Raw genomic sequence first — 57,290 nt, 5'->3', positions numbered from 1 at the left:
ATCATCTTGCGGTACAGGTAGCCCCAGGACGGCTCGCCGTGCGCGAGGACCACGACCGGGCCGTCGGACGGCCCCTCGTCGACGTAATGCATGCGCAGTCCCTCGCCGACCGTGACGTAGTGCGGCTCGTACGGCCAGTCAACGAGGTTCTCGAAACGCTCGTCCGGGGTCCGCTCGATGTGCATGCCGGCTGTTGAGTTCGACATGTCGCTCCCTTCCTGCAGTGTGGATCGGCCGGCTCGCTCCAGTGCCGAGCCGCGTGCTGTTGCCCCATGAACGTACGACCGGATACATGACATGTGCCGTCATGTTTATCTGGGACTTTTTCGGCACACTCCGCGGGAGAGGCAGCGGCGGCTGGCCGGGCCGACTTGTGCGGAGCCGAGCGTATGCGGCGGCTTTTTGAGTCTTGGAGCCGACACGCAGGGTGCCCGGACCGGCACCCGCAGGAGCGGCGTTGGCGCTGGCACCGGCCGCAGCCCGGTGCGGGACGGGTGGAGCCGGAATGGAGGAGCCCACTCTGGATACATGACGGACTTCGTCATGTATCCAGGTCATTCTTGGGGTATGAAATCCGACCGATTGCTGTCGCTGCTGCTGTTGCTGCAGACCCACGGGCAGATGCCCGCGACCGACCTGGCCGCGCGCCTGGAAGTGTCGGTCCGGACCATCTTCCGCGACGTCGAGGCGCTGTCCGCGGCCGGTGTGCCCGTGTACGCAGAGCGAGGCTGCAACGGGGGCATCGCTTTGCTTCCCGGCTACCGCACCGATGTCACCGGCCTGACGGCCGACGAAGCCCGCGCGCTGTTCGTATTGGTCACCGACCGGGCCCACGCCGACCTGGGACTGGGCCAGGCGATCGGCTCGGCGCTGCGCAAGGTCATGGCTGCTGTGCCCGCGCCGTTTCGCGGTGACGCCGATCTCGCGAGCCGCCGCATCCTGATCGACCCGGTGCGCTGGCGCGGCAGCCCTCAGGAGCTCACCGTCGACCTCGGCGTGCTCCAGGCCGCGGTCTTCAACGACCGGCGGCTTCGACTGCGCTACCGTCACGGCCGCGATGCCCAGATCCGCTCCTACACCCTCGATCCGTACGGGCTCGTGAGCAAGGCGGGTATCTGGTACCTGATCGCCGATCACCACGGAAAGCCCATGATGTTCCGGGTGGACCGGATGCTCTCGGCGACGGTCACCGAGGATCCCGTCCAGCGGCGCAGCGGGGTGGAACTGGCCGAGCTGTGGGAGGGCCTGCGATACAGGGTCGACAACGTGCCCACACCGGTGAGCGTGACGGTGAAGGTCCAGCGCCCCATGCTGGCGAAGTTCCTGGCTCTGCACGGCGCGGAGCTCGCCGCCCCGCCACCGCAGGAGCCGGCCGATACCGAGAGCACCGATCCGGTGCAGCTGGAGGTGAGGTTCCATTCGCTGCGCCTGGCTGAGCAGCTTCTCCTCTTCGGTCCCGCCGTCGAGGTCCTTCAGCCGGCCGAACTGCGTGAGGCGCTGGTCCGCAGGGCACAGGAGACCATCGCCCTGTACGACGGCGCCCCAGCAGACTGACAGTAGTCGTCGCCCGGACGCGTCGGCGCGTGAGCAGGCCCGCGATGTCACTGACCCGGACTTCATCCTTGCGCAGGCCGACGGCCAAGGAGCGGGCAGAGACGGTGCCTTGCACGATCCGCGCGTTCCCACAACTCATCGGCTGCAACTGTTCAACCTGGGTTCGCGCGAGCCGAAGTTCATCCCGACGAACCCAAGGGTCTATGGAGCGGGTGGCTGGTCTCGATCCCTGGGTTCTTCTGATCCGACGGTCATAGGGCAGGGTCGATGAGGAGCGCGGCGGCGCCGGCGGCGACAGCGAACAGGGATATTCCCGCACCCAGTGCGGCGGACCTTGCACTGATGTCCTTCCTCAGTCCCGCGGCCAGGAAGGCGACGGCGTCGACCGAATCGACGAGCACGTTGAGTGCGACGAAAGTGCTGGGCTCGGTGAAGCTTTCGAGGTGCAGCAGCCCTGCGGCCAAGATCGCGTTGCGGATGGCGAACATCCGCGCGTAGGTGATCGCCGGTGTGCCAGTGGCGTCCATTCGAATGAGGCGAGTGGCCCACCTGGGTGCGAACAGGTGGGTGGCAGCGGCAAAGATGCGACCGCCGATCAGGATTTGCAGGGGAAGTGAGGTAATGATCTCCGAGGTTGCCATGGCGCATCCCTGAATTCGTAGGTGTCTGGCGTTGATGCACTGGATCCCCAAGCGCGGTGGGGTGCAGCTGGTGGCGGTGCGGTTTCGTCGGAAATGGGGTCTGTGTTTTTTGTGCACTGCGGGGTTTCGAATGGCAGCCAGTCGAAGAGGTAGCAGGTTGGCGACGATCTTTCCGTTGGTGACGGTCACGCACTCGGCAGCGGGCGAGCTTTCCACTGGCACCGTGCGGGTGTCGTAGACGAGGGTCGCCTTCTCGTCGACCCCGAAAGCGGCGATCAGTTCGTCCGATGCAAGGATCTGCACGAGCAGCGACATGAAGGCGCGGTAGCCCTCGGCACCCTCGATCAGCCCGCCAGGTGCGTAGCAGACGATGTTGTCGGCGATGTAGGTCATCGCACGATCGAGGTCGTGCGGGGTCCGGGCCTCTCAGTAGGCCAGCGCGGTCCGCAGCGCGGGGCTTGAGTTGTCACCGGAAGTACCTTCTTCTGCAGGCGTGAGGCCGGCCCCCGCTCTTCTGCAGGCGTGAGGCCGGCCCCACCATGCCGCTGCCGGCGTCCGTGTCAGCGGGCAGCCGCGGGGAACCCATCTACGAAGACCTCGTCGTGCAGACGGTCATCGCACGCACCGGCCCCAATGACCCTCTTCTCAAGGTCAGTCCGGTGCTGGCAGGGCTGGTTCTAGGCGGTGGTGCCTTCGGCCTCGGCGGAGAGCTTGGCCCACTCCTCCCACGTCTTGAGCCGCTCGGTATAGACCGGCGGGGCGACGTGCAGCGGGGCTGTGCCGAAGAAGACGCGCAGGGGCGGGGTGTCGGCGTCCACGATCTTCAGCAGTGCCTCACCGGAGGTGGCCGGGTCACTGTTCCCCAGCTGGCTCGCCCCGGCGTGCGCGGCGGCGCGCACCTCGTCATAGGCGGGCAGCGGTTCGGCGGCTACGGCCGAGGAACCGGCCCAGTCGGTGGCGAACCCGCCGGGCTCGACGAGGGTGACCTTGATCCCGAAGCCGGCGGCCTCCTGGGCGAGGGCATCACTGAGTCCCTCCAGAGCCCACTTCGAGGCGTTGTAGCCGCCGACGTAGGGGAACGCCACGACACCGGCGATGGTGGAGATCTGCACGATGTGGCCGCTGCCCTGCTCCCGCAGGAGCGGCAGGGCGGCCTGGGTCACCCACAGGGCGCCGAAGAAGTTGGTCTCCATCTGGTCGCGGATCTGCTGTTCTGTCAGTTCCTCGACCATGCCGAACAGGCCGTAGCCGGCGTTGTTGACGACGACGTCCAAGCGCCCGAAGTGGGCGTGCGCCCGCTGGACGGCATCGGTGGCGGCGGCCTTGTCGGTGACGTCCAGGGTCAGGGGGAGGATCGCCTCGCCGTGGGCGGCCACCAGGTCGGCGAGGGAGTCCGTGTTGCGGGCGGTGGCCGCGACCTTGTCGCCGCGCTCCAGGGCCGCCTTGGCGAACTGGCGGCCGAAACCGCGCGACGAGCCGGTGATGAACCAGATCTTGCTCATGAAAACACTCCGATCGAGATGACGTCTTGGGCCAAGGGCATTTGTTGGGCTCCGGAGCGAGATGTCCCGGGGCACAGATTCCGTCTTTGGGTGGTTACGCGGGCGCGTCGGCCGGAAACTCGTAGTTGAGGGTCCACAGGTGAGTGGGCATTACGTGAAGGCAGACTTCAACCGGTCGTTGCTGGGAAGTCCATCCCACGTGCGTGATGGAGTAGACCAGGTGGTTTTCCCTCAGCTCAAGGGATTCGACTTCCTGAGCAGTTGGGGGGCGAACGTTGATCTCCTCGGTGATCCTCACCTGAGCGAGGCCCATCTCGGCAAAACGCGCGATGATCCCACCCGGGCCACTGCTTTCTGCTTCGAGAGCCGTCCCGTCGGCGATCTCGACAGGGATGTAGGAGTCGGCAAGCTGCACCGGAGCCTCATTCGCGAGCATTATTCGAGCCCGCTTTACCGTGCTGATCTCTTCCGGGGACACACCCAGAATGGCTGCAACCTGCTCAGGTGGAGCGGCCTTGGTGACGGTTCTGGCCGACGCGGGATCCATTTTCAAGCTGTGAATCTCCGAATCGAATGCAATGCGTCCGGCCGCACGCCTGCGGGCTTCGTACGAATAACGCCCGACAGTATTCCGCTTGACTTCAGGGACGGCGTTCACGATTGTTCCTTTCGATCGAGGCCCGTACCAGGTCGCCTGCCGGGCGTTACTGGATTCGGGATGGCCTCCCCGGCCCGCAAGGGGCTACGAGCACCCCACACCACGGCCTGTGCTGCCCGGGAGCGACCCGTTGCGGATGAGTTGCCGTGGCTGAGCACGCTGGGTTGCAGGCTGCTATGTACTGGACAGCACCTCCCCGAGTTCCTCCTTGTGACGTTCGACCCAAGCCGCCTCTTCACCGGGGGCGGGCATGATCAGGCCGGCTTCCATGACGGAGGTCGAATCGAGCTCGTTGAGCCCGATCACCACGCTGCGGGGATGCTGGCCGGTGATCGCGGTCCAGGCTTCGGACAGCCGGGTCAAAAGTTCCGCGCGCGCCGCACGATCCCTGCCGGCCCGGATCGCTCCATTGATCACCGACAGTGTGTTGGGCCGTCCGGCGGTGAAGAACTCCGACGGCTCGTATTCACTGAACACGACGTGGACGAACCCCCGGGGCGCTCCGGTGACCGAGGTGTGCACGGTGGTGATTGCTTCCGCCAGCTCGGTGCGGCGGTCGGTATCGAGCGAGCCGGCCGGGACGAGACACTGATAGATCGGCATGAATTCCCTTTCCGTTCTGTCATTGGGTCTGTCAGGGTTCGATAAGCACTTTCCGGTTGGTCCGCCGGATTACGTGGTCAGGGCGGCCGGCACCGGAATGTCCAGGAACCTCAGCAGGTCCGCGAGTTTGGCGTCGAGTTCCAGGCCAACTTTGGTGATGTCGGGATTGCCGAAGGTGGCGAATCGGGTGCTGGGCTGTTCGACGGAGAACCAGGCGGCTCCCTGGCGGTCCTCGTGGATGGTGGCGCGCTGTGGGGCGACCAGCACGGCCGGGTCGCGGGTGTACACCCGATGGGCGATCGTGTGGTTGCCCATCAGGTATGTGGTGCAGGAGCCGGTGTCTGCGGCCACGCTCAGTCGTGCCATGCCCCCGACGCCGGAGCTCCAGTACCGGACGAACCCGTGCGGTGCGTTCTCGGCGGTGGCGGCGAGAACGGTGTCCCAGGTGACCGGCTCAGGCTCCATCTCGCTGAACCGAGCGGTATCGAACGACGGCACGGCACGCTCATAGCTGGTGCGGAGGTCGTCGAAAGACAGCCCCGTACCGATCGAGAACTGGACGACCTCGTGCATCACCGTGGTGATGGTTCCGGGGATGGTCGTGCTCATCGTGCGCTGTCCTGTTGCAGGCGACGGGAAGTGAAGGACTGGACGCGAGCCGCGCGGCCGAAAGACTCGTCGCCGGCGGTGCTGTCAGGCGGCCTTGAGGGTGCCGCCGTCGATGACGTGGTCGGCGCCATGGATGTTGGCGGCGCGCTCCGACAGCAGGAAGGCGACCAGGTCCGCCACCTCCGCAGGTTCGGTCAGGCGCCCCGAGGCGATGCCGACCTGCCCGGGCAGACCCGCCAGAAGATCGTCGTGGCCGACGCCGAAGGCGGCGGCGACCTTGCCGCCGTAACCGTCCGGGTCGGTCCACAGCCGGCTGGCCACGGTGCCCGGGGAGACGGTGTTCACGCGGACACCGCGCGGCGCCATCTCCTCGCTGAGCCGCTTGCCGAACTGGGTCAGCGCCGCCTTGGCCTCCGCGTAGCCGACCGGCGTGCCGGTGTGCACGCGGGCGTTGATCGAGGAGATGTTCACGATCGCGCCCCTGCGTTCCAGGATGCTCGGCAACGCCGCCCTGGTGGTCCACACCGCGCTGAACAGGTTGAGATCGAATATCCGCTGCCACTGCTCGTCGCCGGTGTCGAGGACTCCGCCGACGCCCATCCCGTCCGGGTCGCCCGCGCCGACGTTGTTGACGAGGAAGTCGATCCCGCCGACCGCGGCCAGCGCCTGATCGGCAACCGACGTCGCCCCGTCGCGGGTGCTGAGGTCCACAGAGAAGGCCGCGGCGGCGACCTCCTCCAGCTCGGAGGTGATGGTCCGGGCGGCACCCACCACCCGCACGCCCTCCGCGGCCAGGGTCCGGGCGATCGCGAGGCCGATGCCGCGACTCGCGCCGGTGACCAGAGCGGTCTTTCCGCTGATGCCAAGGTCCATGATCTCCTCTTTCTTGAAGAACCGCATATTCTTGAACTGAGGGTCAAAAATTAGGGCACAAAAAGGCCATCGTCCGAGGTGGCGTGCCTCAGAGGCCCGCGAGTGCCGTGTCGATGATCCGATGGAGCGCCGGCCGCTCGAACGTCCTGGCCATGACCCGCAACCCGGCGAGGGTGTTCTGCAGGAACAGCGCCTGTGCTCTGGCGTCGACGTCCCGGTCGACGTCACCGTCCCGCTGCCCTTGCGCGATGCGGGCGGCGAGGAGCTCGATCAGGCCCTCCTCCATGCGGAGCACCGCGCGGGTGGCCTCCGCGTCACGTCCGCCGAGCTCCCCGATCGTGTTCTGGGCCAGACATCCACGTCGGACCGCCCCGTCCAGGTCCGCGTCCACGAGGAGCACGAAGTAGGCGCGGATGCGCTCCTTGGCGGTGCCCGGGCGCGAGAGGAACTCCTCGGCCTGTTCGGCACGCGTGCGGCCGTAGAGCTCCAGTACCTTGCCGAACAGCTGACGCTTGGAGCCGAAGGAGTGGTAGAGGCTGCCCTTGGCCACTCCGGTCGCCTCCGCGAGGTCGGCGGGGGAAGTGTCGGTGTAGCCCTTGGTCCAGAACGTCTCCATCGCCTGCGCGATGACCACGTCCGGCTCGAAGCCCTTCGGTCTGCCCATATCGCTACCGTAGCAATATTTGACCTGTAGGTCAAATACTTGGATTGCAAGTCGGCGCCGGAGATCCGCGAGGAGGTCGGCCCGCTCTGGGTCGAACAGTTCCATCCCGTCCCATGAAAGCGCCGCCCTTCGACTCATCGCGTGGCTCACGCCCCGGGGGTCAGTTCTGTCACCGCGTAGGCGTCGCGATAGTCACCCGGAGACATCGAGAACTCGCGCCGGAACTGTCGACTGAAGTGGCTGGCGTCGCAGAACCCCCACCGAAGGGCGATCCGTGCGATGGGCAACGACGTGTTGACCAGAGCGGATCGAGTGGCGGCGAGACGATGCCTGCGCGCCACCGACCGCACCGTTTCACCGCTCTCGGCGAAGGCCCGTTGCACCGTACGGACGGCGACGTTGTGGGTCGCGGCCAACTCGCTGACGCTGATCGCCCCCTGGGGCAGGCGCTCGATGATCGATGCCTCGATGCGTGTGCGCAGGAACGAGAGCCCACTGGTCTTGTTGAGGGGCGGCGGCTGGGCCGACCGCAGCAGGCCGGTCACCAGCACCAGCAGGGCGTTGCGCGCCGTTTCGATCTCGAGCGGTGACATGCCGCCCAGGTACTGGTCGATGCCGGCGGTGTAGTCGTGGAGCAGGGTGGACAGGGCGTTGTCGCGGGCCTCGAAGACGACGGACTGCGGAGACCCATGTCCGGTGTCGAAAGGGGCGAGTGCCGTCATCGGAATGCGGATGGCCCGCTTCACGAGCGTCCCCGGCACTACGACCCTGCCCGGCCGGCCGGTGTTGATGAGGGCGAGGCTGCCCGGACGCAGGACGAGCGCATCGTGGGACGTCTCGATGATCTGGCGCCCCTCGGACACGGTGACCAGGATGACTGAGTCGGCCTCGGCGTCGGCCATCTCACGGGTGCGGACGCCCTCGAAGTCGGGGGTGCGCCAGTCGGCGATGACGAGGTCGCCGAGCGCCCGGGTGCGCACGGCCGCCCTGAGGCCGTGCCGACCCGTAGGTCGAAGGGCGACGGCGGCGAAGGCGTTCTCGGCCATCTGCCATGCCCGCACGGCCTCGTCGGCGCTCGAAGCGACGTCGAGGTCGAGGTCGGGGTCGAAGGAGGGATCGGCGACGACTGTCATTGACTGCTCCTGACCGGTGGAGGGGATGAGCGGCCGCGCTGCGACGGAAAACGCGGGTCACAGGCGCGCGGGACCCCGGCAGGGGCGCCCCCGCGTACTGGTGGGACCCGACGTCTCCCGATCAGGCATGCCTTCGAAGAACCGACTCGGCACGAGCCGCGCGGTCGCACCATTCGCCGCCGACTGCGGTGCTGTCAGGCGGCCTTGAGGGTGCCGCCGTCGATGACGTGGTCGGCGCCATGGATGTTGGCGGCGCGGCCGGACAGCAAGAAGGCGACCAGGTCCGCCACCTCCTCGGATTGGGTCAGGCGCCCCGAGGCGATGCCGACCTGCCCGGACAGAGAGGCGAGCAGGTCGCTGTGGCCGACCCCGTACGCGGCGGCGACCGCGAGAGGAACTCATCAGCCTGCTCGGCACGCGTGCGGCCGAAGAGGTCCAATACCTTGCCGAACAGCTGACGCTTGGAACCGAAGGAGTGGTACAGGCTGCCCTCGGCCACTCCGGTCGCCTCCGCGAGGTCGGCAGGGGAAGTGTCGGTGTAGCCCTTGGTCCAGAACGTCTCCATCGCCTGCGCGATGACCACGTCCGGCTCGAAGCCCTTCGGTCTGCCCACATCGCTACCGTAGCGAGTATTTGACCTGTGGGTCAAATACTAGGTCGCAGACCGGCACCGGAGATCAGCGTGGACGTTTGACTCCGAGCGGCCAAGCGCTGCTCGACTCGCGCAAGAGACCTTCCGCACCGCGCGGCCGTCGGTGCCGCAACCAGTCCATCCAAAACGAGGCCACTCGGTCGCAATTTCGAGTGGACGACATTGCCTCGCTCATGGGGTCAGGCCGCTGAGCCACGGGCGGCATGGGGGCACGACCGTGGCTGCACCGACATGAGCCGCCCGGCCCCACGCGCTGCGTGCGACCGGGCGGCTCATGTCGCGGAGATCAGGCGTTCAGATGGCTGAGGAAGTGGTCCCGCGCCGCCGCCGCGCTCTCCTCGAACCCGGCCCCCTGGTACGCGTCGAAGTGTCCGCCCCGCATGAGCACGAGCTTCTTGGGCTCCTTGGCCAGCTCGTACGCCTCCAGCGCCAGGGCGACCGGCGCGACCACGTCGTTGTCCGCGACGATCATCAGCAGCGGCGTGGGCGAGACGCGGCTGATGTAGCTGATCGGCTCGTACTCGCCGGCCATCTCCATCGAGCGCACCGTCACCTCGTTCTTCCAGTTGGGAGCGCGCTTGGCGGCCTCGGTGAACCACTCCCACGCCCCCGCGTCAGGCATCATCGCCGGACCCGTCGGGTCGGCACTGACCGCCGGCACCACGCCCGGCTCGCCGCCCGCGAAACGGTTCATCCGGTCACCCTCGAGCATCCCGCGCAGGTGAGCCGCGAGGTCGGGTCGCACGGCGCGGATGGCCTGCCCGGCGCCCGAGACACCGGGCACCTGCGAGACGACGGCCTTGACGCGACGGTCGACGGCAGCCACCACGATGGACACGCCCCCGGTGTAGCTGGTTCCCCAGAGGCCGATCCTGCTCTCGTCGACATCGGGACGGGTCGTGGCGTACGAGATGGCGTGGCGCATGTCGCGCTGCTGCATCACCGGGTCCGCCTCCTGGCGGGGCGTCCCGTCACTGTCGCCGAAGTTGCGGTGGTCGTAGACGAGGGCGTTGAGACCGGCCGCCGCGAAGTAGGCGCCGAGGTCGTCGAGATACATCTCCTTGACCGCGGTCAGGCCGTGGGACACGACAATCGTGGCCGTAGGCCCTGACGCCCCGACTGCCGGGTAGAACCACCCGCGGAGAGTGACGCCACCCTCGCCCTGGAATTCGATGTCCTCACGCGTCATGGTGTCGACCGCCTCGTGTCGTGATCAATGGAGATCTCCATCGTGGATCGCGCCGACGCGACCTCATAGAACGGAGGCGCCGGGTGGGGGGTACACGGACGCCAACTGCTGTGGCGACGTACTGGTTCGGCAGGAATGAATCGACCCAGGTGAGGTGGAGAGGAGGCTCCGGCCCGCCGCTACGGGAGGCCGAGTGCCGTCTTGGCGGCGATGACGGTGTCCATTTCGTCGAGGCCGCTGAGGGGGACGTCGTACTGGGTGCGGTCGTCGATCTGCGCGAGGTGGTCGACGCTGTCCTCGACGCTCGGTGCCTGTGCGCCGGGAGCGGTCCATCCCCGGGTCAGTCCGACGAATATGCGAGCGTAGCGGCCGCCCAGCGCTGAGTACATGTTCTGCGAGGTGTCGCAGGCCCGGCTGGCGAGGTAGACCGCCAGGGGGGTGACGTAGTCGGCAGTCGCGCCCCCGCCGAGGGCCTTGGCTCGCGCGCCGGCTTCGACGAGCCATGCGGCATCGGGCCGCTCGGTGAGGTCGGTGCCGCCCAGCCGTCCGCCGGTCGCGTTGGGGAAGAGGCAGTTGACGTCACGTCGACAAGCTCCTCTCGCGCAGGCACCGGCGGACGCGGGACGGGGCAGAACACCGTCGCGGGGAGGATGAAACCGCCGACCATCACGAGTGGTCCGACGACCATGGAAAGGCTGCACAAGACCCGAGAAGCGCAAGAGCTGCCCCTATGCCTGGCTCCCCTGCCGGCTGCCCCCTGCGCCTGTCCCGGCAACCCGGGGACGGGCAGGACACGCTCGCCACGAGGTACCGCGGAGCACTTCACGGCGCCACAGCCGACGCACATCTCTGTGCTGCTGAGCCCTGCTATTTCCCCCAACCCTCCACGGAGAGACGACCCTCAGAATCGCCACCATCCACGCCACCTTCTATGCACAGCCCTGCCTCTGTCGTCCACCACCTGTCACGGGGCCAGGGGCAGGCCTTTGCGCCGAGACACACCCCGCGTATCCGGAGATCGCTGAGATATCAGGACCAGTAGGGCAGGTCCCACAGCACGGCGTACCCCAGGCCACCGCCTACGCCGAGCCGCTCGGCTGGTCGCCGCCTGAGCGTCCTGCCAGCAGGCCCTGCCCCGGACCGCCCATACCCGGGTCAGGTGTCAGTGCCCCAATCCACGAGGAACTCCGGATCAGCTTCCCTCCTGTCAGGGCAAGCCCAGGGGCCCCTTTCCCGACACCCCTACCTCCTGACAGAGCAATTGCCCCGGCCATGACGCTCATGGCACAGGCCCCCACAACAGGGCTACCTCCCCATGCACAACGGAAAGAAGAGGGCTTACTGGCTCAAGGAACAGAGAACCACGAAGCAATAAATCACCCCCCTTCCAGAAATTACCTCCGCACCGCAGGTCAGGGAATACGAGCCGGACTGCACAACCCTTCCTTTCCAGCAAGACAGCGAAACGTTCCTCCACCCCAGACAGGCCCTGGATAACAAAACGGGAATTTTCGATACCGTTCGACCAGGTAACCCGACAGGTAATTGACCTTGTCGCTACATCGAGTGAAGCACCCCTTGCGGGAGGGGTAACTTATGCATTCTTATAGGTAGGGTTCTGCAATGATCGAAACCCTTCCATGGGAAGAAGTAGCCGGTAATCCCGACAAGTACATCGAGCTCTTGGAGGAGAAGGAGGTCGAACTGCAGCGCGATACGTTCAAGGTCCGCCAGGAGCTTCGCCTCGTTCGTCACGTAAAGAAGCAGATGCAGATCGCAGACGAGTGGCGGACATCGGGAATCCCTGAGCAGCGACAGTCCGACGCAGACTCCGACGACGCCGAGCCGACAACGGCAACCGATGGCTTCCAGATTGCACCCCGCAAGACCCGTATCTTGCGGCTGATGGCCCAAGATCCGTTGCGGCAGTGGAAAGCCCTCGAAGTGGCCAACGCACTCAACGAAGCCGACAAGATCAAGAGCGTTCGCGTGGCAGCGGATGAACTGGCGAAAGCCGGATCTTTGATCAAGCTACCGAATGCCTTCTACCAGTACGCACCACCCCAGCAGCCTTAAACAAAAGAAGGCCGCCACCAAGGAGTCCAGTCCAAGGTGACGGCCAACGGCGACGAACCCACCTAGAACCTTCCACAGCGCCGGATCAGTTCGTCACGTTGCATTTTACGAGCGGTCGAGGGCCGCCGGTAGCGCACGACGAAATATGGTCCCGCCCTTCGCCCGAAGGGATGACCGCCCAGATGTTCGGTTTCGAACAGCCATTCCGTGCCCCACGTCCGTATACCGGCGGCTCACCGCGGCGGCCCGCTTCACACTTCCCGGCCGGGCCAGAGATCACAGTCCAGCGCCTTTTCGAGATTGGCAATGGTCAGCAGATCAGGCCACGCCTCGCCAGCGAGCGCCTTGGCGATCGTGAAGCGGGCGACGCCACTCTCGCGCGACAACTGAGCGACGGTCCAGCCCCGCCGGTCGAGCCCAGCCTTGAGCCGGACGGCCATGGCCTGGGCGACCCTCGCCCCGTGGTGCTCCTCCATGACGGCCTCAGGCCACGCGCCGCTGGCGCAGTACGCGCGCGGCGGCAGTCGGCGGGCATCTCCTTGGGGCATGAGGTGAAGTCTGACCCATCCGGTCCTCCCCGGTCGCGCGCGGCTGCTGCCACAGCTACATGTTATTCGAATAACACCCCACCGGCTGGGGTGTTGGTTTGGCGACATGTGATGAGTCAGCGGATTGATTCCTACGGCCCGTCCGGCTCCCCCGCGGGGTGGAGCCGCGTCGGCGACGAAGTGCGCCGTGTCGTCCGTCTCGCCGACCCCCTGACGTCCTACAAAGCACGTGAACTGCTCTCCGCGCTCTCCCAGTTGGCCCTCTTCTGCAACGGCGAAGGTCTTCCCGGGAAGGCCCAGGTGTGGCTCTCCCGGGAGGTCATCGAGAGGTTCATCGCGGCCGGCTGCCCCAACGTGCGGGAGAGCACCCGCGGCAACTACCGGACCCGGCTCCTGCGGCTCAGCGAGATCGTGCTGGGCGGCGAATGCCGGACCGGGAAACCCGCCAAACTGTCGGCCTCGGTTCCCAACAGCCCATACACCCGAACCGAACTCGCGGATCTGTGGGGGTGGATGGGTGGGCTGCCCACCGACGAACTTCGCTGGGGCTGCAAGACGCTCATGGCACTCGGGCTCGGGGTCGGCCTCGACTCACCGGAGGTCATCCGGGTTCGCGTCCATGACGTCCGCCGGTCATCAGGGGGTGGTGGCCCAGTCGTCGTGGTCACTCGCGGATCCCGCAAACGGGAGATCCTGTGCCGCCGCCCCTGGGAAGGGGTCCTGGCCGCCGCCGCTGACCGTCTCGACAACACGGGCGCCGCGCAGTATCTGTTCCGCCCCAACTCCTACAGCCGCGGCACCAACACCGTCACGAACTTCCTGGCCCGCGCCCAGCCCAGCCCGAAGGTCCCTCGCCTGGTCATGGGCCGCCTCAGATCCACGTGGCTGGTGGAGCTCTTCGAAGCGCGGCTTCCCATCACCGTCATCGTGGCGGCGGCCGGCGTCGACACCCTCCACGGCCTCTCCCGTATCCTGCCGTTTCTGAGCGCCGTCCCCGCCGAAGAAGCCGCCCGCCTGTTGCGGGGCAGCCAATGACCCAGCCCCGCAGCCTGCCCAGTGATCGCCACGAGCGCCTTCTGGCGATGCGCGCCAAGCGCAGATTCATCGACGACGCCGACGTCGACGCAGCGATCGAGGAAGTCGACGACAGCCAACTGGTCCCTCTGCTGGAGGAGTTCGTCCACCTCCCGCGAGGCCGACACCGTACCCTGCACCTCCGAAGCCTCCTGGTCGGTCTCCATCTCTGCACCCAGGACACCGGCGGCAAGATCGTCCTGGAACGGGTCACGGACATCCTGTACTTCCGCACCAGTCCGCAGCTGCGCGCCCTCCTCGACATAGCCGACTACGACGACCACGACCAGGGATTCGAGGCGGCCTACGCCGTGGTCAGGCGGATCTTCCACGCCATGAAGGACGCGATGAACCCCTCCCCGCTGCCGCCCAACGGGCATCTCTCACGCGGTGAGGCGAACGCAATGACAGCGGCAGCCGACGTCGACGAACTGGCCGAGCGGGAGCGGCGGCTGGCGCTGTTCACCGAGTTCGTGCTGGACGCATCCGTACGCCCCCTCCACGATCTGCTGGCAGAGCTGGCAGAGGTCTCCTTGGGCATCGACGCCACCCCCATCCGCACGTTCTCCCGCGGCCGTCGCACCAACGGACCCGAGCTCGCCACCGACCCGGACGCCGGCTGGTACGTACGCGAGGGCGACCACCGCGACCCGGACGTGCCGGTGTCCGACGCCATGCAGCCGCCTCCGCCGCCCGCCCAGAAAGGCAAAGCCAAGACGCCTCCGGGCAAGAAGAAGACCTCGCTCAAGAAGAAGTACCTCTACGGCTACGACGCCCACCTCATCGTGACCCGTGACACCGAACACGACGCGGTACTCCTCGACGACGGCACCCCGAACCCAGAAGTCCTGCCCGTCGTCGTCCTCGGCATCGCCCTCGACAAGCCCGGCCAACGCCCCGCGTACAACGGCCTGAAGATCCTGGACCGACTCCAGGAACGGGGCTACAAACCCGGCTACCTTGCCGGCGACCGCGCCTACAACAACTCCGAGCCCACGGAATGGCAGATCCCCGTCCGAGCCATGGGCTACAAGCCCGTATACGACTACCGGGCGGACCAGCTCGGCAAACAGGACGGAACGCAGGGCGCCATCCTCGTCGAAGGCCGCTGGTACTGCCCGTCCATGCCGAAGCCCCTCATCAACGCCACCGCCGACCTGCACGCCGAGCGCATCGACCGGGAGACGTGGGTCCGGCTCATCGCCGCCCGCCGCGGCTACCGCCTCATGCCGAAGCAGAACGCCGACGCCGACGGCTACCAGCGGATGATGTGCCCCGCCGAAGCAGGCAAGGCCCAGTGCTCTCTCAAGCCCCACACGATGGGACGCGGCATCCATCTACCCTTGGTCGACCCGGAACCCAGCCCGGTGGGCCCTGTCAAGGTCTGCCGGCAGCGCGCCATCACCGTCGGCCCGGAAGCCGGCGCCAAGCAGTGGCAGGCCCTGGAGTACGGCGGCCCGGAATGGCAGAAGATCTACTTCCGGCTGCGCAACAGCGTCGAGGGCTACAACGGCTACGCCAAGAACCCCCTTGCCGAGGCCATCGAAGCCGCCGGCTCCCGCCGCATCCGCGGCATCGCGGCCCAGACGATCCTCCTGGCCTTCCAGCTCGCCCACGCCAACCGCCGCAAGATCATGAAATGGCTGGAGACGCTCGCGCTCGGAGGCGAACGCCCCCGGCGCCGCACCCACCACAGGCGGAAGACCAAAGAACCCGGAACCTGGACACCCACCGGCCATCTGTCGTCGGCCGCCTGAACCGGCCGAGGCCACCCCAGCACCACCCGGAGAACAACCAGCAGCTCAAATAGCAGGGCCCCGGCCGTGAGATACCTCACCGCCGGGGCCCTGTCACGTCCCTGTCCGGCCCGACAACGAGGAACGGGCCTCCACCATGACTTTCGTCACTGGTGAAGACCCGTTCCGTCGGTTCTTCATGGTGCGCGAGGGGGGAGTTGAACCCCCACGCCCTTTCGGGCACTGGAACCTGAATCCAGCGCGTCTGCCTATTCCGCCACCCGCGCATTGGGTGTGTCTTCCGTCTCCCACCGAGTGGGTGAGCGCCTTCCGACATGCAGAAGATTAGCACGCTGTCCGGGGTGGAATCACATCCCTTTCCCACCTCCCGCACCGCCCGCGCGCGCCCCTCCCGCCCAGGCCACCTCCCCCGCACCGGGGTCCCCGGCGGCGGCGGGTATCAGTCAGAACCGGTTCACGTATCAACCTCGTACCGGTCCTGCGCATCTCCCCAGTAGCCGGACAGGCAGCACAGCCAGGTGCGGGACACTGGTCGTGGGCCGCCTCTACGATCCTTGGCAGCAGGAGTTCGAAGAGGCGCTTCGGAGGGAACTCCGGGAGGGGACTCCGGGAGGGGCTCGGAGCTCGTCGACACCCGTCGACCGGGCCGACAGGGGGAACCAGCCGATTTCCCGACGCGTGGATACGATCAGTAAGCAGTACCAGGACGGCTACGAAGGAGGAGGTGCCCCATGGGAGTCCTGAAGAAGTTCGAGCAGCGTCTCGAGGGTCTGGTCAACGGCACCTTCGCCAAGGTGTTCAAGTCCGAGGTCCAGCCCGTCGAGATCGCCGGCGCCCTGCAGCGCGAGTGCGACAACAACGCGACGATCTGGAACCGCGACCGGACCGTCGTCCCCAACGACTTCATCGTGGAGCTGAGCACGCCGGACTTCGAGCGGCTCAGCCCCTACTCCGGCCAGCTCGGCGACGAGCTCGCCGGCATGGTGCGCGACTACGCCAAGCAGCAGCGCTACACCTTCATGGGCCCCATCAAGGTCCATCTGGAGAAGGCGGACGACCTCGACACCGGCCTCTACCGGGTCCGCAGCCGTACGCTCGCCTCCTCCACCAACCAGCAGGCTCCCGAGCGCGCCCCCGCGGGCCCGCCGGCCGGACGCGGCGCAGGTGGCGCCGGCGGCTACGGCTATCCGCCCGCCGCCCAGCCCGTGGCCCCCGCCGGAGCACCCCCCATGCCTGCCGCCCCGCCGCCCGGCGGACGTCCCGGCCCCGCACCCCTGGGCCAGCGGCCCGGTGCGGCGCCGGCCCCGCAGGCCGGCGGCCGCATGCGGCACTGGATCGAGATCAACGGCACCCGCCATCAGATCTCCCGCCCGACGCTGGTGCTGGGCCGCAGCACCGAAGCCGACGTGCGGATCGACGACCCCGGCGTCTCACGCCGGCACTGTGAGATCCGGACCGGAACGCCCTCGACGATCCAGGATCTCGGGTCCACCAACGGCATCGTGGTGGACGGGCAGCACACCACCCGCGCTACGCTCCGCGACGGCTCGCGGATCGTCGTGGGCAGTTCCACCATCATTTACCGGCAAGCCGAAGGGTGAAGCGGGGGCAATGTCAGAGCTGACCCTCACGGTCATGCGGCTGGGTTTCCTGGCCGTACTGTGGCTGTTCGTGATCGTGGCCGTGCAGGTCATCCGCAGCGACCTGTTCGGAACGCGCGTCACTCAGCGCGGCTCGCGCCGGGAAGCCAACAGGCCGCAGCAGGCCGCGCGCCAGGCGGCCGCACCGCCGCAGCAGCGCCAGCAGGCCGCCGCACCGAGCACCGGCGGCGGCCGGCAGCGCCGCGGCGCCCCCAGCAAGCTGGTCGTGTCCGAGGGCACCCTCACCGGCACAACGGTCGCCCTGCAGGGCCAGACCATCACGCTGGGCCGGGCGCACGATTCCACGATCGTGCTGGACGACGACTACGCGTCCAGCAGGCATGCCAGGATCTATCCGGACCGGGACGGCCAGTGGATCGTCGAGGATCTCGGGTCCACCAACGGCACGTATCTCGACCGGACCCGACTGACGACTCCCACACCGGTTCCGCTGGGCGCGCCGATCCGCATCGGCAAGACCGTCATCGAGCTGCGGAAGTAGTGCTACATCATGAATGAGGGCGAGCGGAGCGAGCACGCAGCGGCGGTCCACACGACGGACCCCGGCGCGCTCCCGACCGGAGGGTGGGCACCGTGCGGATGTACCCGGAGCCGACGGGCGAGGTGCGCATGAGTCTGTCACTGCGCTTCGCCGCCGGATCGCACAAAGGCATGATCCGCGAGGGCAACGAGGACTCCGGTTACGCCGGGCCGCGGCTGCTCGCGATCGCCGACGGCATGGGCGGCCAGGCCGCCGGTGAGGTGGCCTCCTCCGAGGTGATCTCCACCATCGTCTCGCTCGACGACGACGTGCCAGGCTCCGACATCCTCACCTCGCTCGGCACGGCCGTGCAGCGCGCCAACGACCAGCTGCGCTCGATGGTCGACGAGGACCCCCAGCTCGAAGGCATGGGCACCACGCTCACCGCCCTGCTGTGGACCGGCCAGCGCCTCGGCCTCGTGCACGTCGGCGACTCCCGCGCCTACCTGCTGCGTGACGGCGTACTGACGCAGATCACCCAGGACCACACCTGGGTGCAGCGCCTCGTCGACGAGGGCCGCATCACCGAGGAAGAAGCCACCACCCACCCGCAGCGCTCCCTGCTGATGCGCGCGCTGGGCAGCGGTGAACACGTCGAGCCGGACCTCTCCATCCGCGAGGTCCGCGCCGGCGACCGGTACCTGATCTGCTCCGACGGCCTCTCCGGCGTCGTCTCCCATCAGACGATGGAGGACACCCTCGCCAGCTACCAGGGCCCGCAGGAGACCGTCCAGAACCTCATCGAGCTCGCGCTGCGCGGCGGCGGCCCCGACAACATCACCGTCATCGTCGCCGACGTCCTCGACATCGACTCCGGCGACACCCTCGCCGGACAGCTCTCCGACACCCCCGTCGTCGTCGGCGCGGTCGCCGAGAACCAGCATCAGCACCAGATGCACGACAACGGCGCCATGCAGACCCCCGCGGGCCGCGCCTCCAGCCTCGGCCGTCCGGTTCCCGGACAGGGCGGCGGTGGCGGCGAGTTCGGCCCGCCCGGCAGCGGCGACACCACCGGCTACGTCCCCGCGGGCAACTTCGGCGCCTACTCCGACGAGGACTTCGTCAAGCCCGGCGGACGCAAGTGGCTGAAGAGATCCCTCTACATCGCGCTCGCGCTCGCCGTCATCGGCGGCGGGCTCTACGGCGGCTACCGCTGGACGCAGACGCAGTACTACGTCGGCGCCAAGGGCGAGCACGTCGCGCTCTACCGCGGCATCAGCCAGGACCTGGCCTGGGTCTCGCTCTCGAAGATCGAGAAGGACCACCCCGAGATCGAACTCAAGTACCTGCCGCCGTACCAGCAGAAGCAGGTCAAGGCGACCATCGCCGAAGGCGGCCTCGACGACGCCCAGTCGAAGATCGACGAGCTCGCCGTGCAGGCCTCCGCATGCGAGAAGCAGGCGCAGCGCCGCGCCGCCGAGACCGACAGCAACGCGAAGACCGGTGAGGGCGAGGCAGGTGGGACCACGGGAACCACAACCACCTCGCTGACGTCCAAGGCCACGTCGTCGCCGACACCGAACCCGAGCCCGTCGTCATCGGCGCCTTCGTCCTCCAAGTCCACGACCGCACCCACTCCCACACCCGGCCCCAGCCTCTCCGACGAAGAGCAGAAGCTGGTCTCGCAGTGCGGTAAGCAGTAAGCAGCCGTGAGGGGCCCAGTCACACGATGAGCAGTACAACCAACCCGTCGACGCAGCACACGTCCACGATCGGGGCGATCGGCACACCGAGCCGACGCAACACCGAGCTCGCGCTCCTGGTGTTCGCCGTCGTCATCCCGGTGTTCGCCTACGCCAACGTGGGCCTGGCCATCGACGACAAGGTGCCCACGGGCCTGCTGAGCTACGGCCTCGGCCTCGGCCTGCTGGCCGGCGTCGGCCACCTCGTCGTACGGAAGTTCGCCCCGTACGCGGACCCGCTGCTGCTGCCGCTGGCCACGCTCCTCAACGGGCTCGGCCTGGTGGTCATCTGGCGGCTCGACCAGTCGAAGCTGCTCCAGAAGATCGGCCAGGCCGGCAACGCGGCGCCCCGCCAGCTGCTCTACACCGCGCTGGCCATCGCCCTGTTCGCCGTCGTGCTGATCTTCCTCAAGGACCACCGCGTCCTGCAGCGCTACACCTACATCTCCATGGTCGGCGCCCTGGTCCTGCTGCTGCTCCCGCTGGTCCCCGGCCTCGGCGCGAACATCACCTACGGCGCCAAGATCTGGATCTCGGTCGCCGGATTCTCCATCCAGCCCGGCGAGTTCGCGAAGATCGTCCTCGCGATCTTCTTCGCCGGCTACCTGATGGTGAAGCGGGACGCGCTGGCCCTCGCCAGCCGCCGCTTCATGGGCCTGTACCTGCCGCGCGGCCGCGACCTCGGCCCGATCGTCGTCGTCTGGATGATCTCGATCCTCATCCTGGTCTTCGAGACCGACCTCGGCACGTCGCTGCTGTTCTTCGGAATGTTCATCATCATGCTGTACGTCGCCACGGAGCGGACCAGCTGGATCGTCTTCGGTCTGCTGATGTCCGCGGCCGGCGCCGTCGGCGTGGCCAGCTTCGAACCGCACGTCAAGACGCGTGTGCAGGCCTGGCTCGACCCCATGCACGAGTATCTGCTCAGCCAGGCCGGCGTCCACGACGGCGTCGTCCACTCCGAGCAGGCCATGCAGGCCCTGTGGGCCTTCGGCTCCGGCGGCACCCTCGGCACCGGCCTCGGCCAGGGCCACTCCGAACTCATCCGCTTCGCCGCCAACTCCGACTTCATCCTCGCCACCTTCGGCGAGGAACTGGGCCTCGCCGGCGTCATGGCGATCCTGCTCATCTACGGCCTGATCGTCGAACGCGGCATCCGTACCGCCCTCGCCGCCCGCGACCCCTTCGGCAAGCTCCTCGCCGTCGGCCTCTCCGGCGCCTTCGGCCTCCAGGTCTTCGTCGTCGCCGGCGGAGTCATGGGCCTCATCCCGCTGACCGGTATGACCATGCCGTTCCTCGCGTCCGGCGGCTCCTCCGTCATCGCCAACTGGGCCCTGATCGCCATCCTGATCCGCATCAGCGACACCGCACGCCGCCCGGCGCCCGCACCCGCACCCAGCCCCGACGCCGAGATGACCCAGGTGGTCCGCCCGTCATGAACAAGCCCCTGCGCCGGATCGCACTCTTCTGCGGTCTCCTCGTCCTCGCGCTGCTCATCCGGGACAACTGGCTCCAGTACGTCCAGGCCGACACGCTGAAGGAAGACCCCAAGAACCGCCGCGTAGCCATCGCCCGCTACGCCACACCGCGCGGCGACATCATCGTCGACGGCGACCCGATCACCGGCTACGCCAAGTCGGACGACAACAGCCTCAACGACTACAAGTACAAGCGCACGTACAAGAACGGCCCCATGTGGGCGCCCGTCACCGGGTTCGCCTCGCAGGCCTACGACGCCACCCAGCTCGAGAAGCTCGAGGACGGCATCCTCACCGGCAACGACGACCGGCTCTTCTTCCGCAACACCCTCGACATGATCACCGGCAAGCCCAAGCAGGGCGGCAACGTCGTCACCACGCTGAGCCTCGCCGCCCAGAAGGCCGCCTTCAAGGGCCTCGGCGACAAGAAGGGCGCCGTCGCCGCGATCGACCCGCAGACCGGCGCGATCCTCGCCCTCGCCTCCACCCCCTCGTACGACCCCTCCACCATCGCGGGGATGACCGACGAGAAGGAGTGGAAGGCGCTCCAGAAGGAGAACAACCCCGACGAGCCGATGCTCAACCGGGCACTGCGCCAGGCCTACCCGCCGGGCTCCACCTTCAAGGTGGTCACCGCGGCCGCGGCCCTGGAAAACGGCCTCTACACGGACGCCGACAGCAAGACGGACTCGCCGCTGCCCTACAACCTGCCGACCACCCGGACCCCGCTGAAGAACGAGGGGCCCATCCCCTGCAAGGACGCCACCATGCGTGTCGCCCTCAAGTTCTCCTGCAACACCGTCTTCGGCAAGATCGGCGCCGACCTCGGCAGGGACAAGATGCTGGAGGAGGCCGAGAAGTTCGGCTTCAACGACGCCAAGATCGACACCCCGGTGCGTGCCGCCGCCTCCAACTTCTCCAAGACCATGGACAAGCCGCAGACCGCGCTCAGCTCCATCGGTCAGTTCGAGACCGCAGCGACCCCGCTCCAGATGGCCATGGTGGCCTCCGCCGTCGCCAACGACGGCACGCTGATGAAGCCGTACATGGTCAGCAAGGTGAGCACCCACAACCTGGACGTCATCGAGCAGACCGAGCCGCAGGAGATGAGCAAGCCGCTCTCCGAGAAGAACGCCCAGATCCTGCAGTCCATGATGGAGACGGTCGTCAACGACCCGCAGGGCACCGGCAACAACGCCCGGATCAGCGGCGTCACCGTCGGCGGCAAGACCGGCACCGCCCAGCACGGCGTCGGCAACAGCGAGAAGCCGTACGCCTGGTTCATCTCCTACGCGAAGCTCAGCGACAACAGCTCCCCGGTGGCCGTGGCCGTGGTCGTCGAGGACGGCAGCGCCAACCGCGGCGACATCAGCGGCGGCGGTCTCGCAGCGCCGATCGCGAGGAGCGTGATGAAGGCAGTCATCGACAGCAAGAAGTGACCCCGCTCACGTCCCCTTCACATCGGTGCACGTTGCGATACCGGTCCTGTCACGGGTGACGGTCTTGGCCAGGTCACACAAAGCGATCCGGGTACGGTATGCCCGGACAGCACACCGCCGGACCAAACAAAGGTGCGGGCGGGACCGACGGAGAGGGCTGGTAGGTAGCTATGGAAGAGCCGCGTCGCCTCGGCGGCCGGTACGAGCTGGGCCAGGTGCTCGGCCGTGGTGGCATGGCGGAGGTCTACCTCGCGCATGACACCCGGCTCGGCCGCACCGTGGCGGTGAAGACGCTGCGCGCAGACCTCGCGCGCGACCCGTCCTTCCAGGCCCGGTTCCGCCGGGAGGCCCAGTCGGCCGCCTCGCTCAACCATCCCGCGATCGTCGCCGTGTACGACACGGGTGAGGACTACATCGACGGCACCTCCATTCCGTACATCGTGATGGAGTACGTCGACGGGTCCACGCTGCGCGAGCTGCTGCACTCCGGGCGCAAGCTGCTGCCCGAGCGCACCCTGGAGATGACCATCGGGATCCTCCAGGCACTGGAGTACTCCCACCGCGCCGGCATCGTCCACCGCGACATCAAGCCCGCGAACGTCATGCTGACGCGCAACGGGCAGGTCAAGGTCATGGACTTCGGCATCGCCCGCGCCATGGGCGACTCCGGCATGACGATGACGCAGACCGCGGCGGTCATCGGCACGGCCCAGTACCTCTCGCCGGAACAGGCGAAGGGTGAGCAGGTCGACGCCCGCTCCGACCTGTACTCGACCGGCTGCCTGCTCTACGAGCTGCTGACGGTCCGGCCCCCGTTCGTCGGCGACTCCCCGGTGGCGGTGGCCTACCAGCACGTCCGCGAGGAGCCGCAGCCGCCGAGCGTCTTCGACGCCGAGATCACGCCCGAGATGGACGCGATCGTGCTGAAGGCCCTCACCAAGGACCCGGACTACCGCTACCAGTCCGCCGACGAGATGCGCATCGACATCGAGGCCTGTCTCGACGGCCAGCCCGTCGCGGCCACCGCCGCCATGGGCTCCGTCGGCTACGGCGGCTACCCCGACGACCAGCCGACGACGGCCCTGCGCCAGGACGCCGGCGCCACCACCATGCTCCCGCCGATGAACCCGGACGACGGCGGCTACGGCTACGACGACCGCCCCGACCGCCGGCGCCAGAAGAAGAACAACACCTCCACGATCCTGCTGGTCATCGCGGGCGCCCTGGTCCTCGTCGGCGCCATCCTGATCGGCAAGTGGATGGTCGACGGCAGCGGATCGAGTTCCAACACTGTCGACACCCCGAACTTCGTCAACCAGTCGAAGGCGGATGCGAGGAAGCAGGCGGACAACGTCGCGCTGAAGCTGCAGTTCGACCCGAAGCCCTGCGAGAACCAGAAAAAGGGCGTCGTCTGCGACCAGACCCCCAAGCCCAACACCCAGGTCAAGAAGGGCGACACGATCACTCTGGTGGTGTCCACGGGGGCGCCCAAGGTCGTGGTGCCGAGCGTCAAGGGCAAGACCCTCGACGAGGCCAAGGAGATCCTCGAGGACCCCAAGTACTCCTTCGTGGTCGATACGAAGACCGAGGTCTCCGACGAGGACCCGGGCAAGGTGCTGGAGCAGGACCCGGAGCTCGGCGCAGAGGTGCAGAAGGGGACGACGGTCACCCTCACCATCGCCAAGGAAGAGAAGAAGTCCACGGTCCCGGACGTGTCCGGCAAGACCTGTGACGAGGCCAAGGCGCAGATGACGGCCAACAAGCTCGTCGGCGAGTGCACCGACGTCGAGACCCAGGATCCCAACCTGGTCGGCAAGGTCATCCAGACCTCCCCGCAGGCCAACTCGACGGCGGACCCGCAGTCCACGGTGTCCATCCAGATCGGCAAGGCCGCCGAGGCGGAGAAGGTCACCGTGCCGACGGTGACGCAGCTGTCGCTCAAGGACGCCAAGAAGGCCCTCAACGACGCCGGGCTGAACGTCGGCAACATCGGCGGCTCCCAGGACGACAACGCCATCGTGTTCACCCAGGACCCGGCACCCAACAGCCAGGTCGACAAGGGCACGGCGGTCAACCTGGTCGCCGTCGGCCAGGGCGGCAACAACCAGGGCGGCAACAACAACGGCGGAACCAACATCTTCGGTGGAGTCACGGGCACGGCGGCCCGCACCGAGGACTGACACCCGCTCAGCCGTACGCAAGAGCCCCGGCATCCTGTTCACACAGGACGCCGGGGCTCTCGCGCGTCGCCCTCACCCCCCGACCTGAACATCCGCTCGTCCTTCGATCGTGTCTTCACATCTGACGACTCGTTGATCGAATGGGGGTGGGGTGCCGGAACTCTGCCCTGGCCATACGGCCACGTCACGAACGGAGGGTCAGAACGTGATTCACGAATCGGCGCTGCTGGAGTCGAAGGCTCTGCGCGACAGCGCGCTGGAACGCACGGAAGTGCTCGACAGGGTCAAGGCACTGTCGCTGCTTCCGGACGGGATGCATGTGACTACGGCGATGGTGGCGGCGTACTTCGAAGTTGCCGTGAAGACGCTCGAGTCGGTCGTCGAAGACCATAGGGCAGAACTGGAAGCCAGCGGGTACCACGTCTTGATGGGCACGCGACTGGCCCTCTTTAAGAGGGCCAGTGGGATTCCGTCGCGCTCGAAGGCCTTGGCCATCTTCTCCCGTCGAGCCGTCCTCAACGTCGCCATGCTGCTCCGGGACAGCGACGTGGCACGTCAGGTGCGTACGTACCTTCTCGACATGGAGTACCTGACGCGCAAAGGGCCTGTGGATAACCCTCCTGCCCAGACGGACAGCGCCTCCCTCGACGACCGCATCGACCAGCGCATCACCCAGATCCTCGGCAAGACCGTCGTCCCCATGTTCAACGCCCTGATCGAAACCTCGGGCGAACACCGTCAGGAACTCATCGCCCTCCGTGAAGATGTCCAACGGGTCGAGCAGCGGCTGTGCGATCACGACACCCGCATCACCGAGCTCGAACACACCCGGGGTCCGCGCCCGTACACCGGAATCATGGCCTCCATCGACGCCATGAACTGGCGGGAGTTCGAGCACCACATCGCGGTTCTGCTGCGCCGCGACGGCTGTACGGACGTCATCGTGCACGGCGGTCCGGGTGACCGGGGAGTGGATGTCACGGCGTGCACCGCCGACGGACGCACGGTCGTCGCGCAGTGCAAGAGCTTCGCGCCGTACCGCCCCGTGTGGAGCGGCGAGCTGCAGAAATTCCTCGGCGCTTCGCACGTTCAGCACGCCGCCGACGTGGCGCTATTCGTCGCCACGACAACGTTCACGCCCGACGCGCGTGCCATCGCGGAGAGCCACGGCGTCACCCTCGTGGACCGCGCCCACCTGGAGAAGTGGAGCGCGGGAGTTCCCCTCCCTGTCCTCCGGTAGGCGTCACCGGAGCCAGTCGGAAAGGCCCGAAGCCGCAAGGGATAGTTGCGGCTTCGGGCCCGACCCATCTTTAGCGCGACGGCATGTCTCGCTAAAGCAGTTCCTTCGGCAGCGTCCGTTCGCTGTCGACCTTCACCACGCGCTCCAGCTCGCCCCAGACCACGTAGCGGTACCGGGAGGTGTACACCGGTGTGCAGGTCGTCAGGGTGATGTAGTGGCCGGGCTTCTTCTTGCCGGACTGCTTGGGGACCGTCTGGAGGACCTTGACGTTGTACTTCGAGGTCTCGGGGAGGATCGAGAAGACCTTGTAGACGTACCAGTCGTCCTTCGTCTCGAAGACGATCGGGTCGCCCTTCTCCACCTTGTCGATGTTGTGGAACTTGGCGCCGTGGCCGTCGCGGTGGGCGGCGAGGGTGAAATTGCCGTCCTTGCCGGTCATCGGCAGGGACGCCTTGACGGGATCCGTGTAGTAGCCGGCGACCCCGTTGTTGAGGACCTTGGTCGACGTGCCCTTCTCGACGAGGACCTCGCCGTTCTTCATCGCCGGGACATGCAGGAACCCGATGCCGTTCTTCGTGTCCAGGGCACCCGGGCCCTTGTCCTGCGCCCACCCGTCGCGGACCTTGTCGCCCTGCTTGTCCGCCTCACGGTCGGCGATGACGTTCGTCCACCACAGCGAGTAGACGACGAAGAGACCGAGCACCAGGCCCGCGGTGATGAGGAGTTCACCGAAGACACTGACCGCCATCGCGATCCGGCCGTGCCCGCGGCGGCGCCGCACGGGCGCCCCGGCCTCGGGATCGGCGCCGGCACGCTCGTCCTGGTCGGTCGTCGCTGCCACTGTTCATCTGTCCTTACTCGACGAGCGCATCCGGCTTGCCCTTGCTGCGGGGCCGTTCCTCGACCATCTTGCCCCACACGATCATCCGGTACTTGCTGGTGAATTCGGGGGTACAGGTCGTCAGTGTGATGTAGCGGCCCGGCGTCGTGAAACTCGAACCCTTGGGGATCGCGTCGAGCACACCCGTGTTCGACGGACTCGTCACGGGCAGGATCGACGCCATCTTGTAGACGTAGTACGCGTCCTGCGTCTCCACCACGATCGCGTCGCCGGGCTTCAGCCGGTTGATGTACCGAAACGGCTCGCCATGCGTGTTGCGGTGCCCCGCGAGCCCGAAGTTGCCCGTCGCGGCATCCGGCATCGCCGTCTTCGTCGCACCCTCGCCGTAGTGCCCGACCATCCCCCGGTCCAGCACCTTCGTCTTGTTCGTGCCCTCCGCGATCGGCGCGACCACGTCCAGCTTCGGAATGTGCAGGATCGCGAACCCCTGCCCGGGCGCGAACGCCCCCGGCTTCCGCTTCCCGCTCGCCCAGTCCTCCTGGAGATGGTGCGCCTCACTGCCGGCCTGCTGGTGCGCCCGCACGTTCGACCACCACAACTGGTACGTCACGAACAGCAGCATCAGAACGCCGGTGGTGATGAACACCTCGCCGACCACCCGGCTCACCAGAACGGCCACACCGGGCTTCCGGGCCCGCGCCGCCCTCCGCGCCTCCATCCGCGTACGGGGGGCTCCTGCGGGCGCCTCAGAGGCCTTCTCGGCCGTTTCCGGGGCTCCGCCGTGCCGACCGTGCCGCCGGGCCGCCTTGCGCCGCGCCGCGCGGCCTCCCGGGGCGGGCGCGGCCTGCCTCGCGGCCGCCCTCGCCGCGCGCTCCGCCAGACCCGGCGTATCCGGTATTCGCAGCGCCACGGTCTCGTCGTCGGGCAACCGCGGGACGTACGGCTGCTCCTGCGGCGGCTCGTACGCCGTCTCGGGCGCAGTCGCGGGCGCCGTTGCAGGCGCCGCCCCGGGCCAGTCGCTCGCGTATCCCTCCGGGTACCACTCCGCGCCCTGCGCGCCCTCGAACGCTTCAGCGCCCCCGTACGCGGCCTCGCCGCCGTAGGGGGAGCTGTCGCGCTCGGGGCGCAGGGCGGTCACGCCGTGGCCCTGCCCACCACCGGGGCGAGCCCCGAGGAACGCCCGACGGCACCCTGGTCGCCGCACTCCACCAGCCAGTTGGCGAGCATCCGGTGCCCGTGCTCGGTCAGCACCGACTCGGGGTGGAACTGCACGCCCTCGACCGGGAGTTCACGGTGCCTGAGGCCCATGATGATCCCGTCGTGCGTCCTGGCGGTGACCTCCAGCTCGGCCGGGACGGTCGCCGGCTCGGCGGCGAGGGAGTGGTAGCGAGTCGCCGTGAAGGGGGAGGGCAGGCCCGCGAAGACGCCCCTGCCCTCGTGCTCCACGAGCGAGGTCTTGCCGTGCAGCAGCTCCGGCGCCCGGTCCACCACACCGCCGTACGCCACCTGCATCGACTGCATGCCCAGGCAGACGCCGAAGACCGGGACGCCCGTCGCGGCGCAGTGCCGGACCATGTCGATGCAGACGCCGGCCTGCTCGGGGGCGCCGGGGCCCGGCGACAGCAGCACGCCGTCGAAGCCGTCCTGGGCGTGCGCCGTCGACACCTCGTCGTTGCGCAGCACCTCGCACTCGGCGCCCAGCTGGTACAGGTACTGGACCAGGTTGAAGACGAAGCTGTCGTAGTTGTCGACGACGAGAATCCGCGCGCTCACTGGTTGTCCACCGTCACATCATTGAAGGGAAGCAGCGGTTCGGCCCACGGAAAGACGTACTGGAACAGCACGTAGACCACCGCGAGGACCAGGACGAGCGAGATCAGCGCCCGTATCCACACATTCCCCGGCAGATGCCGCCAGATCCAGCCGTACATGCCGTCCCTTCCGTCGCACCACGGCACCTGAGTCACGCCATACACCACCGGACTCACGCCGTACCGCACCAGACTAACGGCGCAGGGCCGCCGGTTTCCCGGCGTCCACAGGCTGTGTGGAGTCCAGGTGCGCCCAGACGATCAGCCGGTGGCTGTGGCCCCACTCCGGATCGCACGTGGTCAGCGTCAGATAGCGGCCCGCGCGCGTGTACCCCGACTTACGTGGCACAGGGTTGATCACCTCAACGTCCGTGGGCACGGTTTTGTAGGGGCCTTTGTCGATCCGATACGTGAACCAGGTCGTCCCCTCGGTCAGCACGACCGCGTCGCCGGGGCGCAGCTTCGGAAAGTCCTTGAACGGGTCGCCGTAGGTGCGCCGGTGACCGGCGACCGCGAAGTTGCCCTCCTGGCCCAGCTGCGCGGTGCCCGCGTAGTGACCTAGCCCCTTCTTCAGGGTGCCGACCGCGGTGTTCTCCAGCACGGGCTTGTTCCACGTGAAACCAAGCCGCGGGATGTACATGATCGCGAAGGGTCTGCCCGCGGCGTACGGCGCCGGCTCCTCGGGGGCGGCCGAAGCGCCGGGCGATGCGGTCGCCGTGGGATGCGCCGTCCGCTTGGCCCACTGGTCGTGGAGCACATCGATCTGATGGTTCATCTCGCCGTCCGCCCGGACGCCGGTCCAGAACAGCACATAGACGACGAAGAGGACGATCAGGGTGCCCACGGTGATGCAGAGTTCGCTGACGGTCCTGACGACGACGCGCACCGGCAGCTCCCGAAACGGCTCAGTTCACTCCACAGGCTTCGCGTAGTGCAGATCAACTGTGCCCGAATAGCCGGGAAGAGTCACCGTGCCGTCCTCCTCGACTTTCCAGCCGAGCCCGTAGACGTTGACGTACACCATGTAGTTCTGGATCGCCGGAGAGGCCGCCAGGGACTTCTGGAGCTTCTCGGGGTCACCCACCGCGGTGATCTTGTACGGGGGCGAGTAGACGCGGCCCTGGAGGATCAGGGTGTTGCCCACACAGCGCACGGCGCTCGTGGAGATCAGCCGCTGGTCCATGACCTTGATGCCCTTGGCGCCGCCCTGCCACAGGGCGTTCACCACCGCCTGCAGGTCCTGCTGGTGGATGACCAGGTAGTCAGGCTGAGGCTCGGGATAGCCGGGCAGCTTGGCCGTGGCGTTCGGCGGGGCGTCGTTCAGGGTGACCGTGACGGCCTTGCCCTTGAGCTTCTGGGTGCCCGCGTTCTTCTCCAGCGCCGCGAGCTTGGCGTCCTCGGCCTTCGAACTTCCGTCCTCGCGGCCCGCGAGCGCCTCGACGTCGTCGCGCAGCGCTCCGTTCGACGAGTCGAGCTGACCGTTCTTGTGGCTGCGCTCCTGAATGAGGTCGGAGAGCTTCAGCAAGGACGTGTCCGTACGGATATTCGTGCCTTTGGCCGTGTTGAAGCTCGTGATGAAGAGGAGTCCGGCGAGGGCGAACACGGCGACAGTGAGCAGACGTACGGGCCGGAAACGGCGCACACCGGCAGGACTGGAACCCGTCCCTGGGGAGTCGGCAGAATTGCTCAACGTACCCTTATCTCCTTCGGCGCCGCGGAAGCACTACGCTAACGGACGCCCGGGGGAGCCTCAGTGTCCCCTTGTACGCTGCCCCGGAGCCAGCCCCCAGTTCCCTGCGCGGCCACGCAGCGCATCGACAGGAGAGACCCTCGTGCCGAAGTCACGTATCCGCAAGAAGGCCGACTACACGCCGCCCGCGGCGAAGCAGGCGACCAATATCAAGCTGACCAACCGCGGCTGGGTGGCCCCGGTCATGCTGGCCATGTTCCTCATCGGTCTCGCGTGGATCGTCGTCTTCTACGTGACGGACGGCTCGCTGCCGATCGATGCGCTCGACAACTGGAACATCGTGGTCGGCTTCGGCTTCATCGCCGCGGGATTCGGTGTTTCCACCCAGTGGAAGTAGCTCTGCCCACGGCTATCCACTGAGTTATCCACAGTGGTTATCCACAGGTGGAAAAGAAAGCTGATCTGTGGATAACCCATCGGGATGTTGACGCCGGTGTGACTGGCCTACCGGCATCCGGAAGCGTGTTCGCCCCCTGTTCTACCTGGGAAAACTCAGGTCAGCGACAGGGGGCACAGCTGTTCCCGCACAGCGTGCACAAGATCGCGCACGGTCTGTGGACAACATCCGTTCCTCAGGTGAGCTGAGCGGTCCTGACCAGCGTCGCGACGACGACCACGGCCAGGACCAGGGCGCAGGTGCCGTACTGGATCAGCGTCCGCTTCTCGCGCGGGGCGTGGACCATGGCGTAGCCGACGACGACACCGCCGACGAGGCCGCCGATGTGGGCCTGCCAGGCGATGTTGCTCCAGCCGAAGGTGAAGATCAGGTTGATCACCAGCAGGGCGATGATCGGGCGCATGTCGTAGTTGAGCCGGCGCATCAGGACGGCGGTCGCGCCGAAGAGGCCGAAGACGGCGCCGGAGGCGCCGAGCGACGGCTGGTTCTGCGCGGCGAGGAGATAGGTGAGCCCACTGCCCGCGAGACCCGAGACGAAGTAGAGGGCGAAGTAGCGGGCGCGGCCGAGGGCCGCTTCCAGGGGGCCTCCGAGCCACCACAGGCTGAGCATGTTGAACAGGATGTGGATGTAGCTGCCGTGCAGGAACATCGACGTCAGCATCCGGTACCACTGGCCTTCGGCGACGCCTTCGAGTGAGCCGAGGCTCGGGACGTACGCGCGGCCGATGAGCTCGAGGCGGTCGGTGAAGCGGTCGCCCAGGCGGAGCTGGGCCAGGAACATGACGACGTTGACCCCGATGAGGATCTTGGTGAGGAGCCTGGTGTCTCTGGTCTGGGTGCCGCCCGCGAGGGTGCGGGGCTGGTTGGCCGTCGGTGCGTGGCCCGTGCCGGAGCCGTCACGGACGCAGTCGGGGCACTGGAAGCCGACGGAGGCGCTGATCATGCACTCGGGGCAGATCGGGCGTTCGCAGCGGGTGCAGCGGATGCCGGTCTCGCGGTCCGGGTGCCGGTAGCAGGTGGGCAGGGATCGGGCGTCCTTCGATCCCTGATCCTGTGGGCCTTGCGGGCCCTGCGGGCTGCCTGGCGCCTGGTCCATGGGTCCCCTCATTCTCCGTACGAAGGCTGTGCGGCGCACGGATGGGCAACGCACCGCCCCGTCCATCCTTACGGATGAACGGGGCGTTTGGTTCCCTGCGGGAACCTCGGGCCGGAGGTGCCGGGTCGTGCGGCTCGGGACGGGTGGGTGCGGGTCCGCGCGGTAGGGGTTGTTCAGCCCTGGCGCTTCTCGATGACGACCGACTGGATGACGATGTCGGTGACGGGCCGCTCGGTGTGCGGGTTGATCTCGACGTCCGCGATGTCGTTCACGACCTTCTGGCTGACCTTGTCGGTGACCTCGCCGAAGATGGTGTGTTTGCGCGTCAGCCAGGCCGTCGGGGAGACCGTGATGAAGAACTGCGAGCCGTTGGTGCCCGGTCCGGCGTTGGCCATGGCCAGCAGGTAGGGCTTGTCGAAGCGCAGGTCCGGGTGGAACTCGTCCTCGAACTGGTAGCCGGGGCCGCCGGTGCCGTTGCCCAGGGGGTCACCGCCCTGGATCATGAAGCCGCTGATCACCCGGTGGAAGACCGTGCCGTCATAGAGCTTGTCGGTGGACCTCACGCCCGTTTCCGGGTTGACCCATTCGCGCTCGCCCGCGGCGAGTTCGACGAAGTTGCGGACCGTCTTGGGCGCGTGGTTCGGCAGCAGCCGGATCTCGATGTCGCCTTGGCTGGTCTTGAGAGTGGCGTACAGCTGCTCGGCCACGGTGTGCCTTCCGTTGTCTCCATGTGACTCCCCGATCCTTGCACGGGCCAGGGCGCGCGTCGCCCGGCCGACTCGTCCGAGGGGTTTTCCTTCAGGGCCCTCACAGAAAACCCGTCGAGTCCTTCCCGGACCGGCGCGCGGGGCGGGGATCCGTGGCATTGTCGACGACAAGCTCCCGTTGCCCCGTATTCATCCGCTATTTCACGTGATCGACTGTTGCGAAGCTCTTGATCCGAACTGGTCCGGAGTCGGTCCCCATGACCCGGATGCCCGTCCTCGCATGCCCCGGGGGCTGTTGGCGGGCATGATCTCGAAAAGGGTGGAAAGGTGAACTGTGCCTTTGGGGCACACTCCCGGCCCCTTATGTACGCCACCGAGGAGGAGGAAACCCGTGACCCGCATTGACAGCGTGCGCGCCGCGACCGGCTCGGCGAAGGACAGCGTGCTGCACGCCGCGGAAGTGGTGGCGCCCTACGCCGACACGGCCAAGGACAAGGCCTCGCAGTACGCGCATGAGGCGCGTGTTCGGCTTGCGCCGAAGGTGTCGCAGGCCGCCGACCAGGCCCGTGTGCAGTACGACGCCCATCTCGCGCCGCGTCTTGAACAAGCCCGTACGCATGTTCCGCCGAAGGTCGACCAGGCTGCCCACGAGGCCGCCGTCCGTACACGCAAGGCGGCTCGGCAGGCCGCCGACTACTCCAAGCCGAGGATCGAGCAGGCGGTCGCCGCCGCCCAGCCCATGCGGGACGAGGCCGCCGCGCGCGGTGCGGCAGCATTGGCCGCGCTGCGTGGGCAGGTCTCGCCCCGGGAGATCCAGAAGCTGGCCCGTAAGCACCAGCGGCGGGCGAGGGCCGGCCGTATCGCCAAGGGGCTGGCCGTTCTCGGGATTGTGGCGGGCGCTGCGTTCGCCGCGTGGAAGTGGTGGGACAAGCAGGCCAACCCCGACTGGCTGGTCGAGCCGCCCGCGGCGACGGAGGTGCCGGAGACGGGACGTCTGACGTCGGTCGACGGCACCGGCCAGTCCGCCCTGGACCCGGAGGTCCAGGCGAAGGAGGCCGAGGAAGAGGCGTCGGAGCACGAAGACCGCCGCTGAGCCGGTTCACCGAAGCCGGTTCACCGAGGCCGGTTCACCGAGGCCGGTTCACCGAGGCCGGTTCACCGAGGCCGGTTCAAGAACGCCGTGGGGCAGAAGACCTGAGGGTCTTCTGCCCCACGGCGTCTTTCGAGGCGATGTTTCACGTGGAACCAGCGATGTTTCACGTGGAACCGGCGGACGGGTCGCGAGTGCGGCGCCGTTTGGGGAGCTTCGGGAGTGGGGCTCGCCGGTGTTCGGGCAGGGGCCCGGACCGGCGGCCGCCGCGGCAGACGGTGTCCTGCGGCGGCGGCGCGGCGAGGGCGCGGACGCGTTCGGTGAAGTCGGGGTCGGGTAAGGGGAGGTCCAGGTCGTCATCGACGTAGGCGACGGCGGCGGGTACGTAGTGGAGGACGGCGTTGACGGGGTCGGGCACGGGTGAACCGTCCGGCTTCAGGGCGCGCAGTATGCGCAGGGTGGTGGTGATCTCGGTGTCGGGTTCGTCGGTGTCCCGGTCGGCGACGGCGTCGGTCTGGGTGTGCCACCAGTCGGCGGCGCCGTGTTCGCCGAGTGCGCGGTGGTGGAGGTAGAGGCAGTAGCTGGCGGCGGGGTCTCCGGCTCCGGCGGCGTACTGCCACCAGAAGCGGGCGGACTCCTCGCGTTCGGAGAGCTGGAGCATGCAGCCGAGGACGCGCGCTCCGGGGGGCTCGGGGAGGGCTCCGCGGGCCAGGAAGAGTTCGAGGTCGGCCAGGGCGTCGGTGTGGGTGATGACCGTCTCGCAGAGGGTCTGGAGGTCATCGGCTGCGCAGGCTTCCTCGCCCGGGGAGACGTCCCTTTCGGAGGCGTCGTCTTCTAGGGGGCCGGGGCGGGAGGCGGCGGCCCGGGTGGCGAGGCGTGCGGCTGCCGCGTCGATGTCGGCCTGGGTGTACGGCTCGTGGCGCAGGCGTGCCCGGGCGAGCAGGTCGTCAATGTGCGACGTCATCGGCGTGCCCTTCGTCGTTGGTGGGGGTGGCCTCGTCGCTGGGGCCGTTCTCGTCCGTGCACGCCTCCAGGTCCTCGCACGCCTTCAGGTTCCTTCTGACGCCGTAGGCGTGCCGGAGGCGCCGTTTGGCGTGGCGGACCGTGGAGCGGACACCGGCGGCGGTGATGCCGAGGGCGGCGGCGACCTCGTCGACGCTGTAGCCGTGGCTGAACTGGAGCAGGATGACGTCCATCTGACGGGGCGGGAGCTGTCCGATCGCCTGGTAGAGGTGGAGGCTCTCCTCGAACTGTCCGATGGGGTCGACTGCCCGGCCGAGCGCGACGGTCTCGAAGGCGGCCTCGCCTATGAGTGCCGGGCGGCGGTCGCGTGCCCGGGAGAAGTCGATGGTGCTGTTCCTGAGCACTCGCCAGGCGTACGCCGCCGGGTTCTCCTTGGTCAGAACGGTCTGCCAGACCTTGAGTAACTGCTCGAAGGCGGCGTCGACGGCCTCCTCGGCGTCGGCCCTGCTGCCCAGCCGGGAGGTGGCCCAGCAGACATAGCGGGGCCGGTACATCTGGTGGAAGGCCTCGAAGTCCAGTGGCAGTTTCTTCATACGCGTGGCGCGAGGTGCGTGCGGGGAGAAGTCCTGGGTCACGCATGCCCCTCGGGGTCCTCGTCGCGGAGCTCCTCGCGGCGCATCTCGCTGATGCCATCGCGCCGGATCTCGCTGATGCCCGCCCGCACCCCGGCCGCGGCGACCCGACGCAGCAGGGTGACCGCGTCGCGGCCGAACACCCGCAGGGCGAGCGCCGCGATGATCACATCGCCGGCAACGTCCATCGTCACGAGCTGTCTTGCCTCTCCTTGTGCAAGGCGAGGCCTGTCAGCGCCCCCGGGCGGCCTCGGGACGGCGCCTGTTTACGCCCTCCGCCCACGATGACGTTTGCAACGGCCTGTGTGTGCAACACCCGTACAGATTTTCTTAACGGAGCGCAGTGTTCTGGTTACGCAGCTGCGTTCACTCCAGCTCACACATGGCGCATGCGCCGGGGTGCGCCACCCCTTTCGCCACCTCGTCGACCTGCGTGGCGACCGTACGACCCCTGCCTTTCGCATCTCTTTGCGCAAAGGTCTGCAACGCCCGCAAAGGATACTTCTGTGACGCAGGTCACCGAAGCGACGCAGGGCTGGTCCTGGGGCTCCGGCTGATCACGGGGGTGGCGGCCGGCCGTCGGTCCGGGCCGCGGGGCATGAAAAAGACCGGCCAGCCGCCGCGAAGGGCGTCTGGCCGGTCCGGGTGTGGAGCCTAGGGGAGTCGAACCCCTGACATCTGCCATGCAAAGACAGCGCTCTACCAACTGAGCTAAGGCCCCGGGAGAGGAGCGTCCGGGCGGAGGAACCGCGTACCGCCGGGCGCCGCAGACCAGAGTACCGGGTCGTCGCCGGGATCTCGCAAAAAGTTGGGGGGTCCCCGTGGACGACCACTCTCCGTAAGATGCTCGGCGTGGTTCGCTACAGCGAACCGCGGTATTTGGGGAAGCGATGGGGAGACGCAATGGACGCCGCACAGCAGGAAGCGACCGCAAGAGCCCGGGAGCTGCAGCGGAACTGGTACGGGGAGCCGTTGGGGGCGCTCTTCCGTAGGCTCATCGACGACCTGGGGCTCAACCAGGCGCGTCTTGCGGGGGTTCTGGGACTGTCCGCGCCGATGCTGTCGCAGCTGATGAGCGGTCAGCGCGCCAAGATCGGCAATCCCGCGGTGGTCCAGCGTGTGCAGCTGCTGCAGGATCTCGCGGGTCAGGTCGCGGACGGCAGCGTCAGCGCCGCCGAGGCGACCGAGCGCATGGACGAGATCAAGAAGTCGCAGGGGGGTTCGGTGCTCAGCAACACCACGCAGTCGACGAGCAGTTCGGGGGCGCCCACGGTCAAGCGGGTGGTCCGCGAGATCCAGTCGCTGCTGCGCTCGGTGGCGGCCGCGGGGGACATCATCGAGGCGGCGGACACTCTCGCCCCGACCCACCCGGAACTGGCAGAGTTCCTCCGGGTGTACGGCGCGGGCCGCACCTCGGACGCGGTCACGCACTACCAGTCGCACCAGAACTGAACGCTTCTCCCGGCCGCCGAAGGGGGTTCGGCGGCCGGGACGAGCGACGAGCGAGGAACCGGTCGCGGTATCGACAGGGGGACTGAAGGGGGAGCGACGCACGGTCATGGGTGAGGTCTTCGCCGGACGGTACGAACTGGTCGACCCGATCGGACGCGGGGGAGTCGGTGCGGTCTGGCGTGCCTGGGACCACCGGCGCCGCCGCTACGTGGCGGCCAAGGTGCTCCAGCAGAGCGACGCGCACTCGCTGCTGCGCTTCGTGCGCGAGCAGGCGCTGCGGATCGATCACCCCCATGTGCTCGCGCCCGCCAGTTGGGCGGCCGACGACGACAAGGTCCTGTTCACCATGGACCTGGTCGCCGGGGGCTCGCTGGTTCACCTCGTCGGGGACTACGGGCCGCTGCCGCCCGCCTTCGTCTGCACGCTGCTCGACCAGCTTCTGGCCGGCGTCGCCGCGGTGCACGCGGAGGGGGTCGTCCACCGTGACATCAAGCCCGCGAACGTCCTGCTCGAAGCGACCGGTGCGGCCAGGCCGCGGCTGCGCCTGTCCGACTTCGGCATCGCCATGCGTCTGGGGGAGCCGCGGCTGACCGAGACCGACTACGTGGTGGGCACCCCCGGTTACATCGCGCCCGAGCAACTGCTGGGCGCCGACCCGGGCTTCCCCGCCGATCTGTTCGGCGTCGGCCTGGTCGCCCTGTACCTCCTGGAGGGCGCCAAGCCCGACGCGAAGGCGCTGATCGAGTACTTCGCGGCGAACGGCACCCCGTCGGCCCCGCGCGGCATACCCGACCCGTTGTGGCAGGTGGTGGCCGCGCTCCTGGAGCCCGACCCGCAGGCCCGGTTCCGTACCGCCACCGGTGCCCGCAAGGCCCTCGCCGCAGCCGTCGAGCTGTTGCCCGAGCCCGGCCCGGACGACGAGCTGGTGGAGGTGTTCGACCAACTCGGCCCGCTTCCGAAGGGGTTCGGCCCGCAGGGACCGCTCGGCGCCGCCTCGGGAGTGCGCGCCGCCCCGACGTCCGCCCCACGGCAGGACACCGCCCCGAACCCCCGCCCCGGCACCGGTGGCGCAGCACCGGAGCGGGCGGCCGATGCCGTACGACGTGACACCGCCGCCCCTGACGTGCGTCAGAACACTGCTGCCCATGCCGTACGACTGGACACCACCACCGAGCACGTACGGCCTGACATCGTGCCCGATGCCGTACCCCCGCAGCCGTCCACGATGTCGGACACCGGCAGCTTCCATCTCCCGCCGCCGCGCGCGGATGCCTCTCTCGAACAGCCGCAGCCGCAGCCACTCCCGCCGCCTCCGCCACCGCTGATGCCGCCTCGTCAGGAGGCCGTGCCCCAACCGGCCTGGCTCGGAGCGCAGTCGCTCGCTTCGCCTGAGCATCCGCCGCGGTATGTGCCCGAACAGCCGTCCACTCCCCCGGCCTCGCCGGTGGTGCAGCAGCAGGTGTACGCCCCCACGGTCTCCTACACGACCCGTTCCCCGCAGGTTCAGGCCCCGGCGGCGCGGCATGCCCCGGTGCGGCGGCCCGGGCCGCCCGCGAAGGTGGCCGTGCCGGTGCTGCTGCTGGCGCTGGCCTGCTTCGCGGTGGGGTTCTGGGCGTTGTCCCGGATCTGAACCTCTGATCCGGGACCCCTGATCCGACCTTCCGAACTACCGTCTGCGCGCCGCCCGGTGGCCCCGGCGAGCGGGCATCGCCGTAGCCGTGTGGGCTGTGGGGGACGCGGTCCCGAGCCCGCCGGGCCGGGGCTCCGGTGTCACGCGCCGCCGTGCGATCGCCGTCCACACCCCGAGGACGAGGACCAGGAAGGTGCCGGTGCCGATGCCTCCCGCGGCGAGGAGCTTCATGGTGGAGCCGCCGCCCCCGCCGTCCGAGGTGCCCCCGGTCAGCCCGTCGCCGCCCGGGCCGCGGGCCGCCGGGCCGGGGCCCACCACCGTCGCGTCGAACAGGTCACCCGGCTCGGTGCGCCCCGCGTACGCCGGACCGTCCTTCGCCTCGCCTGCCACCCGCACGCGCAGCGTCAGCCCGAACGGGCCGTCGCCGAACCGTTCGGCGACCTGCTCGGCGAGGTGCACGACGAGGTAGTACGAGCCGGCGAAGCGCATGCCGCTCACATGGTCGTTGAGGGCGTAACGGTTGGCGTAGTCGACGGGTGGCATTGGTTCCAGGGCGGCCGACCCCTGTCGGCCGTAGTAGCCGAGGCCCGCGTCGTCGACGAGTCCGCGGACGGGGTTGTAGAGGGACATGACCAGGGCGGTGCCGACAGAGCCCTTGCCGCTGCCGGAGCTGTCGGAGCTGCCCAGGTCGGCGGTGGCGTAGAACTGCTGTCCCCAGTCGACGGGCACGCGGTAGAAGAGCGTCTGGCCGGGGCTGATCCCGTCCGTCCAGATGCCCTGCCGCAGCGCGGTCGCGTTGCTGAAGCCCGCACCGCCGCGGCAGGCCACGCCCTCGCCCGAAAGGGGGTCGGGCGAGGCGGAGTTCCAGACTTCGGGAGCGCTCGTCGTCCCGGCCTTCTTCAGGCGGGGCTCGGTCGAGGGGCGCAGCTCAAGGTCCCAGTCGCCGCTGTCGCCGCCGCCGGGTGAGCCGGTGCGCTCGACGACCAGGTAGTACGTGCCCGCCGCCCGGCACAGGGCGGAGCCGGCGGAACCGATCTCGCGTGCCGCCGAGGCGGTGATGGGGTGCGGGCTCTGGGTGGCGCCGATGTGGGCGATCCCCGAGCCGGAGCAGCTGCGGCCGTTGCCGTCCCGCAGGGACACCTTGACGCCGTCCGAGAAGGCGACCGTCGTCCCCGGTCGCGGGACGGCCGTGACGGAGACGTACGCGTCGGAGGTGTCGTCGAGTTCGAGGCCGTAGTAGAGCGTGGCGTTCTTCTCGACGGCGCTCTTGTACGTCCGGCCCGGCACCAGTCCTTCGGCGCCGGTGGTGCCGGTGGCGCCCTTGACGGTCGTCGCGTCCTCGGTGAAGGCGTACGGCCGCGGTGTCGGTGCGGACGACGCGGGTGCCGCCACGGCGGTCTGCCCCGGCAGGGCAACGGCCGCGCACAGTGCGGCTCCCGCGGCCATGAGCGCCCGGCGGCCGCGCCACGCGTCCGGGGCCGGCTTCGCCATGTCATGGGCTCGCGTCACGCGACGCGACCTGACCGTGTGACGGATCGAGGCGCCCCAGACCGCCATGCGCCGGCGCTCTCCGCGCCGGACCGCCGTGCGCCGCCCCATCACGCGCCCCCTCCTCGCAGCTCCGGACCCGCCCATCCTGCCCCGCGCGCCGCCGCGCCACGCGTGCTATCCGCACGAGCGGCCGAAAGGACTCGCCGGAGCGCCTCCGGCCCGGCAGCCCACCGTTCACTTCAGCAATCGATCCCCCGGCCGAAGTGAACGGATCAGGTGCCCGGACAACACAAAACCCCGACCGCGAAGGCGGCCGGGGTCTGCTCTGGGACTGGTGTCGGTACTCACGAACCCGTGGGCACGGAGTCAGTCGCCTCCGTCCACAGATCCTGCTCGGCGCGATCCGCCTGGATCTGGCGGTACACGAGGAGCCCGCCGATGGCGGCCAGTGCGACCAGGAGAAGCTTCTTCACCGCGCTACCTCGTCTTTCCTTGACGTAGGAGACCTCTGGCGCCCGACTATACACACCGACCGATATCGATCGGTGACCTGGATCCGACCCCCAACTCCCGCCCGCTGTGCGTCAGTAGAACTGGACGAGGCCGCTCCGATCGCAGGGTGATCACACCTCACACACTGTGACTTTCAACGCGGTCCCCTTCTTTTGCGGAAGTTTCATCGCCTTTCCCTGCCTTTCCGGCACTCTCCGAGGCCCTTGCGCCCATTCGAGTGGTGTTCATCTGAAGATCGACGCGCCGCGGGCGTCGGTCCACCACTTCGCGGCCCGCATACACATCATGAGGAAAGTACGCAAATCGCCTGACCCGAAAGTGAGGGGCCATGACCCAGAACAAGGTCATGAAGCTGTGGACCGCCGTCATCACCGCTCTGCTCGCGCTGTGCACGACGCTCGGTCTCATCACCACGACCGCGGCAGCCGCCGTACCGCAGGCCGAGACACCGCGCAACAGCACGGCCGCCGCCCCTGCGACGGTGTCGGCGATGTCCCACTGGGCCTGGTCACACAGCAAGGCCCTGCCCCCCACGATGAAGCAACGCATCCGCGCCGAGGCCCACGGCTCGTCGCCCAGCTGCCGCCACCGCGCGCCGGCCGACACCGACGCGACCGATGCCGACGCCCTCTGCGACCCCGCGGACGCGCAGCTTCCGGCCGGGAGCGAGCCCGGAGCCCCGCTCCAGCGCTGAGCGCCGGCACACGCCGTCCCCTGCATCGGCACCACCTGCCGTGGGACGACACAACCCTCCGCGGACTGCACCACCCGCCGTAGGACTGCACCACCTCCCGTAGGACCGGACCACCCGCCGTAGGACTGCACCACCTCCCGTAGGACTGCACCACCTGCCGTACGACGAGACCATCCGTCCTGCGACGACACCACCAGCCGTAATCGCAGCACGATCCCCCACGTACCGGCGTCCTTGCGTACACGCCTTACATGGACATAGTCATGGACATGAATATGAACAGGGCCTCCGACCAGCACCGGTCGGGGGCCTTCGCTGTCTCGCCTCCTGAGGAGCCGTAACCTGTTGCCCGTTTCCGCGAGACGCTGCAAACGTGGTGGGTGCGGCCGTGAGCAGGCGCATCGTCATCGTCACTGCCGTGCACGCCCCCTCGGCCCACTTCCTGCCGGAGGCTTACAAGTCGCTGTGCGAACAGAACTTGCCGGACGGCTGGGGAGTGGCGCCGGCTGATCCAGGAGGACGGGCAGACGGACACCGTCGCTCCGCACGTGCCCGAGGACGAGCGCGTGACGTTCCGCCAGGGACGGCCGGGCGGCCCCGGCATCGCGCGCACCATCGCACTGGCCCGGGCCGACGGGGAGTACGTCAAGATCCTGGACGCGGACGACCGGTTGGCGCCGGGAGCCCTGGCCCGTGAGCGCGTGCTCGCCACTTCCTGCAGGACGGGACCACCGTCGGCTTCCCGGGCGACCCGGACAACGGTCCGATCGAGCGCGCAGCGCTGCTCGACCACTGGAAGGCGCACGGCTTTCGCGCGCAGGCCCACCCGGCGACCCTCTTCGTACGGCGGGATCTGCTGCTCGCCCTCGGCGGGTGGATGGCGCTGCCGGTGGGGCTCCTCTACCGCAAGTGGGACGGCCAGGTCACGGGGCTGGCGCCGCATGTGGACCCGGCCGAGCGCGACGCCCGGTGGCTGTGGTGGAGGCCAGGGCCCGGGCGCTGAGCCACAGCGGGTACCGACTACTCGGCGACGGCGAGGGTGATGGCCTGGGACGGGCACCGCTCCGCCGCTTCCCGGATCAGCGGATCGTCCTCGGTGTCCTCGCGTCCAGGCCTGACCGTGCCGTATCCGTCCTTGAAGGCGAAGACGGACGGCACCCTGTGGACGCACTCGGCCGAGCCGTAACAGAGGCCGGGGTCTACGGAGACCTTCATACGTACGCACTCCAGCCGCGAGGCGCAGGCCCTGCGCGGGCCGGCGGGCAGATCGGAACCCGGGAAACCCCAGGACGTTCACGTCCTGCCCGCCGGAGAATGCGCTGAACCGGCGGCGCGGACCGCTGCGTCCACAGCGACGCCCACAGGGGCATCCACAGGGACGTCCACAGGTGCATCCATCGTTGCGGACGCGGCCGCCTCCACAGACGTCCTGCGCGTCACACCGCCTGATCCCCCTGGTCAAAGGGCAGTTCCAGCATGCGGATGGCGTTCCCGCGCAGCAGCTTGTACGCCACGTCCGCGGGCAGACCGCCGACGTGTTCCTCCGCCACCTTCTTCGTCTCCGGCCAGGTCGAGTCGACGTGCGGGTAGTCCGTCTCGAAGGTCGCGTTGTCCACGCCCACGGTCTCGATCGCCTCGATGCCGTGCTTGTCCCGGAAGAAGCAGCAGAAGATCTGCCGGTAGTAGTACGTCGACGGCGGCTCCGGGATGAGGTCCTTGACCCCGCCCCACGCCCGGTGCTCCTCCCACACGTCATCGGCGCGTTCGAGGGCGTAGGGGATCCAGCCCATCTGGCCCTCGCTGTAGGCGAGCTTCAGCCGGGGGAACTTCACCAGTACGCCGCTGAACAGGAAGTCCATCATCGAGGCCATCGCATTGTTGAAGCTCAGCGACGCCTGTACGGCGGGCGGCGCGTCCGGCGACGCGGCCGGCATCTGCGAGGACGACCCGATGTGCATGTTGACCACGGTCCCGGTCTCCTCGCACGCCGCGAAGAACGGGTCCCAGTAGCCCGAGTGGATCGACGGAAGCCCCAGGTACGTGGGAATCTCGCTGAAGGTGACCGCCCGCACGCCACGGGCCGCGTTGCGCCGGATCTCCGCGACCGCGAGGTCGATGTCCCACAGAGGGATCAGGCACAGCGGGATCAGCCGCCCGCCGCTGTCGCCGCACCACTCCTCGACCATCCAGTCGTTGTACGCGCGCACACAGGCCAGCCCGACCTCCTTGTCCTTGGCCTCCGCGAACGTCTGCCCGCAAAAGCGCGGGAACGTCGGGAAGCAGAGCGAGGCCTCCACATGGTTGATGTCCATGTCCGCCAGCCGGGCCTTCGGATCCCAGCAGCCCCGCCGCATCTGCTCCCGCGTGATGCCGTCGAGCGTCATCTCGTCCCGGGAGAAGCCGACGGCCGCGATGATGCGCTTGTACGGGAAGATCTCGTCCTCGTACCTCCACCAGTCGGTGGGCTGCCCGTCCGGATCGGTGGTGAACCGGTACTTCCCGCCGATGTACTGCAGATCGCCGATACCGGCCGTGAAGGGCTTCGGGCCCCTGTCGCGGTACTTGGCCGGGAGCCACGTCTCGAAGAGGTGCGCGGGTTCGATCACGTGATCGTCCACGCTGATGACCTTGGGCAGATCCTTGGTGCCACTTTCGGTGCTGACCACGTCGTGCCCCCTGCCTGTCCGACTCCTGCCCGACTCCGTCCGACTCCTGTCGAAGCTCTTGCCGGAGCCCTTGTCGGATCTCGTGTCGGAATCTCTTGTCCGGCCGTTATCTGACGACCCATCAGATTTGAGGCTAGGGGACCGCCCTTTCGACAGCAAGGGTCAGCGACGCGCCGCCCCCGCGATCCGGAACAAGGCCCGCGCCCAGAAAACACAACACCGCGCCGTTCGGTACCGGTCCCTCCCCTCGTGGGGACCGGTACCGAGCGACGCGGCGGCGTCGATCCGTGCCGTATCGGCGTCTCGGCGCGGATCAAGAAAAGGGCGGACTCGGGGTCGGGCGACAGCGGTCCGGGCGGAAAGCGGCTCTACGGAGCTCTCGGGCTCCTGGGCTCACGCGTCGAGGGCGTGGCGACCCTCTCGTGACTTCGGCGGAAGATGACCGAGAACATGCGGCGTCATAAGTGGTCTCTCCGAGCACTGAGCTGGTGGCCAGGCTGGGCGAGGCCCAGGCGATGCGCTGCTGGGTCGTGATCCTGCCAGTTGCGGACCCCGCCGAGGAGGCTTCGATATCCGGCCAAGGCCTTAGTCGCAGGTCAGCCATATAAAGTGGGTTTTCCGGTCCGGATGTCCAGCGCGGAGGAAGTAAGGGGTGGAGACCTTGAGTTCCGCCTCAGGGGCACGCACGGCCTTCGCGGAACGTCTCGCGCTGCTGTACAGAGAGGCCGGCAACCCTCCCCTCAAGACCGTCGCCGAGGCCGTCGTCCGGCTGCAGCGGGTCGACGAACGCGGACGGCCCGTGCGGGTGTCCGCCCAGCGGATCAGCGACTGGCGCCGGGCCAAGAACGTCCCCGCCCAGTTCGCCGCCCTCGCCGCGGTACTGCACACCCTGATCCCCGAGGCTCGGCGGCAGCGGCCCGCGCCCGTGTCCACGGGACTGTACGACCTGGCCCAGTGGCAGCGCCTGTGGGAGCGCGCGGTGGCGGACCCGGTCGGCGACCGCCCCGCATCCGGATCGGGGTCCGGGACAGGGCCCGGGTCGGTGGACGGAGAGGAGCGGGCCTCAGGCGAAGCCGCGACCGTCCCCGGCGGTGTGTGCCCCTACCGAGGACTGGCTCCCTACCGGCAGCAGGACGTCCGGTGGTTCTTCGGCCGGGAACGGAGCACGGACGCCCTCGTCGCGCAGCTTCGCGCCGCGGAGAAGTCGGGCGGCCTGGTCATGCTGGTGGGCGCGTCGGGCGCGGGAAAGTCCTCCCTGCTCAACGCCGGCCTCGTACCCACCCTGCAGAAGGGCGCGCTCGGCGAGGACAGCGGCCAGGCGGCTGACGTCCTCCAACTCGTGCCGGGCGCCGACCCTCTCGCGGAGCTGACCCGCCGTATCCCGGAACTCGCACCCCTCGTATCCGCGGTGCGGGAACAGGCGGCGCGGGAACCGGCGGCGGCAGAGCGGGAACGGCCGGCCGCGCCGGCGGAGCGGGAACCCGTGGCCACGGACCCCGGGACTCCGCAGTTCGCGCAGGCGGTACGGGAGGCCATCGCGGCGTGGGCGGTACGCGGCGGGACCTCCGCCGCCCCTCCGGTCGTCATCGTGGACCAGTTCGAGGAGGCGTTCACCCTCTGCTCCGACGAGGCGGACCGGCGCGCCTTCGTCCGGATCCTGCACGCCGCGTGCTCGTCCCCCGGCCCCGGCGAGCCGGCCCCCGTGCTCGTCGTCCTCGGCATCCGCGCCGACTTCTACGAGCAGTGCCTCGGCCATCCCGAACTGGCCGACGCGCTCCAGCACCGGCACATGGTGCTCGGGCCGCTGACCACCACGGAGCTGCGCGAGGCGGTGACGGGCCCGGCGAAGGCCGTGGGCCTGGAGCTGGAACCGGGACTGGCGGAGCTGATCATCAGGGAGGTGAGCACGGACGGCCCGCGCGGGGCGCACGACGCGGGCGTGCTGCCCCTTCTCTCGCACGCCCTGCTCGCCACCTGGCAGCGGCGCAAGTCGGGACGGCTGACACTGGCCGGCTACCGCGCGGCGGGCGGCATCCAGGGCGCAGTGGCGGCGACGGCCGAGCGGGCCTGGTCCGGCCTCGACCCGGCGGCACGTACGGCCGCTCGGCTGCTCCTGCTCAGGCTGGTCCGGCTGGGCGAGGACACCCAGGCCACCCGCAGACGAGGGACCCGACGCCAACTGGCGGAGGAGTCCACGGACCCCGGCAAGACGGAGGAGTCCCTCGAAGCGCTGGTCCACGCCCGCCTGGTGACGCTCGACGCGGAGACCGTCGAGATCACCCACGAGGCGCTGCTGCACGCCTGGCCACGGCTGCGCGAGTGGATCGACGAGGATCGCGGCGACCACCTTCTGCGCCAGCGGCTGGAGGAGGACGGCAGGTCCTGGGAGGGCGCGGAACGCGACACGTCGCTGCTCTACCGCGGCTCCCGCCTGGAGCAGGCCCGTACCTGGGCGAAGTCCGCCGGGGACACCTTCCTGACCCGCAGCGCGGTGGAGTTCCTGGCCGCTTCGGTCAGACTGCGCAGGCGTACGGTCCTGATCCGCCGTGGCGCGGTGTCGGCCCTGGTCGTCCTCGCGCTGATCGCCGTCGGTTCGGCGGTGGTCGCGTGGCAGCAGCGGGACGACGCCGTGTTCGCGCAGGTGCTCGCCGAGGCGGACCGCGTCCAGTACACGGACCCGTCGCTGTCCGCTCAGCTCGACCTGGTCGCCCATCGCCTGCGGTCGGACGACGAGGGCACGAACAACCGTCTGATCTCGATCGTCAACGCACCGCTGGCCACACCGCTCCTCGGCCACACCGGCGCCGTCTACCTCACCTCGTTCAGCCCGAACGGCCGGATCCTGGCCACCGCCAGCTCCGACCGCACCATCCGCCTGTGGAACGTGACGGACCCGACCCGGCCAAAGCCCCTGGGCAAACCCCTCACCGGGCACAGCAGCTGGGTGAGCAGCGCGGTCTTCAGCCCGGACGGACACACCCTCGCCAGCGCCTCGGACGACGGCACGATCCGGCTGTGGAACGTACGGGACCCCGGCCACCCGCACCCGCTCGGCGCTCCCCTGACCGGCCACGCCGGCACGATCTACCTGCTCGCCTTCAGCCCGGACGGACACACGCTGGCCTCCGCCGGCGAGGACCGCACCGTTCGCCTGTGGAACATGGCCGACCCGACCCGGCCGAAGCCCCTGGGCAAGCCCCTCACCGGGCACAGCGCCGCCGTACGCTCCGTGGCGTTCAGCCCCGACGGCAGGACGCTGGCGGCCGGCGGTGACGACAACACGATCCGGCTGTGGAACATGACCGATCCGCGCCGTCCGGTGCGCATCGGCACGCCGCTCACCGGTCACACGGGCACCGTGCACTCCGTGGCGTTCAGCCCCGACGGCAGGACGCTCGCCAGCGGCAGCGTGGACGACACCGTCCGGCTCTGGGACGTGGCCGACCCACGCCACGCGAAGCCGATCGGCACCCCGCTGACCGGCCACACCGGCCCCATCTGGTCGGTCGCCTTCAGCCCGGACGGAGACATGCTCGCCGCCGCCAGCGCGGACAGCACGGCGAGCCTGTGGAACATCAGCGATCCGGCGTACCCCTCGCAGGTCGGCGAGCCGCTCGCGGGAAGCAGCGGCGAGATGTACGCCCTGGGCTTCAGCCCCGACGGCCGGACCCTCGCCACCGGCAGCGGTGACAACAAGGTCCGCCTGTGGTCGATACCCACCTCCGACATGATCGGCCGCAGCGGCGCGTTCCGCCCGGACGGTCAGGTGCTCGCCACGGCCGCGCGCGACGGCCGGATCCGGCTGTGGGACGTGCGGACACCCGACCGGCCCGTGTCCCTGGGCCGGCCCTTCATGCCCGGGGACGGCGGCGACCGTTCGCTGGCGTTCTCCCCCGACGGCCGCACCCTCGCGGTGCTCACCGGGAACCGTGCGGTGTACCTGTGGAAGGTCGCCGACCCGACCCGGCCGGTCTCCGCCGGGCCACGCATTGCCCTGCGGACCCGGTTCATGGGACCCGAGGCGCTGGCCTACAGCCCGGACGGACGCACCCTGGCAACCGCCTACGACGACCGCACCATCCAACTGTGGGACGTCAGCTCCCCGTCCCGCGTCGCCCCGCTCGGCGCGCCGCTCACCGGCCACAAGGGCTTCATCGACTCCCTGGTCTTCAGCCCGGACGGTCACACGCTGGCCAGCGGCAGCGCGGACGCCACCATCCGGCTGTGGAACGTGGCGGACCCGCGCCACGCGACCCTGCTCGGCACGCCTCTCAAGGGGCATTCCGGGCCCATCAACACCCTCGCCTTCAGCCCGGACGGCCGTACGCTGGCCAGTGGCAGCGACGACGACACGGTACGGCTCTGGGACATCACCGACCCGGTCAGGGCGACCGGGCTGGGCTCGCCCCTCACCGGCCACACCGAGGCCGTCGTCTCACTGACCTTCCGTCAGGACGGCCACACCCTGGCGAGCGGCGGCAACGACAACACGGTCCGGCTCTGGAATGTCAGCTACCCGTCCAAGGCCTCGCCCATCGGTCAGTCGATGAGCCCCAACGCCAAGACCGGCAACTTCCTCTCCTTCAGCCCCAACAGCCACATGCTCGGCGTATCGAGCGGCGCCGACACCGTCCGGCTGTGGAACCTCGACTCCGACGAGGCGATCCGGCGTATCTGCTCGGTCACCCGAGGCGTTCTGACACCGGAGAAGTGGCATGAGTACCTTCCGCGGCTCTCGTACGATCCGCCGTGCGGTCGGTAAGGCCGTTCCCCGTTCTCCGTCCCCCTCCCCGTTTGAATCCCTTGCACTTCTTGCACTTCTTTCAGACAGCGCTTACGTGATCCCGCTCACAACGCCCCATCACGGCTGATCAGTCCACTCCCGCCGCCCAAACAGCCTTGTTACTGTTGGCCGCAGCCCGATCGCTGGTGCATCCCCCGTCGCCAGCGATCGGGCCTTCGCATGTCTCTGGCCTGTTGCGCGACAACGTGCCACCCTGCCGTCGTTCTGACGGAGGTTTGGGCGGACAGGGGTTCTTGATGAGCGAACCGGACCACGAACAGCGTGCGGCGACCGCCGCGGCCCTCAGGGCGATCCATGCCACCCGCGCCGGGAGCGCCGCGGCGAGGGCAGCCGTCCTCAGCCGCTACGTCGAGCGGCACGCCACCGGCGCGGAGCACGCCTCCGGCGCTGAGGCGGCGGAAGGCGGGGCCGAGGCCGCAGCCGAGGCCGTCTGGAAGGCCGCGCACGCGGCCCGTGTCGCCGCACAGGCTCTCGCGGTGCTCTCCGAGGGCCCGCCAGATCCCGCGGCGGACTCCCGGTGCGCGAGAAACGCCGCCGCCTCAGCCGCGCAGGCCTCCAGGATGGCCCGGCTCGTCGACGGCGACACCGAACTCTCCGAAGCCGCCTTCAAAGCCTCGCTCAGGGCCTCCCGGACGGCCGCCACCGCGGCTGCGGCCCAGCACCTGGGCACGGACCAGGAGTTGAACACCGAGGCGGACACGGCGGAGGCAGCAGCCGTCACAGCGGCCGAGCAGGCCGGCTGGGTCCGCCCGGGAGAGCCCGTCCCCACCGTGTCGACGGGCGTGCGAAGCCCCGAGCTGATGTCGATGATGCACTTCTGAGAGCGCCCGGTGTGAAGCCGATGTCAGCCGTAAATGCCGAAGACCCCCGGTCCGAATGGACCGGGGGTCTTCGTGCTGGTGGGGCTAACAGGATTTGAACCTGTGGCCTCATCCTTATCAGGGATGCGCTCTAACCAACTGAGCTATAGCCCCGCCGCGCTCTGCGGTGTGTGTCCCGCGCGCTGACCTCTGAAGATTAGCGCACGACGTGGCCAGTCCCAAAATCGATAGGCGCGGGACGTTTGGGAGGGCGCTTACTCGTCCTCGGCGAGCGTGAGCTCGACGCCGCCGACGAAGCCGGCGGAGAGGTTGTAGATGAACGCGCCGAGCGTGGCGAGAGCGGTGGCGAGGACGACGTCGATCACCGCGATGATCGACGTGAACATCAGGACGTGCGGCAGCGAGAGGAAGGACTGGAGGTCGAATCCGTTGGATTCGTTCGAGCCCGTCGCCTCGGAGATCGTGCCGCCGACCGTCGAGAAGACGCCCATCGCGTCCATGACCATCCACAGCACCGCGGCTGCCACGATCGTGCAGATGCCGAGCGCGATGGAGAGCAGGAAGCTGACCTTCATCACCGACCACGGGTCGGCCTTGGCCACGCGCAGCCGGGCCTTGCGGGTACGGGGCGTGGTGCGCGCGCCGGTGCGGGGGCGGCGTACCGCGCCCGTCATCGGCTGCTGAGCCTGGTACGCCTGCGGCGGGTGGTACGGCTGCTGCGCCTGTTGCGGCTGCCGTTCCCCCGGCAGCGGCGAACCCGGGGCAGGTGCGCCCGGCGCGGGTGAGCCGGGCAACGGCGCGCCAGGCGCCGGCGGCGTCCCCGGAGGGGCCTGCCCGCCCGCGTACTGCTGCGTCTGCGGGCCTCGGGTGTCCGTCACAGTTCCCCCCTGGGATCCATGAGAGTCATGGGAGTCGGTCTTCTCCGTGGCGGAGCCACGGCCGCCGTCCGTTTCCGTACCGGTGGATGTACCGGTCGCTCCGGCGCCCGTGGCTCCGCTCACGATGACTCACTCCTCGTGCTACTCGGCCGAGGGCGCCTCACCCTCGTCCGTACCGTCGGTCGTGACGACCTCGGCCAACTCGTCCACGGCGTCCTCGCCGTCGACCTCCTCGGCCTCACGTCCCGCCTCGGCGTTACGTGCGATGCCGACTACGGCATCGCGCTTGCCCAGGTTGATCAGTTGGACGCCCATGGTGTCACGGCCTGTCTCCCTGACCTCGTTGACTCGCGTACGAATCACACCGCCCGACAGCGTGATGGCGAGGATCTCGTCGGTCTCCTCGACCACCAGCGCGCCGACGAGTGACCCGCGGTCCTCGACGATCTTGGCGGCCTTGATTCCGAGGCCACCGCGACCCTGGACGCGGTACTCGTCGACGTTGGTCCGCTTCGCGTACCCACCGTCCGTAGCAGTGAACACGAACGTACCGGGTCGAACAACATTCATCGAGAGCAGCTCGTCTCCCTCACGGAAACTCATGCCCTTGACGCCCGAGGTCGCACGGCCCATCGGTCGCAAAGCGTCATCCGTGGCAGTGAACCTGATCGATTGTGCCTTCTTGCTGATCAGAAGCAGATCGTCTTCTGCCGAGACCAGCTCAGCTCCGATCATTTCGTCATCGGAACCGTCCTCCGTCTCACGGAGGTTGATCGCGATGACGCCGCCCGCGCGCGGGGAGTCGTAATCCTTGAGCGGTGTCTTCTTCACGAGGCCGCCCTTGGTGGCCAGCACCAGGTAGGGCGCCGCTTCGTAGTCGCGGATCGCGAGGATCTCGGCGATCGCCTCGTCCGGCTGGAAGGCCAGCAGGTTGGCGACGTGCTGGCCGCGCGCGTCACGCCCCGCGTCGGGCAGCTCGTACGCCTTCGCGCGGTAGACGCGGCCCTTGTTGGTGAAGAACAGCAGCCAGTGGTGCGTCGTCGACACGAAGAAGTGGTCGACGATGTCGTCCTGCTTCAGCTTCGTGCCGCGCACGCCCTTGCCGCCGCGCTTCTGCGAGCGGTAGTCCTCGGTCTTGGTCCGCTTGATGTAGCCGCCGCGCGTGATGGTGACGACGATGTCCTCTTCGGCGATCAGGTCCTCCATGGACATGTCGCCGTCGAAGGGAACCAGCTTGGAGCGGCGGTCGTCGCCGAACTTCTCGACGATCGCGGCGAGTTCCTCGCTGATGATCTCGCGCTGGCGCACCGGCGAGGCGAGGATCGCGTTGTACTCGCGGATCTTGGCCTGGAGCTCGTCGTGCTCCTGGATGATCTTCTGGCGCTCCAGGGCCGCGAGTCGGCGAAGCTGCATCTCAAGGATGGCGTTCGCCTGGATCTCGTCGATCTCCAGGAGGCTCATCAGGCCCTCGCGCGCGATCTCGACGGTGTCGCTGCGCCGGATCAGCGCGATGACCTCGTCGATGGCGTCCAGGGCCTTCAGCAGGCCGCGCAGGATGTGCGCCCGCTCCTCGGCCTTGCGCAGCCGGAACTTCGTACGGCGGACGATGACCTCGATCTGGTGCGCCACCCAGTGCCGGATGAACGCGTCCAGGGAGAGGGTGCGCGGCACGCCGTCGACGAGCGCCAGCATGTTGGCGCCGAAGTTCGTCTGCAGGTCGGTGTGCTTGTAGAGGTTGTTCAGTACGACCTTGGCGACCGCGTCCCGCTTCAGGACGATGACCAGGCGCTGGCCCGTACGGGACGACGTCTCGTCGCGGACGTCCGCGATTCCGCCGATCTTGCCGTCCTTCACGAGGTCGGCGATCTTCTGCGCGAGGTTGTCCGGGTTGACCTGGTACGGCAGTTCCGTGACCACCAGGCACTGGCGGTTCTGGATCTCCTCGACCTCGACGACCGCGCGCATCGTGATGGAGCCACGGCCCGTGCGGTACGCCTCCTCGATGCCCTTGCGGCCCACCACGAGGGCGCCGCTCGGGAAGTCGGGGCCCTTGATGCGCTCGATCAGCGCGTCCAGGAGCTCCTCGTGCGAGGCCTCGGGGTTCTCCAGGTACCACTGGGCACCGGCCGCCACCTCACGCAGGTTGTGCGGCGGGATGTTGGTGGCCATGCCGACCGCGATGCCCGCCGAGCCGTTGATCAGCAGGTTCGGGAAGCGGGCCGGCAGGACGGTCGGCTCCTGGGAGCGGCCGTCGTAGTTGTCCGTGAAGTCGACGGTCTCCTCGTCGATGTCGCGGACCATCTCCATGGACTGCGGCATCAACTTGCACTCGGTGTACCGCATGGCGGCGGCCGGGTCGTTGCCCGGGGAACCGAAGTTGCCGTTGGAGTCCACCAGCGGCATCCGCATCGACCACGGCTGCGCGAGGCGGACCAGCGCGTCGTAGATCGAGGAGTCGCCGTGCGGGTGGTAGTTGCCCATGACGTCGCCGACGACACGGGCGCACTTGTAGAAGCCCTTCTCGGGCCGGTAGCCGCCGTCGTACATGGCGTACAGGACGCGGCGGTGGACGGGCTTGAGACCGTCCCGTACGTCGGGCAGCGCGCGCGACACGATGACGGACATCGCGTAGTCGAGGTAGGAGCGCTGCATCTCCGTCTCGAGCCCGACGGGCTCGACGCGCAGAGTGATCTCGCCGCCTTCTTCAGGCGTGACAGGTGTGTTCTCGTCGGCCATTGCTGGTGAAGATCCTTTCTGGTGCGGTCAGCTGAGACCGACTCAGATGTCGAGGAAGCGGACGTCCTTGGCATTGCGCTGGATGAACGCGCGGCGCGCCTCGACGTCCTCGCCCATGAGGACCGAGAAGAGGTCGTCGGCCTGGGCGGCGTCGTCGAGGGTGACCTGGCCGAGGACGCGGTGCTCCTGGTCCATGGTCGTGATGCGCAGCTCCTCGGCGTTCATCTCGCCGAGACCCTTGAAGCGCTGGACCGAGTCGTCGCGGATGCGCTTGCCGGCCTGCTTGCCCAGCTCGATCAAGGCGTCGCGCTCACGGTCCGAGTACGCGTACTCGAAGTCCTCACGGCCCCACTTGATCTTGTAGAGCGGGGGACGGGACAGGAACACGTGTCCGGCCTCGACCAGCGGCCGCATGAAGCGGAACAGGAAGGTCAGCAGCAGGGTGTTGATGTGCTGGCCGTCGACGTCGGCGTCCGCCATCAGGATGATCTTGTGATAGCGGAGCTTCTCGATGTCGAAGTCCTCGTGGACTCCGGTGCCGAAGGCGGAGATCAGCGCCTGGATCTCCTGGTTCTGCAGGATCTTGTCGATCCTGGCCTTCTCGACGTTGAGGATCTTTCCCCGGATCGGGAGGATCGCCTGGTACTGCGGGTTTCGGCCGGACTTGGCCGAGCCGCCGGCGGAGTCACCCTCGACGATGAAGATCTCGCACTTGGTGGGATCGTTCGACTGGCAGTCGGAGAGCTTGCCCGGCAGGGACGCCGACTCCAGGAGGCCCTTGCGGCGGGTGAGGTCGCGGGCCTTGCGGGCCGCCACGCGCGCGGTGGCCGCCTGGATGGACTTGCGGATGATGTCCGAAGCCTCGTTGGGGTTGCGGTCCAGCCAGTCGTTGAGGTGTTCGTAGACGGCCTTCTGCACGAAGGTCTTCGCCTCCGTGTTGCCCAGCTTGGTCTTCGTCTGGCCCTCGAACTGCGGCTCGCTGAGCTTGATCGAGATGATCGCCGTCAGACCCTCGCGGATGTCGTCACCCGTGAGGTTGTCGTCCTTCTCGCGCAGCAGCTTCTTGTCGCGCGCGTACTTGTTGATCAGCGAGGTCAGCGCGGCACGGAAGCCCTCTTCGTGCGTACCGCCCTCGTGGGTGTGGATGATGTTGGCGAAGGAGTACACGCCCTCGCTGTAACCGCTGTTCCACTGCATCGCGACTTCGAGGGAGAGCTTTCGCTCCTTGTCCTCGGCCTCAAGGTCGATCACGGTGGGGTGGACGACCTCTCCCTTGCGGGAGTTGAGGTGCCGCACATAGTCGAGGATGCCGCCGTCGTAGCGGTATGTGACGGACCTGACCTCGTCCTTCTCGTCGGCGCCCGCCTCGTCCGCCCCGACGGTCGCCTTCGCCACCTCGCGCTCATCAGTGAGTTTGATCGTCAAACCCTTGTTGAGGAACGCCATCTCCTGGAAGCGCCGCGACAGCGTCTCGAAGGAGTACTCGGTGGTCTCGAAGATGTCGCCGTCCGCCCAGAACGTGACCGTGGTGCCGGTCTCGTCGGTGGCCTCGTTGCGCGCCAGGGGAGCGGTGGGGACGCCCAGCTTGTAGTCCTGGGTCCAGCGGTAGCCGTCCGTCCTGACTTCGACCGACACCTTGGACGACAGCGCGTTCACGACGGAGACGCCCACGCCGTGCAGACCGCCGGAGACCGCGTAGCCGCCGCCGCCGAACTTGCCGCCCGCGTGCAGCACGGTCAGCACGACCTCGACGGCCGGCTTCCCCTCGGAGGGGACGATGCCCACCGGAATGCCACGGCCGTTGTCCACGACGCGCACGCCACCGTCGGGAAGGATCGTGACGTCGATCGTGTCGGCGTGCCCGGCCAGCGCCTCGTCGACGGAGTTGTCGACGACTTCCTGCACCAGGTGGTGCAGGCCACGCTCACCGGTCGAGCCGATGTACATGCCGGGTCGCTTGCGGACCGCGTCCAGACCCTCGAGGACTGTGATGGCGCTGGCGTCGTACGCCGTGGCTGAGCCCTCGGCCGTACCGGCCGGGGCCTCGGTGGACGGGATGTTCTCGTTGGGGTTGCCGGAATCGGCCACGAAGCGCCCTTTCTGGCACAGCACAAGCCAAGCTCCATGCGGATGGCCGGAGCGGCTGCGGCGTGTTGCGTTGGTAAGCCTTGGTCAGCGGTGCACACCATTTTCCCGACGGTCCCCACTAGCGGGGCGGGATTAGCTTCCAGTCTACCGGTAGCGCCGACAGTGATGGGGGTTTGCCGGTACCTGAGTCCGCATGTGCCGCCCCAAAACCGTCTCGCCCGACTCCCCATATGCGGACCCGGGCTCAAAGAGGCTCACAGCGGCACTCAGCGCTTCCGGGTGTCAACCCTTGGCTACTGCGGAGTCAGGTCGGTGTTCGCAAACGCGTCGGGTCGGCCGCGGGCATGGGCCACGGCCGGCCCCCAGGACGCGGCGGGTGTCGATCACGACAGGTCACGTCGCTGCGCCGACCGCCGGAAGCGGGCGCTCCGGCCCACCCGTGACGTACCGCCCGGCTCCCCCTGAAAGCGGGGCCGGCTCACCCGTAGGTGTCGCCCGGGCCCGTGCTCCCAGGGGCGCGCAGAGGGCCGAAACGGCGCGCGGGGCCGGCCGGGCCCTGGACCTTGAGCAACCGCACCGTGCCGTGCCCGAGGTCCTCGTTCAGCCGCGCGACCAGCTGCGGAGCGAGCAGACGCAGGTTCGTCGCCCACGCCGTCGAGTCGCAGCGCACGGTCAGGACGCGCTCGTCCTCGTCGTACCGCTCAGGCTCGCAGTGCTTGGCCAGGTCCTCGCCGACGATCTGCGGCCAGCGGCCCATCACCCCGCCCACCGCCGCGGGGGTCTCCCAACCGCGTTCGTTGATGAGGCGGTTGATCGCCGAGCCCAGCGCCATCGGGTCGCGTCCGTCGGCGCGCGCGCCGGAGCGCAGGCCACCGCGACGCGCCTGCTTCTTCTGCTGCGCCGCGTCGCCACGCGCGCGTGCCTGTTCCTTCGCGGCACGCAGGGCCACGCGCGCGAGGTCGACGCCGGACGGCTCGGGCACCTTCTCCGCAGGCTTCGCGGCCTTCCCGGACGCTGCCGCCCCGGACGCGGAATCGGGGGATGTGTTCTCCGTCATACGCGCTCCACCGCCCCCTCGGAGACGACATACCGGGTCCCGGTGAGTACGTGCGGTACGTCGTCGTCGACCGCGGCCGTCACCAGCACCTGCTCCCCGGGCGCGACAAGCTCCGCGAGGCGCTCCCTGCGGCGTGTGTCCAGCTCGGCGAACACGTCGTCCAGAACCAGCACCGGCTCGTTGCCCTCGGCTCGCAGAAGGTCGTACGACGCCAGGCGCAGCGCCAGGGCGTAGGACCAGGACTCGCCGTGGGACGCGTACCCCTTGGCGGGCAGCTGACCGAGTTTGAGAACCAAATCGTCCCGATGGGGTCCTACGAGGGTGACGCCACGCTCGATCTCCTGCTTGCGGGCCTCGGCGATCGCGGCCATCAGCTGCTCGTAGAGGTCCTCGCGCGTATGCGCCTCGCCCGGCGCGGACGGCTTGTAGTCCAGGGCGATCGGGCCGCCGCCGGGTGCCAGCTGCTCGTACGCCTTGTCGGCCAGCGGCTGGATCGTGGCGATCAGGTCGAGGCGCTGGGCGAGCAGTTCGGCGCCCACGCGCGCGAGGTGCTGGTCCCAGACGTCGAGGGTGGACAGGTCCATGGTGCGGCCGCCGTGCCGACGGGCCAGCGCGGCCGACTTGAGGAGGGTGTTGCGCTGCTTGAGGACCCGGTCGTAGTCGGAGCGGACGCCCGCCATGCGCGGGGAGCGGGCGGTGATCAACTCGTCGAGGAAGCGGCGCCGCTCGCCGGGGTCGCCCTTGACCAGGGCGAGGTCCTCGGGCGCGAAGAGGACGGTGCGGACGATACCGAGCACATCACGGGGTCTGACCTGCGAGGACCTGTTGATGCGGGCACGGTTCGCCTTGCCGGGGTTCAGCTCCAGCTCGACGAGCTGCGTGCGCTCGCCCTGCTTGACCTGGGCCCGGATGATCGCTCTGTCGGCGCCCATCCGGACCAGGGGTGCGTCGGAGGAGACGCGGTGGCTGCCGAGGCTGGCGAGATAGCCGACGGCCTCGACGAGGTTCGTCTTGCCCTGTCCGTTGGGCCCCACGAACGCGGTGACGCCCGGGTCGAGCGGAACCTCGACCCGGGCGTACGAGCGGAAGTCGGCCAGCGACAGATGCGTGACGTGCATGGTCGTTCGCCGACCTCCCCCAGGTTGTGGACCGCCGGGCGGTCCTGTGGATTACTTCTTCTCGACGGCGTGGCCGCCGAACTGGTTGCGCAGTGCCGCGATCATCTTCATCTGCGGCGAGTCGTCCTGGCGGGAGGCGAACCGGGCGAACAGGGACGCGGTGATCGCGGGCAGCGGCACGGCGTTGTCGATGGCCGCCTCCACGGTCCAGCGGCCCTCGCCCGAGTCCTCGGCGAAGCCGCGCAGCTTGTCGAGGTGCTCGTCGTCGTCCAGGGCGTTGACCGCGAGGTCGAGCAGCCAGGAACGGATGACGGTGCCCTCC

53 protein-coding genes, 3 tRNA genes and 2 pseudogenes (1 of these 58 running past the window's edge) are annotated in these 57,290 nt (G+C 68.5%); 20 read left to right on the top strand and 38 right to left on the bottom strand.

The features are described 5' to 3' along the window. A protein-coding gene (locus tag ACN6LB_RS31570) for a haloalkane dehalogenase (protein ID WP_445028826.1) crosses the window boundary here: on the bottom strand, positions 1-206 show its beginning. Its footprint begins 736 nt before the window's first position; only the first 206 of its 942 coding nucleotides appear in the window; it begins with the start codon at positions 204-206; its stop codon lies off the left edge, out of view. A gap of 361 nt (positions 207-567) precedes the next feature. Here ACN6LB_RS31570 and ACN6LB_RS31565 point away from each other — a divergent pair, with 361 nt between their 5' ends. Then, positions 568-1,554, top strand: a complete 987-nt coding sequence (locus ACN6LB_RS31565) for a helix-turn-helix transcriptional regulator (protein ID WP_445028825.1) — start codon at positions 568-570, stop codon at positions 1,552-1,554. A gap of 251 nt (positions 1,555-1,805) precedes the next feature. On the opposite strand, the gene ACN6LB_RS31560 is transcribed toward ACN6LB_RS31565, so the two are convergent. The 12 genes from ACN6LB_RS31560 to ACN6LB_RS31505 form a co-directional block, all read right to left on the bottom strand. Then, a complete protein-coding gene (locus ACN6LB_RS31560) occupies positions 1,806-2,588 on the bottom strand; it encodes a hypothetical protein (RefSeq protein WP_445028824.1) in 783 nt (260 codons plus the stop codon). Between the two features lie 284 nt (positions 2,589-2,872). Continuing rightward, the gene (locus tag ACN6LB_RS31555) at positions 2,873-3,697 is read right to left on the bottom strand and encodes an SDR family oxidoreductase (protein WP_445028823.1); all 825 of its coding nucleotides are present in this window, start codon (positions 3,695-3,697) and stop codon (positions 2,873-2,875) included. A gap of 94 nt (positions 3,698-3,791) precedes the next feature. Then, positions 3,792-4,355: a UTRA domain-containing protein gene (locus tag ACN6LB_RS31550; RefSeq protein WP_445028822.1), complete on the bottom strand. Its 564-nt coding sequence runs from the start codon at positions 4,353-4,355 to the stop codon at positions 3,792-3,794. Between the two features lie 174 nt (positions 4,356-4,529). Then, positions 4,530-4,958, bottom strand: a complete 429-nt coding sequence (locus ACN6LB_RS31545) for a tautomerase family protein (protein ID WP_445028821.1) — start codon at positions 4,956-4,958, stop codon at positions 4,530-4,532. A gap of 69 nt (positions 4,959-5,027) precedes the next feature. Beyond that, a complete protein-coding gene (locus ACN6LB_RS31540) occupies positions 5,028-5,567 on the bottom strand; it encodes a hypothetical protein (protein WP_445028820.1) in 540 nt (179 codons plus the stop codon). 84 nt (positions 5,568-5,651) lie between these two features. After that, the gene (locus ACN6LB_RS31535; RefSeq protein ID WP_445028819.1) at positions 5,652-6,440 is read right to left on the bottom strand and encodes an SDR family oxidoreductase; all 789 of its coding nucleotides are present in this window, start codon (positions 6,438-6,440) and stop codon (positions 5,652-5,654) included. A gap of 88 nt (positions 6,441-6,528) precedes the next feature. After that, entirely contained in the window at positions 6,529-7,104 is a 576-nt protein-coding gene (locus ACN6LB_RS31530) for a TetR/AcrR family transcriptional regulator (protein ID WP_445028818.1), read from the bottom strand. A gap of 146 nt (positions 7,105-7,250) precedes the next feature. Further along, on the bottom strand, positions 7,251-8,237 hold the full coding sequence (locus ACN6LB_RS31525; protein WP_445028817.1) for a helix-turn-helix domain-containing protein: 987 nt from the start codon (positions 8,235-8,237) through the stop codon (positions 7,251-7,253). 194 nt (positions 8,238-8,431) lie between these two features. Continuing rightward, positions 8,432-8,527, bottom strand: a complete 96-nt coding sequence (locus ACN6LB_RS31520) for a hypothetical protein (protein ID WP_445028816.1) — start codon at positions 8,525-8,527, stop codon at positions 8,432-8,434. A gap of 14 nt (positions 8,528-8,541) precedes the next feature. Then, entirely contained in the window at positions 8,542-8,850 is a 309-nt protein-coding gene (locus tag ACN6LB_RS31515; protein WP_445028815.1) for a TetR/AcrR family transcriptional regulator, read from the bottom strand. Positions 8,851-9,175: 325 nt separating this feature from the next. Further along, complete coding sequence (locus tag ACN6LB_RS31510; RefSeq protein ID WP_445028814.1) at positions 9,176-10,078, bottom strand: alpha/beta hydrolase; 903 nt, start codon at positions 10,076-10,078, stop codon at positions 9,176-9,178. 179 nt (positions 10,079-10,257) lie between these two features. Beyond that, positions 10,258-10,797 carry a hypothetical protein gene (locus ACN6LB_RS31505; RefSeq protein WP_445028812.1) on the bottom strand — a complete coding sequence of 180 codons (540 nt, stop codon included), beginning with the start codon at positions 10,795-10,797 and terminating at the stop codon, positions 10,258-10,260. Positions 10,798-11,701: 904 nt separating this feature from the next. On the opposite strand from ACN6LB_RS31505, the gene ACN6LB_RS31500 reads away from it, so the two are divergent. Further along, complete coding sequence (locus ACN6LB_RS31500) at positions 11,702-12,154, top strand: hypothetical protein (protein WP_445028811.1); 453 nt, start codon at positions 11,702-11,704, stop codon at positions 12,152-12,154. Positions 12,155-12,405: 251 nt separating this feature from the next. Here ACN6LB_RS31500 and ACN6LB_RS31495 read toward each other — a convergent pair whose 3' ends face one another. Next, the gene (locus ACN6LB_RS31495; RefSeq protein ID WP_445028810.1) at positions 12,406-12,630 is read right to left on the bottom strand and encodes a helix-turn-helix domain-containing protein; all 225 of its coding nucleotides are present in this window, start codon (positions 12,628-12,630) and stop codon (positions 12,406-12,408) included. A gap of 183 nt (positions 12,631-12,813) precedes the next feature. Between ACN6LB_RS31495 and ACN6LB_RS31490 the strand changes: the two genes are divergently transcribed. After that, entirely contained in the window at positions 12,814-13,737 is a 924-nt protein-coding gene (locus tag ACN6LB_RS31490) for a hypothetical protein (RefSeq protein WP_445028809.1), read from the top strand. Continuing rightward, positions 13,734-15,533, top strand: coding sequence for a hypothetical protein (locus ACN6LB_RS31485; protein ID WP_445028808.1), 1,800 nt, complete (start codon positions 13,734-13,736; stop codon positions 15,531-15,533). Before ACN6LB_RS31490 ends, ACN6LB_RS31485 begins: the two co-directional genes overlap by 4 nt. Positions 15,534-15,712: 179 nt before the next feature. Here the strand turns inward: ACN6LB_RS31485 and ACN6LB_RS31480 are convergent. Beyond that, positions 15,713-15,799: transfer RNA gene (locus tag ACN6LB_RS31480), tRNA-Leu, on the bottom strand. A gap of 465 nt (positions 15,800-16,264) precedes the next feature. On the opposite strand from ACN6LB_RS31480, the gene ACN6LB_RS31475 reads away from it, so the two are divergent. From ACN6LB_RS31475 to ACN6LB_RS31445, 7 genes are all read left to right on the top strand, one after another. Further along, positions 16,265-17,134, top strand: coding sequence for an FhaA domain-containing protein (locus ACN6LB_RS31475; protein WP_445028807.1), 870 nt, complete (start codon positions 16,265-16,267; stop codon positions 17,132-17,134). 10 nt (positions 17,135-17,144) lie between these two features. Further along, positions 17,145-17,675, top strand: a complete 531-nt coding sequence (locus tag ACN6LB_RS31470) for an FHA domain-containing protein FhaB/FipA (RefSeq protein WP_356134217.1) — start codon at positions 17,145-17,147, stop codon at positions 17,673-17,675. Positions 17,676-17,773: 98 nt separating this feature from the next. Further along, the gene (locus tag ACN6LB_RS31465; RefSeq protein ID WP_356134320.1) at positions 17,774-19,357 is read left to right on the top strand and encodes a Stp1/IreP family PP2C-type Ser/Thr phosphatase; all 1,584 of its coding nucleotides are present in this window, start codon (positions 17,774-17,776) and stop codon (positions 19,355-19,357) included. A 26-nt stretch (positions 19,358-19,383) separates the two neighbouring features. After that, positions 19,384-20,835 carry an FtsW/RodA/SpoVE family cell cycle protein gene (locus tag ACN6LB_RS31460; RefSeq protein ID WP_445028806.1) on the top strand — a complete coding sequence of 484 codons (1,452 nt, stop codon included), beginning with the start codon at positions 19,384-19,386 and terminating at the stop codon, positions 20,833-20,835. Beyond that, positions 20,832-22,313, top strand: a complete 1,482-nt coding sequence (locus ACN6LB_RS31455) for a peptidoglycan D,D-transpeptidase FtsI family protein (RefSeq protein WP_445028805.1) — start codon at positions 20,832-20,834, stop codon at positions 22,311-22,313. The genes ACN6LB_RS31460 and ACN6LB_RS31455 overlap by 4 nt, the downstream gene beginning before the upstream one ends. A gap of 170 nt (positions 22,314-22,483) precedes the next feature. Continuing rightward, on the top strand, positions 22,484-24,493 hold the full coding sequence (gene pknB, locus ACN6LB_RS31450) for a Stk1 family PASTA domain-containing Ser/Thr kinase (protein WP_445028804.1): 2,010 nt from the start codon (positions 22,484-22,486) through the stop codon (positions 24,491-24,493). A gap of 151 nt (positions 24,494-24,644) precedes the next feature. Continuing rightward, entirely contained in the window at positions 24,645-25,733 is a 1,089-nt protein-coding gene (locus ACN6LB_RS31445) for a restriction endonuclease (RefSeq protein WP_445028803.1), read from the top strand. Positions 25,734-25,824: 91 nt separating this feature from the next. Here ACN6LB_RS31445 and ACN6LB_RS31440 read toward each other — a convergent pair whose 3' ends face one another. Genes ACN6LB_RS31440 through ACN6LB_RS31415 form a run of 6 tightly spaced genes read right to left on the bottom strand, consistent with a single transcriptional unit; the run spans position 25,825 to position 30,075 of the window. Continuing rightward, entirely contained in the window at positions 25,825-26,574 is a 750-nt protein-coding gene (locus ACN6LB_RS31440; protein ID WP_445028802.1) for a class E sortase, read from the bottom strand. Between the two features lie 13 nt (positions 26,575-26,587). Beyond that, positions 26,588-27,712 carry a class E sortase gene (locus tag ACN6LB_RS31435; RefSeq protein WP_445028801.1) on the bottom strand — a complete coding sequence of 375 codons (1,125 nt, stop codon included), beginning with the start codon at positions 27,710-27,712 and terminating at the stop codon, positions 26,588-26,590. Next, the gene (locus ACN6LB_RS31430) at positions 27,709-28,347 is read right to left on the bottom strand and encodes an aminodeoxychorismate/anthranilate synthase component II (RefSeq protein WP_356134203.1); all 639 of its coding nucleotides are present in this window, start codon (positions 28,345-28,347) and stop codon (positions 27,709-27,711) included. The genes ACN6LB_RS31435 and ACN6LB_RS31430 overlap by 4 nt, the downstream gene beginning before the upstream one ends. Next, positions 28,344-28,541 carry a hypothetical protein gene (locus ACN6LB_RS31425; protein WP_356134200.1) on the bottom strand — a complete coding sequence of 66 codons (198 nt, stop codon included), beginning with the start codon at positions 28,539-28,541 and terminating at the stop codon, positions 28,344-28,346. Before ACN6LB_RS31425 ends, ACN6LB_RS31430 begins: the two co-directional genes overlap by 4 nt. A 37-nt stretch (positions 28,542-28,578) precedes the next feature. Continuing rightward, positions 28,579-29,271, bottom strand: coding sequence for a class E sortase (locus ACN6LB_RS31420; RefSeq protein WP_445028800.1), 693 nt, complete (start codon positions 29,269-29,271; stop codon positions 28,579-28,581). Between the two features lie 24 nt (positions 29,272-29,295). After that, positions 29,296-30,075, bottom strand: a complete 780-nt coding sequence (locus ACN6LB_RS31415) for a DUF881 domain-containing protein (RefSeq protein WP_356134194.1) — start codon at positions 30,073-30,075, stop codon at positions 29,296-29,298. 142 nt (positions 30,076-30,217) lie between these two features. Between ACN6LB_RS31415 and crgA the strand changes: the two genes are divergently transcribed. After that, a complete protein-coding gene (gene crgA, locus ACN6LB_RS31410) occupies positions 30,218-30,472 on the top strand; it encodes a cell division protein CrgA (protein ID WP_356134192.1) in 255 nt (84 codons plus the stop codon). 235 nt (positions 30,473-30,707) lie between these two features. Here crgA and ACN6LB_RS31405 read toward each other — a convergent pair whose 3' ends face one another. Together ACN6LB_RS31405 and ACN6LB_RS31400 are read right to left on the bottom strand one after the other, a co-directional pair. After that, on the bottom strand, positions 30,708-31,628 hold the full coding sequence (locus ACN6LB_RS31405) for a rhomboid family intramembrane serine protease (protein ID WP_445028799.1): 921 nt from the start codon (positions 31,626-31,628) through the stop codon (positions 30,708-30,710). A 173-nt stretch (positions 31,629-31,801) separates the two neighbouring features. Next, positions 31,802-32,335 (bottom strand): peptidylprolyl isomerase, encoded by a 534-nt coding sequence (locus ACN6LB_RS31400; RefSeq protein WP_356134188.1) that lies wholly within the window; start codon positions 32,333-32,335, stop codon positions 31,802-31,804. A gap of 391 nt (positions 32,336-32,726) precedes the next feature. On the opposite strand from ACN6LB_RS31400, the gene ACN6LB_RS31395 reads away from it, so the two are divergent. After that, positions 32,727-33,428 (top strand): DUF5324 family protein, encoded by a 702-nt coding sequence (locus ACN6LB_RS31395; protein WP_445028798.1) that lies wholly within the window; start codon positions 32,727-32,729, stop codon positions 33,426-33,428. 163 nt (positions 33,429-33,591) lie between these two features. Here the strand turns inward: ACN6LB_RS31395 and ACN6LB_RS31390 are convergent, their stop codons facing one another. From ACN6LB_RS31390 to ACN6LB_RS31375, 4 genes are all read right to left on the bottom strand, one after another. Next, positions 33,592-34,389, bottom strand: coding sequence for a hypothetical protein (locus ACN6LB_RS31390; RefSeq protein ID WP_445028797.1), 798 nt, complete (start codon positions 34,387-34,389; stop codon positions 33,592-33,594). Further along, positions 34,373-35,023 (bottom strand): sigma-70 family RNA polymerase sigma factor, encoded by a 651-nt coding sequence (locus ACN6LB_RS31385; RefSeq protein WP_356134182.1) that lies wholly within the window; start codon positions 35,021-35,023, stop codon positions 34,373-34,375. Before ACN6LB_RS31385 ends, ACN6LB_RS31390 begins: the two co-directional genes overlap by 17 nt. Next, complete coding sequence (locus tag ACN6LB_RS31380; protein ID WP_356134318.1) at positions 35,020-35,208, bottom strand: hypothetical protein; 189 nt, start codon at positions 35,206-35,208, stop codon at positions 35,020-35,022. Before ACN6LB_RS31380 ends, ACN6LB_RS31385 begins: the two co-directional genes overlap by 4 nt. 460 nt (positions 35,209-35,668) lie before the next feature. Next, positions 35,669-35,741: transfer RNA gene (locus ACN6LB_RS31375), tRNA-Ala, on the bottom strand. A 182-nt stretch (positions 35,742-35,923) separates the two neighbouring features. On the opposite strand from ACN6LB_RS31375, the gene ACN6LB_RS31370 reads away from it, so the two are divergent. Continuing rightward, positions 35,924-36,472, top strand: a complete 549-nt coding sequence (locus ACN6LB_RS31370; protein WP_356134180.1) for a helix-turn-helix domain-containing protein — start codon at positions 35,924-35,926, stop codon at positions 36,470-36,472. Positions 36,473-36,578: 106 nt separating this feature from the next. Continuing rightward, on the top strand, positions 36,579-38,102 hold the full coding sequence (locus tag ACN6LB_RS31365; RefSeq protein WP_445028796.1) for a protein kinase domain-containing protein: 1,524 nt from the start codon (positions 36,579-36,581) through the stop codon (positions 38,100-38,102). A 36-nt stretch (positions 38,103-38,138) separates the two neighbouring features. Here the strand turns inward: ACN6LB_RS31365 and ACN6LB_RS31360 are convergent, their stop codons facing one another. Beyond that, positions 38,139-39,611, bottom strand: coding sequence for a hypothetical protein (locus ACN6LB_RS31360; protein ID WP_445028795.1), 1,473 nt, complete (start codon positions 39,609-39,611; stop codon positions 38,139-38,141). 326 nt (positions 39,612-39,937) lie between these two features. Next, the gene (locus ACN6LB_RS31355; protein WP_003999697.1) at positions 39,938-40,066 is read right to left on the bottom strand and encodes a DLW-39 family protein; all 129 of its coding nucleotides are present in this window, start codon (positions 40,064-40,066) and stop codon (positions 39,938-39,940) included. Positions 40,067-40,434: 368 nt separating this feature from the next. Here ACN6LB_RS31355 and ACN6LB_RS31350 point away from each other — a divergent pair, with 368 nt between their 5' ends. Together ACN6LB_RS31350 and ACN6LB_RS31345 are read left to right on the top strand one after the other, a co-directional pair. Further along, positions 40,435-40,800, top strand: a complete 366-nt coding sequence (locus ACN6LB_RS31350; RefSeq protein WP_445028794.1) for a DUF6344 domain-containing protein — start codon at positions 40,435-40,437, stop codon at positions 40,798-40,800. A 388-nt stretch (positions 40,801-41,188) separates the two neighbouring features. Beyond that, a pseudogene (locus ACN6LB_RS31345) lies at positions 41,189-41,820 on the top strand (glycosyltransferase family 2 protein); the annotation flags it as partial. Here ACN6LB_RS31345 and ACN6LB_RS31340 read toward each other — a convergent pair. After that, positions 41,821-42,015: a ferredoxin gene (locus ACN6LB_RS31340; RefSeq protein ID WP_445028828.1), complete on the bottom strand. Its 195-nt coding sequence runs from the start codon at positions 42,013-42,015 to the stop codon at positions 41,821-41,823. A 221-nt stretch (positions 42,016-42,236) separates the two neighbouring features. Further along, positions 42,237-43,466 carry an amidohydrolase family protein gene (locus ACN6LB_RS31335; protein ID WP_445028793.1) on the bottom strand — a complete coding sequence of 410 codons (1,230 nt, stop codon included), beginning with the start codon at positions 43,464-43,466 and terminating at the stop codon, positions 42,237-42,239. A 249-nt stretch (positions 43,467-43,715) separates the two neighbouring features. On the opposite strand from ACN6LB_RS31335, the gene ACN6LB_RS31330 reads away from it, so the two are divergent. From ACN6LB_RS31330 to ACN6LB_RS31320, 3 genes are all read left to right on the top strand, one after another. After that, positions 43,716-43,892: a hypothetical protein gene (locus ACN6LB_RS31330; RefSeq protein WP_445028792.1), complete on the top strand. Its 177-nt coding sequence runs from the start codon at positions 43,716-43,718 to the stop codon at positions 43,890-43,892. 226 nt (positions 43,893-44,118) lie between these two features. After that, positions 44,119-48,228 (top strand): nSTAND1 domain-containing NTPase, encoded by a 4,110-nt coding sequence (locus ACN6LB_RS31325; RefSeq protein WP_445028791.1) that lies wholly within the window; start codon positions 44,119-44,121, stop codon positions 48,226-48,228. Positions 48,229-48,506: 278 nt separating this feature from the next. Further along, positions 48,507-49,091: a hypothetical protein gene (locus ACN6LB_RS31320; protein WP_445028790.1), complete on the top strand. Its 585-nt coding sequence runs from the start codon at positions 48,507-48,509 to the stop codon at positions 49,089-49,091. Between the two features lie 76 nt (positions 49,092-49,167). Here ACN6LB_RS31320 and ACN6LB_RS31315 read toward each other — a convergent pair. The 7 genes and pseudogenes from ACN6LB_RS31315 to ACN6LB_RS31285 all read right to left on the bottom strand — a co-directional run. Next, positions 49,168-49,244: transfer RNA gene (locus ACN6LB_RS31315), tRNA-Ile, on the bottom strand. A gap of 101 nt (positions 49,245-49,345) precedes the next feature. Continuing rightward, positions 49,346-50,092, bottom strand: coding sequence for a DUF3566 domain-containing protein (locus tag ACN6LB_RS31310; protein ID WP_445028789.1), 747 nt, complete (start codon positions 50,090-50,092; stop codon positions 49,346-49,348). A gap of 18 nt (positions 50,093-50,110) precedes the next feature. Beyond that, positions 50,111-52,705 (bottom strand): DNA gyrase subunit A, encoded by a 2,595-nt coding sequence (gene gyrA, locus ACN6LB_RS31305; protein WP_356134160.1) that lies wholly within the window; start codon positions 52,703-52,705, stop codon positions 50,111-50,113. A 42-nt stretch (positions 52,706-52,747) separates the two neighbouring features. Beyond that, the gene (gene gyrB, locus ACN6LB_RS31300; RefSeq protein ID WP_356134158.1) at positions 52,748-54,817 is read right to left on the bottom strand and encodes a DNA topoisomerase (ATP-hydrolyzing) subunit B; all 2,070 of its coding nucleotides are present in this window, start codon (positions 54,815-54,817) and stop codon (positions 52,748-52,750) included. 454 nt (positions 54,818-55,271) lie between these two features. Then, positions 55,272-55,850, bottom strand: a complete 579-nt coding sequence (locus tag ACN6LB_RS31295) for a DUF721 domain-containing protein (protein ID WP_445028788.1) — start codon at positions 55,848-55,850, stop codon at positions 55,272-55,274. Continuing rightward, entirely contained in the window at positions 55,847-56,968 is a 1,122-nt protein-coding gene (gene recF / locus ACN6LB_RS31290) for a DNA replication/repair protein RecF (protein WP_356134153.1), read from the bottom strand. Before recF ends, ACN6LB_RS31295 begins: the two co-directional genes overlap by 4 nt. A gap of 51 nt (positions 56,969-57,019) precedes the next feature. Then, positions 57,020-57,290: pseudogene (locus ACN6LB_RS31285) on the bottom strand (6-phosphogluconate dehydrogenase); the annotation flags it as partial.

Source organism: Streptomyces sp. SAS_270 (genome assembly GCF_052543295.1).
This window is presented reverse-complemented; position numbering and strand designations above follow the sequence as displayed.

Excerpts from the sequence above, each read along its gene's own strand:
- ACN6LB_RS31560 (WP_445028824.1), bottom strand. The coding sequence starts at position 2,588 with ATGACCTACATCGCCGACAACATCGTCTGCTACGCACCTGGCGGGCTG.
- ACN6LB_RS31540 (WP_445028820.1), bottom strand. The coding sequence starts at position 5,567 with ATGAGCACGACCATCCCCGGAACCATCACCACGGTGATGCACGAGGTC.
- ACN6LB_RS31535 (WP_445028819.1), bottom strand. The coding sequence starts at position 6,440 with ATGGACCTTGGCATCAGCGGAAAGACCGCTCTGGTCACCGGCGCGAGT.
- ACN6LB_RS31365 (WP_445028796.1), top strand. The coding sequence starts at position 36,579 with ATGGGTGAGGTCTTCGCCGGACGGTACGAACTGGTCGACCCGATCGGA.
- ACN6LB_RS31545 (WP_445028821.1), bottom strand. The coding sequence starts at position 4,958 with ATGCCGATCTATCAGTGTCTCGTCCCGGCCGGCTCGCTCGATACCGAC.
- ACN6LB_RS31525 (WP_445028817.1), bottom strand. The coding sequence starts at position 8,237 with ATGACAGTCGTCGCCGATCCCTCCTTCGACCCCGACCTCGACCTCGAC.
- ACN6LB_RS31465 (WP_356134320.1), top strand. The coding sequence starts at position 17,774 with ATGTACCCGGAGCCGACGGGCGAGGTGCGCATGAGTCTGTCACTGCGC.
- ACN6LB_RS31510 (WP_445028814.1), bottom strand. The coding sequence starts at position 10,078 with ATGACGCGTGAGGACATCGAATTCCAGGGCGAGGGTGGCGTCACTCTC.
- ACN6LB_RS31405 (WP_445028799.1), bottom strand. The coding sequence starts at position 31,628 with ATGGACCAGGCGCCAGGCAGCCCGCAGGGCCCGCAAGGCCCACAGGAT.
- ACN6LB_RS31320 (WP_445028790.1), top strand. The coding sequence starts at position 48,507 with ATGAGCGAACCGGACCACGAACAGCGTGCGGCGACCGCCGCGGCCCTC.
- ACN6LB_RS31340 (WP_445028828.1), bottom strand. The coding sequence starts at position 42,015 with ATGAAGGTCTCCGTAGACCCCGGCCTCTGTTACGGCTCGGCCGAGTGC.
- ACN6LB_RS31295 (WP_445028788.1), bottom strand. The coding sequence starts at position 55,850 with ATGACGGAGAACACATCCCCCGATTCCGCGTCCGGGGCGGCAGCGTCC.
- ACN6LB_RS31500 (WP_445028811.1), top strand. The coding sequence starts at position 11,702 with ATGATCGAAACCCTTCCATGGGAAGAAGTAGCCGGTAATCCCGACAAG.
- ACN6LB_RS31455 (WP_445028805.1), top strand. The coding sequence starts at position 20,832 with ATGAACAAGCCCCTGCGCCGGATCGCACTCTTCTGCGGTCTCCTCGTC.
- ACN6LB_RS31470 (WP_356134217.1), top strand. The coding sequence starts at position 17,145 with ATGTCAGAGCTGACCCTCACGGTCATGCGGCTGGGTTTCCTGGCCGTA.
- recF (WP_356134153.1), bottom strand. The coding sequence starts at position 56,968 with ATGCACGTCACGCATCTGTCGCTGGCCGACTTCCGCTCGTACGCCCGG.
- ACN6LB_RS31370 (WP_356134180.1), top strand. The coding sequence starts at position 35,924 with ATGGACGCCGCACAGCAGGAAGCGACCGCAAGAGCCCGGGAGCTGCAG.
- ACN6LB_RS31475 (WP_445028807.1), top strand. The coding sequence starts at position 16,265 with ATGGGAGTCCTGAAGAAGTTCGAGCAGCGTCTCGAGGGTCTGGTCAAC.
- ACN6LB_RS31530 (WP_445028818.1), bottom strand. The coding sequence starts at position 7,104 with ATGGGCAGACCGAAGGGCTTCGAGCCGGACGTGGTCATCGCGCAGGCG.
- ACN6LB_RS31495 (WP_445028810.1), bottom strand. The coding sequence starts at position 12,630 with ATGGAGGAGCACCACGGGGCGAGGGTCGCCCAGGCCATGGCCGTCCGG.
- ACN6LB_RS31380 (WP_356134318.1), bottom strand. The coding sequence starts at position 35,208 with ATGGACGTTGCCGGCGATGTGATCATCGCGGCGCTCGCCCTGCGGGTG.
- ACN6LB_RS31390 (WP_445028797.1), bottom strand. The coding sequence starts at position 34,389 with ATGACGTCGCACATTGACGACCTGCTCGCCCGGGCACGCCTGCGCCAC.
- pknB (WP_445028804.1), top strand. The coding sequence starts at position 22,484 with ATGGAAGAGCCGCGTCGCCTCGGCGGCCGGTACGAGCTGGGCCAGGTG.
- gyrA (WP_356134160.1), bottom strand. The coding sequence starts at position 52,705 with ATGGCCGACGAGAACACACCTGTCACGCCTGAAGAAGGCGGCGAGATC.
- ACN6LB_RS31350 (WP_445028794.1), top strand. The coding sequence starts at position 40,435 with ATGACCCAGAACAAGGTCATGAAGCTGTGGACCGCCGTCATCACCGCT.
- ACN6LB_RS31460 (WP_445028806.1), top strand. The coding sequence starts at position 19,384 with ATGAGCAGTACAACCAACCCGTCGACGCAGCACACGTCCACGATCGGG.
- ACN6LB_RS31555 (WP_445028823.1), bottom strand. The coding sequence starts at position 3,697 with ATGAGCAAGATCTGGTTCATCACCGGCTCGTCGCGCGGTTTCGGCCGC.
- ACN6LB_RS31565 (WP_445028825.1), top strand. The coding sequence starts at position 568 with ATGAAATCCGACCGATTGCTGTCGCTGCTGCTGTTGCTGCAGACCCAC.
- ACN6LB_RS31485 (WP_445028808.1), top strand. The coding sequence starts at position 13,734 with ATGACCCAGCCCCGCAGCCTGCCCAGTGATCGCCACGAGCGCCTTCTG.
- ACN6LB_RS31490 (WP_445028809.1), top strand. The coding sequence starts at position 12,814 with ATGAGTCAGCGGATTGATTCCTACGGCCCGTCCGGCTCCCCCGCGGGG.